Below are 57,671 nucleotides of genomic sequence, written 5' to 3'. Positions count from 1 at the left end.
TTGGTTATATAAATCTTTATGTATACACTCTAGCGCTGATCTCGCATCTCTTACGGTTCTTGCCGATTGTTCTAATTGTTCCGGTGTTACCTTAATTTGTGTGCTCATTCCATCCCTTCTTTGCAGATATATTATGAAAATTATAACATATCTAATATCAATACTAGTTTATCTTTTAAATATTGCGGTGGCTTTATAAAAAAGATTGATAATTTGTAATAAAGTTCGATAATTTTAAAAAAAATTTGATAAAAATAGTTTAAATGCGATGTATGTTCCTATTTCATTTTGTCTAGACTATGAAAAAATTGTACTTTTCCAAATCAAAAGTAAAAACGTAAGCGTCAAATATTCCCCACCAAAAATTTGTAAATAATCTATGAGATAATCTCCTTACATATTACGTGTGGAGTTTTTTATATGAAAAGACACCTATTAATCTTTTGTAACAAAACAGATTTTTGACTGTTTTAATTTTATCAATTTATGTTCGAATATTTAAATAATAAATTTTTATACTTCTTTTGTATAAATTTTTGCATTCTTTATATATATATCAATTGTAAAATTGTTGCATTTTTGTAAATAGCGAATTATTATGCAGAAAATGAATATTTTGTATTTTTTTGTCTATAATTATATGTTGAACTCTTCATATAACGAATATACAATTTAAGTTGATAAGAGGGAACTCTACAATAATATTGAAGGGGATGTTTAATATGAGAAAAATGAAAAGAATTAAAGGGGCAGCTTTAGCTTGTGCAATCGGTTTAAGTTCATTTAGTTTTATTAACGTAACAAGCGCTAGTGCGGCAGAAAACACCTATGCCACATCAAATAAAGCAGCTAAGGGTCTTGCAGTCTGTGACGCACAATATGAAAATACAAAAGTACGAACTGAAGCAAGTACTAGTTCAAAAATAGCGTATAATGTTGCTAATGGAACTAGATTTACTGGTGAATGGGTAAAAGGACGAACTGTCAATGGAACTAATCAATGGTTAAAATTTTACGACTCAAACTGGAAAACCCATTTATACGTTTCAAAATCAGTATGTAACTAAGTACAAAATATAAGAAAAGGCACTTCATCAAGTTCCCCCAATAATTTTTTAGGGGTCTTCGTATATGCTTTAAATGGAAGTATGATCAGCTTGTTTATTGACCAAAATATAAATATATGGTATGTTTACTGTAAATTAGATATATATTGAATGCATACTCAATATATATAAAGTATAGTACTTAACTGAATTGTATAAACTAAAAAAGACGAGATGCTGTAACATCCCGTCTGCTATGTAACTGCTACTGTAAGGTGGTTGGTTGCAAATTTTTAGTTATTTTCTTTTTGAACCACCTTTTGTCTTGCTGGACGCGGTGGTTCTTTTACGTTTATTATTACTTTTAACTAACTTATTTGCATAAGCAGTTGCATAAGTTGTTACGAATACTGTTAAGAATAGCTTCGTAGCATCTTGTAATAATTGAAGTAAAAAATCCATATCGGTTACACCTCCTTTCCCTCTTAAATTAAGAGAAAGAAAGGGTACAACCTCCCACCACACGTCTTCAGTTACTAACTGATATTATACCATAATCCCTATAGTATTAGGATATTATTAAGGTAACACTATTAATTTTGACAGTAGCTTTGTAGAATATCCTTTAATATATCAATTAAATTATATATAACATTAAAATGTTTTGTTTTAGTAAAATGCTAGAAAGGAATATATATCATGACATTCGAAAAAATGAGACTGCTATTGAAAATATACGGTTTATTAATTTTAAAAAGGTACTATATTTTTCAATTTAAAAGAGAAAAACAAGATAAGTATGAACGTATATCCCCTGCGCTTGTAATATCTAAAGAAAGGAAGATCCATATGAAATTTAAGCCTGATGCTTTAGCTGAGTTTCATAAGGGTATAAACCTCGTAAAAGATGGGAAAATAGCGAACGACCTTGTTCGATTATTTCTAAATGAACTAAATTTAGAGAAAATAAAAGTTAATAAAACTAGATACACAGATTATTCCATGCAAGTAAGTCGAATAATGCTATTAAAGGTAATTAGGGTATTAAGCAAGGAACTGAAGATTCAATATATTGATTCGAAGACATATGGTTGTATGTCCCTAGAACAATTAGAGCATCTAAAGGAAAAAGTTAATAACAGCCATTTAGATGTACTTATAATAGGGGTACAGCCAACGTACTAACATAAAACCCACGCTAAGAATAAGAAAGCTTGATATAAAAAGATTTCTAGCATAACAAAAGGATTGTGATAAATAATGTTACGAATTATTTATGATACAGTATTTTAATCAGTTATTAGAATGGTATAATATTGTTATATAAATTAAAGGAATCTTTAGAGGGGTTTATATGAGGTATAGGAGATATAAAGAAAGTCGTTTTGCAAAGTTCAAACGTAAATTTTCAATTGAGCTAGATTATTCCACATTAAGTTTAATTCGTATGATTAAAGAGCTTTTGTATCCATACTACAAAATAATATTTACAAGAAAAAGCTTGATATTATTCACTATATTTATTTGTATGATCCCTTTTTTAACTGAAGGGTATAAAAGCTATAAAGAGTATTCGATTGAATATGATAAAGATAAGGCTCGAGAAATGATTAGTAATTGTAACAATCCATATGCTTTTTGGCAAGGCGTTAATGGGAAATCATGTGATGATGCCCGAAAAGTACTTTATGGTGAAGAAGCTTTTTTAAAGATGAAACGTCTTTTGGTTAGGACTGGTGAAATAACAGAAAAGGATTATTTATACCATCAATATAAAAGAGAAATGGAAGAAGAATACGGGAAATTAAAATAAAAAGGACTTAATCAATTTTGGTTAGGTTCTTTTTATTTGTTTTTTAAGTAGAATAATCTGGTTTTTGCATTACCCAAAATGGATTAGCGTGTGTTTTATGTCATTTGGTTGGCGGGACCCCTAATAGAAAAACAAGTGAAAATAAAGAGACAAATAAAAGCAAGATTACGCTTAATACCACTAGATAAGCTCCAAACTCTACATGAACAATTAAAAAGTGGTAAAGCTGAAGAGAAAAAGAAAGCAGCAAATATTATTAATAGAACCCATAAAAAAGTGGAAGTGGCAACAACAAGTATATACATGTAAAAATGATATTAAAATAAAAAAGAACTAAGGTGTATATATAATTATCATACCTGAGTTCTTTTTTATATTTTGTATCTTAAGATGTATGCTGATGCTATACATCAATTAGTTTACTATAATCATATTATGACAAATTATTTCTTGGATCATGATATGCATTTAATAAATACATATTATGGTCCTCTTTCGAACAGACAAACGTAATTAAGTCATTTTTATGTTCCATGATTTATTTTTGGAATTTTCACGATATGACCTTGTATCTATAAGGGAAATGAAATTTTCATAGACTATCACTGAAAAAATGCTTTTCAGATTTGTATTTAAGATAGATAAACGGACAAGTTAATACATTTGTATGCATTGTGATAAAACGCGTCATATAATCCTTTTAAATGCCTCAAAATAAAAATGCGTGATTTAAAGAAAAAACCACATGAAAATATGCAGTTTTTAAAGTAACTATTATTCTATTTCTGATTTCACTTCTTTATGGATAATGTCTTCTAAATATTTCTTATATCCCTTGTACCCTTTTTTGTCTGCTTTCTTCTTAGCGGCTTCTACCACCTCTGCATTCAAATATAAACTTACATGTTCTTTGTCATCTGTTAGTTTTATTGCGTCATTTTTATGTTGTAGAACACCACAGATTAAACAGCTATTGAGGACCCTAAACATATAGGATTCATAAGGAATAGTGCCTAGCTTACATTTCATAAAGTACCCCTCATTTTTCTTAGAAACAAGGACATTTGACATACCTAAATGCGAGATTACATACAACATCACATCATATGCCGTATACAAAGGGAATAAGAAAGATAGATCACCTGGTCGCGTAATCTTCTTTTTTTGAATAGCGTCCTCAGAGAAATGATTTGACATTACCTCTTCCGGAATAGTAATCTGCTCGTTATGTGAGTTAATACCGAGTCGTTTTTCAGTATCAATCACTCTTGCTTCCTGGTCGTTAAATTCAACCATATCAAATAAAAGAAGATTCTTGGAATGTAACTGTAAATGGTCATATAATCTTTTATTTACCATTCCTACCTCATTCATTTTTCTTTTAAACTCTTCTAAATCTTTAAGGTGATATAGTCTTTCAGTTGTTTTACCTTTTGCTACTTCTTTAAATGGCAAGGAACCTTCTTTTGCAGCATTATGTACGTAAGTTCTGGATTTTTGTAAATATACAGCTGCATTTTTTAGAGATAAGTAGTCCTTATATTCCTCCGCAAGTTGTTGCGCATCTTCCTGTTCAAAGCGATATCCCCCGTCAGCTTTCCAGGTATCTCGATTGATAGGTTCAATTTTCTTGTACTTAATTAGGTATCTCAATTGATTCCTACTTAAGTTTGCTTGTTCGCATACTTCTTCAAATGTCTTATAACCCAAATTAACACCTCATTTTCACGTGCTGTCTACCTTCGTTTGATTCCTTCTTCGCAATTCATATTTCGTTATACCTAGTTCCTCTACGATTAATTCTATAGGATATTCTTTATACTGCAAATACTCATAAGGATTATCAAGGTATAATTCCCTTACTTTATTAAAAGTATGCTGCTGTGATAAGGATTCTAATTTTTTGCCCCATGCCCGAATTGCATCATTTACGGGACAACCTACACATTGTATATTATTTCTTTGCTTTCTGCATCTACCTTTTCTTTTTTTATTAATATTTTCATTGAGTAGCGGACAATTCATACAGTATGTTGATTCAAGATAGGAAATTTCATTAATAATTTCTTTTCGCGTATATTTCATACGTGTCCCTCCTTTACTTTAAATTCAGAAAGTGCAATTGCTATAAAATAGTTAAATGAACTATTTACCAATAAAACAATTATAATAAAAAGTAAATAGATAGTAAAATAATTAAATTAACAATATAACTATACACCACAATAAATAACCTGTTTATTGTGGTATAATAAGAATCATAAAAATTTATATAAAATATTTGTGTGTCTTTTCATTCTATTAAAGGGTGTGTAAATTTGAATATTATAAATTACGAACATAATAACCACATTGTAAAATCAAAATCAGATTTTTTTGATAGCAGTCAGTTTGAAAAAATAATGGGTATGGGTATCCGAAATATTGATTACTCCAAATTAAGTGAAGAATCATTGGTTTACTTATTTTTACATGACGAACCTTCTTTAACAAAAAAAAGAAGTGAACGAACAAAAAAGATTTATCTGCATGATCTGTCTCATTTTCTTCGCTACATAAAAGAAACAATCGGAACCATTCACGATTTATCCCATAATGAGATGGAAATCTACTTCTATCAACTAAGTAAGAAGTATGCTGCCACTACATTACGTCGAAAGAAAACGGTAGTCCAGCAGTTTCTAAAATACGTTTATGACAACAATGGTCTCTCAGATGACTATAGTAGTCGTCTCAAAAAAGTATCTGTAAAAAAAGAAGAACTGGTCAACCGTGACCTCTTTCCTGAAGAAGTAAATGAAATACTAGATACACTGAAGAAAACAAATTTCTTTATGTATTCCTTGTTTTTCCTTCTTACGACTACTGGACTCCGGATTGAAGAAGTTGCTAACGCAAAATGGGCAGATCTTGTATTCCATTCCTCATTAAATGCTTATCTCTTGCGTGTAGTTGGGAAAGGAAATAAAGCCAGGGAAGTTCGTATTTTTGAAGATGTACTCGACGATATCTGTCGCCTTCGTCAATTGCGTAAACAAACAAGTGAATTGGACGCCTCTAGTACATCTGCTTTTCTACCTAAAGCCGATGGCTCTTACTATAGGGCCGACTACTTATCAAAATATGTAGCAGAAAAGATTGAAGAAACAAACTTACCATTTTTACGTTACCGAAAGGATAGAATTACTCCCCATACCTGCAGACACTTCTTTGCGAATCATTTGATGGGAAAAGGTGTCGAACTTAAGAAAATACGTGATTATTTAGGACACGAATCTATTATGACGACGGAACGCTATTTAAGGGAACGTACAAGACGTCAAAACTTGGCCACAATAGATATAGGAAATTCATTATTTTAGTAAGTATATATAATAGGAAGAATCTCGATTTTATAGTTTAAAATACTGATTCAGATATAGTTATTAGTTTGTGAATCTTTCACAAATATTTCTCGAATTTCAAAATCGATATTTAGGAAATATCCCTAAAAACAACAAATGCGATTGCCTCTATTGAGACAATCGCATTCGAATTATTTAAGGGTTAACCCATTCCACTTCCAGGGTCACCCATTCTAGCTAATAATTGTTCTGAATCTTTTTTCACTAAATTGTTTGGTTGCTCTTTACTACCAGCAGCGGTGTAAACAATTCCTGCCGCCAAAACGATACTTGTTAACACAAATAATATTTTCTTCATATAGCACCACCTTCGTACATTATACCATTTCTATTAAATTCTACCACTATTTTTCTAGGGAATCTACAATAGAACCTATTACCAGCACACTCTAGTAACACAATCGACTTTTCAATTAATGAAATATCATTCTTTGCTATTCCTAAATAACAATATTGCATTGGTGTTAGCATACCATTTTTCTTTTCTAAATCACTCAGGATCTCAACTGCATTTTTGAAATTCCCCTTAATAATCTCTAAAAAAGCTTTTTCCGCAGTATGATATATATCTATATTCTCTAATTCTTGTTTATTAACTAACTTAATAAAAGCATACGTGTTAAGAATTGATTGCTTTCTTTGTTTTTCCCTTTCAAAATTACAAGATCCTAACTGTCCTAGTGCCTTCTTCATATACCAAGATGCACTATTATAGCAATCAAAGGTATATGACTCTGCTATATACGCAAATGCTGATGCTCTTAAAAGATGGAAACAATCTTTAGGATCTTCTATTGCTAAAATCTCCTGACATAAACTCCTAGTCATTTCAAGATTATCTTGTACTAAATAGGCATACGCTAATCCTTCTTGAATCCTACCTAAATAAGATGACTTAATAAAACTATCAGTAATTGCATCTACATCTGGAAGTAACATTTCAGCATATTCGAACAGAGAATTATAGTTTTCTAAATCATACATAGTGTAGTAAGTTAATATACCACATAAGACCTTCATCTCGTTTGTCTTAATTATCTTACTCCCTTTATGATCCTCAAGCTTAGATAACAATTCCTGCTTTTTAATTGTTCCATTACTTCTAAGCAATACTAATTCATATACATAAGCCCATTCTCTATTGATTGCGAGTGAGGACTTTCTCTCTTGTTCTACTAATAGCTTAAGAAGTGATAAATCACCTTTTGCATTGGCGTATTCCATGGCAATCCTCAAGTTTATCTTGCTTGTTGTGACAGAACAGAAGATGTGTAACATCATTCTTTGTTTATTAATATCACCCGCATATAATATATTAAGTAATTTAATTAAATTCCAAAATCCAAATTGATTTTTCCCAGTTAAATTCTTAGAAAGAGTTCCAGGAGAAATACCTATTATTTTAGCAATATCTTCTTGGTTTTTTCTTTGGAAATCAATTTCATCAATAATTCTACCCAAGAATTTGTTTAATGTTTGTTCTAAAATTTTATCTTCTCTCTTAATCTTTTCATTCATATTATTTTCCCTTCTAATCTAAAAAAGAATTCCTCAATACCTTTCATTATATTAGTTAAACCTAATGTTAGTATATGGTATTTTATCATAATCATATCAAAATTTTTGTTATTTGTAGTCGGGATAACGGGATACCTGTATATGCAATTGTGCATAAGTGTATTAAACGGCAAACTAAAAGGAGTCGAATATATCGACTCCTTTTTCCCTACTATACTCTTTTTATCTTTTTTTCTATTATTATTCTTTTTCTTTCTCTTTTTGCGTTGTACCTAATTCCTTGCCGTCTCTTACATCTAAAATTTGATAACCAGCTTTTATATACAAGTCTGTTGCCTGTTTGTACTGATTTATTCCATCTTTAAATGTATAACCTGTAGTATCGTCCATACCCAAAATTAGTTTCGTTGTAGCTAACTCAAATTCATCCATCGCTCTTACAAACTTCTTTTGGGGTAACGTATATTCAGAATCAGGATCTAACTCCTTAAAAGCCTTGGCTACTTTTCTTAACCCCATAATTGCTTCATCAAATTCTTCTTGCACTTCATATAATGTAGGATCTTTTTCAAGGACTTCCCCTACCTTCCCCAATGCTTTGTGCATATCACCAGTTAAAACCTTAACTTTCTCCACGTACTTAGTTTCCCCTGACTCTTCACTCGTCTCCTTGTCTATCTTTTCTTCTGATGCCTTTATTTCCGTTGTTTCTTTTGTTGACGTACATCCTCCCAATAGTAATGTTATAGGGATTGCCATACTGATAAGTTTAAGCTTCATTTTTTAATCCTACTTCCACTCTCTATTTTTTGACTTCATTATATTCCAAATTTATTTCTTAACTTCAGCCCATTTATAGTTAAATTCCCCACCAAAATCATTTGTCACAATGCCTTTTACTGAAGAACGCTGTAAGTATGATCTGCCTGGTTGATAGAAAGGTGCGACTGCTCCATCTTCTAATAATATTTTCTCTGCTTGTTTCATTGCTTCCCAGCGAGCTTTTTCATCACCAGCAAGATTAGTTTTCACTTGATGAATTAGTTCATCATATGCCTTATTTGAATACTTATCAAAGTTATAGCTACTATCTGTCGTGAATAAATCTAAAAATGTGATAGGATCAGGAATATCGGGACCCCATACATCAACACCTAAATCGTAATCACTATTCAACAGCAACTGAATTTGCTGTTTGCGTGGCTGCGGCTTAACATTGATTGTTAACCCCTCTAAATTCTTTTCTAGTTCACCCTTTAAATACTCCGCACTCTTCTTGGCTAACACATTATCACTTGTTAGTAATTCTAGTGTTGCCTGCTCTTTCCCAATTTCTTGCTTTGCTTTCTTCCAGTTTTCCTTCGCTGCATTCACATCATCTTTTACTAAAATTCCATTTTCTTTTCGGAAGTCTTTACCGTCCGATCCTTTAGCGAAATCAGCTGGTATAAAACCATCCGCAGGAAGAGAACCATTGTTTAACACTGTATCTACAAAGGCTTTCTTATTCATTGCCTGACTGATCGCCAAACGAGCATTTTTATTTTTTAACACATCATTTTTTTGATTCATACGTAAAAACTGAACAGTGACTTCAGAACGTTCTTTGAAGTCAGGATTATTTCTATATTTATCTACAAAATCACCTGTTAATCCTACACGGTCAAGTTGACCTGCTTCATATAAATTTATTTCCGTTGATTTATCTTTCACGATATCAAAGTTGACTTCGTCTAATTTCACTGTTTTAGCATCCCAATAATTCGGGTTCTTTTTCAACTGAAAGCCTTGTTCATGCTTCCAATTATCCAATGTGAATGCTCCGTTATAAACCAATTGATCTGCTTCTAAACCATACTGCTTCCCCTTTGATTCAAAATACTTCTCATTAATCGGTAAAAACGTTGCGAACGTTGTCAAATCTATGAAATAAGGGACAGGTTGCTCTAATTGCACCTCTAATGTTTTATCATCTATTGCTTTTACCCCTAGCTGATCTACAGGTAGCTCTTTACTATTAATTTTCTTTGCATTCTTTATATCAAAGAATAAAAACGCATATTCTGCCGCTGTATCAGGATTCACAGCGCGTTTCCAAGAGAAGACGAAGTCTTCAGCTGTTACAGGTGTTCCATTTGACCATTTTGAATCCCTTAGATGGAATATGTATGTTTTTTTATCTTCACTCACTTCATAAGATTCCGCTACTGCTGGTATTGGCTTATTTTCTTCCCCCAACGCATACAAACCTTCAAACACGTTTTTCATTACATTCATAGATTCACCGTCAGTTGCCTTAGTCACATCCATAGTTGGAATCTCTGCAATATACGGTAAATGAATGGATTTTTTTGTTTCATTCTTTTCAGTTGCCTTTGCTTTATTTTTTGTCTCTTTTTCTCCACTACTACAAGCTGTTAGTAGCAGACTAGCTCCTATAATAGAAGCTATAACCGATGTAACTTTTTTAAACATCTTACGTTCTTCCTCTCCATATGTACGGTTCACTTAATCAGATTATCTATATATTGAATTTTAAAGACTATAAGAAGAGAGATTTCCTTTCTCTAAAAGTATTCCGACACCTTTTCTCATCATATATGTAGTATCTAAACATTAAACCTCTTATTACTTTACCATTAAAACCGTAGCATTCTAGAGATTATTGTGTCAATCACTAAAATTTATTTTTAATTAGTTATTATTCTTTTATAAAAAAGTTTGATTATAATAACATTCTTCAAATCCTGGAAAAATAAGTTTTCTGTAAACAAAAAGAACCATAAGATTGCCGAAACGTTTTGGCAATCTTATGGTTCATATCACACTCATATTTGTGAGCTCTCTGCCCATTTTGCTGTGGGAGATTGAACAGGAGAAGTAGAACCTTTGATAGCGTTGGGTCCCCACCATACCTTCTTTCATTAGCTGTGTATGCTACACTCTACAATATCAACTAAGTACAATGGATTGTTAAAACCAAATGCGTCAGTAACAACTAATGTCTTATTTATTGAATCTAAAATTATACCAAAAGGTATATGAGGTTTTTGAAGTGTGCCGAAAGTGTATTTTTAACCTTTTGAAGTATGTATTTTAATAGGTTTTATATATTCCCAAAAGGTGTACCTTTTGGGACATTTTTATAAAACAACTATTCAATTATTTATCCAGGGTTAACAGTTAAACCAATAGCAATTTTGAAACAATAAAAAAGCTATCTAATTTTTAGATAGCTTTTGATTTAATAACTATGTAGAATGCCTAGATGGTTATATAATATCCAGGATTAACTTACGTGATTTGAATAATTCCTCCTTAGGACGATGAATTACCGTATACACAATACAACTTTAAACTTTTTTATTCACTAAAGAATTGAGTGCGGATGTTACCTTTTTCAAAGGAATCTAGAAACTTTTGATTTGCCTCATGTTGTAGTCTTGCTAGAATATTGGATTCCGTATTATCTAACTTGTAATTTACACCTGTTTCAAAATCTATACGGGATAATCGATTACCGATTAAGTAACAAGCTGTATAAAATGCACCCTTGGATTGTGCTTGCATTGTAAAATCAACTAAGTTTGTTCCCCATGATAAAATACCACCTCTTATAGCATGTTTGTTATCAACCTCATATAAACTTGTTCCAGTTCCAATAGAGAGAACTTTAATTTGATCCAATGAATAGCCCAACTTAACAGCTTCAGCAATGGCAACCAATACAGGATTATTTGCCCATAATCCCCCGTCAATTTTACATTCATTATCATCTATAACCGCTGCAGGTAGATAAGTCGGTGCGGCAGATGTTGCTAAAGCTATTTTCCATATTTCAATATTACCATCTTTAATAAAATGTGGATGGTGGGGTGTTTTATATACTTTCGGACTAGCTTTTTGATGCTCAATTGAAGGTATACAAACCATAGTATTAACTTCTTTTAGTAGTTTGTCCCCAAAAGTTTCTTGTAACACCTGAATTAATCCATCATTTTCATAGTGGGAATCTTTAGAGAAAGGAAGTATCGTTCTTCTGTTCCCAAATATATCCTTACCTCTCTTAAGATATAATTCCAAAATGTCTTTGGCTGAAATGTCATTTGCTAATCCTAATGCAATTATTCCCCCTGTAGAAGTTCCAGCGATTAAATCAAAATATTGATGAATTGGTTTGCCTACCTGCTCTTCGATGTCAGATAAGTATTTTGCTGGGAATACTCCTTTCATACCCCCTCCATCAATAGCAAGTATTTTAAATTCATTCTCTTTACGTGGTGTCCATTTATTTTTTTTTACGCTTTCCCAGTCAATCAATCTATTACTCTCCTCCTTAATTGTCGTTTCTTATAAGAGTATGAGGTGCTTCTGGCCCCCACCAAATACCATCTTCTAACCATTTTTCATAATAATAAAGCCATTCCGCTGTCCAAGGAATTATCGTATCCGCTATAAATAGGGAATCGTTATAGCTATTATCATCGGGATAATAAAGGCAAAGTGATCCGTCGCCATAAAGGTGAGGGACTTCTCTATGAATACAAGGTTCTATAATAAAAACTTTTGGGCTAAATCTTTTATAAATAATCTTAACAGTATAAAAAGATGATGAAGAGGTAGGTCGTAACCTACCTATCCAATATCCTTCCTTAAAGTATTTAAAGGACGGAAAACACTGCTGGATTTTTAGACACTGTTTGGGAATAGATAAGTATCGCTTTCTAAATTTTTTCATGAGCCGCATTTACACCAAAGAAACGATGCTCTTTGATTACTGCTCCTTGGTTGTTTTGATTCAGTATACCATCACTATTAACAAACACAGAGCCTGCCGCTACTGCAGATGCCATTTTCGCAGCTTCTGGAAGTTCTGAAGGGAATTTTTTAGCACCGAAAATCTCTTGCCATTTTATAATACTAGCTTCCTTATTTGACTCTTCAAGGGCCTCAAGACTTTGTTGGTGTAATTTGTCTAATTCATTCTTAAAAATGCGACATTTATTAACAGTCCAATCCCTAGCCAGATTCTCGTCTTCTAAAGAAGGATTGCATATTTGAATTACTTCATCGTCTTCTTTATCTTCAATTAATGCATTTAACTTAATCACCATATTTTTCGTTGTTTCTACAAGTGTTTCAGCATAAGAGCTTTTTGCGATCATATAATGTCCAATTAATGTTGTAAGTAAAATGGATTTTGGTGCTGTACTACTACTGACATTTTGGTCACGCCAATACTTTAGTATTTTGACTGTAGAGCGGAATTTTTCATCATGTTTGATGTGTTTTTTGTCACACCATTTTTTAAAGCCTGCTGGATTAGTTTTTACCCAGTCATCTTCTTTTTTAGAAGGAATTAGAATGGAATCACCATAAGTTGTTCGAGAGGGAACAATATCAACATGAAAATCTCCAGCATAATTAATTTGAATGCACCGATCTTTTGTTTTGATTTTGTCTTCATATGCTTTTTTAGTTTTTACACGTTCAACAACCCAGTTGAAAAATTCTTTTGAATCATCCTTTTTCACATCTAATAGAAGAATAACATCTACATCAAATTCACCATCATCAGATGGACGAATAGCTGTCTTGGTAGCATAGGAACCCTGTGAATAAAAATCTTTGAATTTTTCACTAAGTTCTTCATCTGTACTTAAAAGTTCTTCCCATGTTACTAAAGCGCTATTTATTCTTTCTTTTCGGCCTTTGTTTAAACTTAAATTACTAATAAATAGTTTGAAATATGATGTTAATTTCAAATGTTAGTCCTCCTTTTTTATAATATATTTCAGCAATATTTTGTTCTTTACGTAATACCAGTCCATCTTGATAAGGATTTAGACTTTTTAGTGTGCAAATTCATAAAATTTCATAATTGCGCTCTAAAAAGTCTAAAACACGTTCTGGTACATTGCCAAAATCTGTTGTATACGTAATATTTGCGTGATTTCATTATTCAGTTCAATGTGTCGCAATCTCCCGCACACTTTCCTTAAAATATTCTACATCGTTATTTGTTCCAGATAACTCAAATTTTGATACAATAGGCACTTCATATTTAGCAGAAATTTTGTCAGCACTTGCACCGAACATGTCTCCCCAGTTACGATTGCCGCTTGCAGATACGCCTTTTAATTTTTCATTATTGCGCTCTAAAAAGTCTAAAACACGTTCTGGTACATTGCCAAAACCTGTTGTATACGTAATAAGAATAAAGTCTTCATCTATTACTAGATCTTCATCAATTTGAACGGCCGGCATATTTAATTTTTGGATGAAACGCTTCACGTTTCCTGTCATAGAATCATATGCAACTAACATTTCCGACCCTCCCTCTCCAATCTATACTCTCTGTATGTCGTTCTTGATTTCTCTATATATTGTATTACGTTTCAAAATAAGACACAATATATATGTATAAATTCTTTCTTTTTTTAACTTTTACTTTTCGACATGATAGCCGTTTTTTTTCAATACAATGACTATGAAACAACATTCTAAAACTCATGTCAATAAAGTGCTTTTCAAAAAAGTTGTCATCGAATTTAACCTTATTTTAAAAAAAGTTAACAATATTTTTTGTCATAAAACGGTAAATACTGGAGGAATATATTTCTCCAGCATCACGCAAAAAAGAACAGACATGAAACGATAATCTGTTCTAACAAACGATTACATTTATCAATTTTACTTTATTAAATATTATACATATACTTTCGTTTCTCGTTACGTACTAAAAGATAACTATTATGGGGTTCAGCCGAGATACGTGTAAAAATGGGTCATAAGCTGTATTTTATTTCCATTATCAGATTTCGGTGTAACAAAAAGGTGCTTTACTAGTAATGTTACGAATTATTTTTGATACAGTATTTTGTTACAGCAAGTTCAATGCTTAGGATATTTCATATTTTTAAATACAAAACGTAACAAAAACGGTCGTTTTTGTTACGATGGATTCGTATATTACAAAAAGGAATCCCAGAACAAAAAACTCATGACCTTTTATATAACATGATATTGAGGAAAGGAGGACTCTAGTAATAAGTAGAATATTACTAAAGAATATGTCAGTTTTTATTTCCATAAATGTTAAATAAATTAACTGCCATTTATACTAAGTAAAAAGAAGGGGTTTTTTATTTATGGATAGTCGTTTATCAAAATTAGCAGATGTATTAGTTAATCATTCTACAAAAGTTCAACCTGGAGATCATGTGTTAATCCAAAGCGTCACAGAGGTTGACCGTTTAGTCGTACAAGCAATTGTAAAGGCTGTTGGAGAAGCTGGTGGTCACGCACATGTATCAATGCGTGATGTGGCTGTTACACGTCAAATGATTCTATCAGGTTCAGAAGAACAGTTTAAAATGTTCGCAGATTGGGAATGCTATCGTCTAAGCAAGATGCAAGTCTATATTAATCTAAGAAGCCCGCGAAATGCGTATGAATTAGCAGATGTACCTTCTGATAAAATGAAATTATATCAAACATTCTTCGGTAAAGCGCAAAGTGAAGCCGTTTATAAAACAAGATGGGTTACGACTAGGATTCCTAATCCTTCTGCTGCACAAGAGGCTAAGATGAGCGCAGAAGCTTATGAAGATTTTTACTATAATGTTTGTACGTTAGATTACAAGAAGATGTCTAAAGCGATGGATCCGTTGAAAGCATTAATGGAAAAAACGGATAAGGTAAAAATCAACGGAAATGGAACGGAACTTAGCTTTTCAATTAAAGGAGTCGGAGTTTTAAAAGGTGATGGCATTGATAATATTCCTGATGGTGAGATCTATACAGCTCCTATAAGAGACTCTGTAAATGGGATTGTCACGTTTAATACTTCTTCTGTGAATCAAGGATTTTCATTCGATAATATCTCACTAAAAATTGAGAATGGTAAAATCATAGAAGCTCATGCAAACGATTCGGAGCGAATCAATCAAATACTTGATACTGATGAAGGCTCAAGATATATTGGTGAATTTGCATTAGCATTTAATCCATATATATTACATCCAATAAATAATACCCTATTTGATGAAAAGATAAATGGCAGCTTTCATTTAGCAATTGGAGATTCTTTAAATGGCGCAGATAATGGAAACAAATCAGCAATTCATTGGGATTTAGTGAGCATCCAAAGGCCAGACTATGGTGGTGGGGAAATTTGGTTTGATAATAAATTAATTAGGAAAGATGGTAAATTTATATTACCAGAATTATATGCTCTGAATGAAGAAAATTTAAAATCCTAGCTTTCAGTAATCTTTGTAGTATATTATCTGGTTAGCAATACTTCAAACAACTAACTGAGCAAAAAGCCAATTTCCTTAGCGTACAGGAAATCGGCTTTTTATCTTCCATAAAATGTCTTAGCGTGGGTTTTATGTCATTTGGTTGGCGGGACCCCATCGCCATCAAGCTAACCAAGTAATTTACTAGGTGCGAAATGATCCTTGTTTCAAAACTAGCAATTGATAAAAAAGTAGGCATGCTAAATAAGCCTATTAAAACGCGATTTTTTCGCTAGGCAGCTTGTCTATGCTTCACCGTCGTTTTATACACAATCCCTAGAATATCAAAGACGGTCATCTTCTTATGTCTATGACATTTACGACCGTTCTTTTTGAGCATTTGATAAAGGCGATGCAGAATTTTTAAAAGTTCTTCTGTGCCAACAGCTATCGCTTGAAACAGTAACGGAAAGTAATCCTTAATCATATAAATCGCTTTGTATTCACTCAGCTCCTGCTTTTTCTTTTCAAGCAGAAACTGACGCATTTGAAACATCGTAGAAGAACAGAGGAGAATGCCAATGAGTTGTCCATATAAATGGCACTCTAGGCGTTCTCTTTTTATATTTTGACACTCATCAATTTCAAAGAATGACTTCCACGTTTTAAACAAAATTTGTCGGGTAAAGAACTGGCGCGGTATCAGTTATGACCCGTCTCCAGCCCCTCCCCATAAGAACTGCTCGTGAAGTTTTCCCTCAAGCAGCTCACCCCATAAACTTCATCAAAAGGGTTATGAGACCTATCAGATGGCAGACACTTTTATCAATATCTCCCTGAGCTTTCGAGAGGACGAACTTTCCAGTCCCAATAGAGTCCTAGTACACCATAGAGATATTCATTACTCCATCTCTGCCATCCAATGCTACGCTTTTGTCGCCGTTTCCTTCTCGTCAATAACGTACGGACTTTCATCTCTGTATAGTCCCGTACTTTACTAAAAGCTCGACTAGAATTCCCAACCCGGAAGTAATTCACCCATCCAATCAGTACAGTATTGATTTGTTTTACTAAATCTTGTGCAGGCTTGGCGCCTGCGTTTCTGATTAATTCTCGGATTTTTGCTTTCACTTTCGTACAGGCTTTCTTCTTCGGGGTAATAAGAACAAAGTATCTACTCTTATTTCGATTAAGTACTCGCCTCAAATCAAATCCTAGGAATCCGAAGGATTCTCCTTTTAAAACATTAACCACTCGGGTTTTCTCCAGATTCAGTTCAACTCCCAAAGGCTTTAATTGTTCCCACAGTCGTCGCAATGCCAATTCAGCCCATCCACGTTTACTAGAGTGTCCGCTTACAGTGATAACTATATCATCAGCAAAACGGTGATAGTTTACAGCCTCGTAATGGTTTTCTGTTGTCTTACTTCGAATGGCATCAAATGTCCAATCTACTTCATTGAGGTAGATGTTTGCGGCTAGGGGAGAAAATGGTCCCCCTTGCGGGACACCAATCTTTCCTGTCACCTTGATTACCTGTTTTACAAGATGCATAACTTGCGAATCTTGGACACGCTTTGCAATTTTCTCCAAAAGTATGTGGTGTCGAATTGTATCAAAGTAGCGTGACAAGTCAACATCGATTACTACAGTCATCCGGCGCAATATGCTACGTCGCACTTCTGCCAGTGCTTGATGTGGGGAGCGTTTTGGTCGGAATCCGTAGGAATTTGGGCAGAAATCAGCTTCAAAGATGGCTTCCAATATGAGTTTTAGCGCTCCTTGGACCACGCGGTCCCGTATACACGGGATTTGTAGTGTCCGCATTTTTCCGTTTGCTTTTGGGATTTCTACTTTACGATTAGCTTGTGGTTGATATGTTCCAGCCTGTAGTTCTGCTTGGATATTCTTTAAAAACGGCATAACTCCCTCTAGCTCTATATCAGCGAAACTTTTCCCGTCGATGCCTGGGGCACCGTTGTTTTTCCTCGCTTGCTGATATGCTTCATGAAGGGTTGTTAGTTTGGTAATGTGGGAAAATAGTCCCCAAAACCGATGCGTAGGTTCAGACTTCGCCTTTTGATAGATTCGTCGCCTTAGTTCCTGCAAAGTAATAGGTGTTTTTATCATGGCACCCTTGCCTCCTTTGGTCGTACGAAATATTTACAGGTTCGGACCCTTCCCTCCCCACGCGTTTTGCTGCACGCAGATCTCTGGTACTACGATCCGTTCCGCCACCCTGACACCTACCGTTCTCACTTCCCGATCGCGGTTATAGAGACGGTCTCCTCGATGAGGTTTCTTCATCGGGTGTCGAGGGCTTCTCCAGTTTCCACATTATCTTTCTCTCCATGTCGCCGCTGATACCCCGCCGGTGAGAACTGCCGTTCCAGACTCGTTTCGGTCAGTTCTTGCTGCTTTCGCACGTTATCGACCGTCTCAGCCACCGGAATTGCGTGTAACGAGGCTACGTCTACGTTCACTGTACGTTACAACCTGGAGATTTGCCCACATGCCTTTTGCATGTGATGTCAGAGGGCTTCGCCGTGTCGTTTTCACTTCATGGCGCCTCTCAGGCTACGGGAGTGGAGTCTATTCTCCCGATTGGACTTTCACCAACTAGATAATGTGTCCTTATCTGGACACGCCAATCTGCCAACGAAGTGAATATAATGAATGCACGTAGTTCGTCGGTACTTCTTCTAGCGACGTATTCGTGATATATACATTCATGCCCATTAAACGTTTACTTTTCTCCTTCATGACAATGCCTTTCTTCTTTTCACGTATCGCTTGGTTTTTCAGACGTGTTTGCGTTTGGTCATCGGTTAAACGATGGATAATGACACGTGCTGGAAGTTTCTGATTTTGGCCAATGTATGCCTCGGGGATTTCCATCGTTTCACCGGGGATTAGACCAGACATCATTTGTGTCATATCAAGCTGGATGTATTCAGTTTGCTTTTTTAACGTACCATTATTGAAGTATTCTGGTTCAGGGTTCTTGATATAAATGCGTGTATTCAACTTCAACCGTGAAATATAGTAAGCCTCTTTATCATGAATAGTTTGTAAATCTCCTAAATCGAAGTAACCAAGATCACGTAAACACAAATCGCTTGCTTCTACGGTTTCAAGACAGATAGTACCATATGTTTTATCATTATTCTTTCCTGGTCCAAGCTGCACGTTAAGGAATTGACCACTAAGTAAATCATATTCCAATTGGATTTTCACGCCTGCCTTATTACTACTCCCACCTGAACCTTGATAGTCAGTGGCGAATTGATCAGGTAGTTGAAACACTGTTGCATCTAGAATACGGATACGATTGAAAGTAGAGATTATATGTGCAGAAAGTGAGTGATTTGAACAGAGTTTTTGTGTGAGAAGAGAAGTAAAGACTTCTCGAAGAAATGTAACAGCTCCTGGATTAAAGCGTTGATTCAGTCCTTCTGGACTCATGAGTGTAGCTGTATTTGCATAAAGCTGACTACATAATCGAGTAAGAGAATCACTTGCTACGTGTTGACTAATCCAAATACATAAAGCAACCAAATCTCGTGCGCCATACTTACTTTTACGTTTTACGAAACCCGTCTCCTGTGCGAGCTGTTGAAGGATACTTGGAGATAGATATCTCTGTAGTTCTTCAGCGAATAAATGAAACTCATCTTGAATCGATAGAGTCATACAAAACGCCATCCTTTCTGTATATTTCTACAAAAAGAATAGCGTTTTTTTGATTATATGGATACAAATTTATCTTAGCTTGATAGCGATGCGGCTGTACCCCTATATGTGCTTCTTATTTGGAAATTGAGTTCAAGTAATTTGTTCGTGCAATATCCCATTGATTCTTAAATTCCGCTACACTTGCATATCGTAAATTTCTGTCTGTATTCACTGCCTTTAATGCAACCTCAAATAAGGCGCCCTCAGCCTCCCATTTAGAAAACGAATGATCCATTTCTCCCCCCAATAAGCCAAAAGCAATAGCTCCCATCGTAAAAACATTGGTACGGGCATCAATAGGGGCATGTAGGATGAATTCTTCTGGGGCTTTCGATCTTGTAGCTCCCCAGAATTCTTTTCCTATATCATTCGACGAAGGAGCTTTTCGGAAGAAGTCAATGTCACAGATTGTTGTCTTATCTTTGGAAAAGTCATATAGGATACTGCCATCATAGAAATCAACTGCCACGTATCCTTTTGCCTCCACATGTTCGTGAAAAGAAAAGATTACATCTAAAGAATTTAAACGTTTTGCGATTGGGAGTTTTCTGAAACGATAGAACGGCGAATCTGGATGGGTGTATTTTGCTCGTCTGCCAAAAGACCAATGCGAATGTAAACACTCACCCTCAATCCATTCAAAGACAGCTGCATAACCATTTGCTGTAGAAAAATAATCCATTAACTTTATTAAGTGAGGATATGCCAACGCTGTATATAAAGGAATGGCCTGTGATAACCGTAGGATTGCATCTTGCGGATTTCCTGAAAAGTCCAAAGGCTTTGCACCCGCATATTTTACAAATTGTTTTTTGTTATCTTTCTCTACACCAAAACAGATGTTTCCAGAGTCCTGTTGGTCAAATACACAAAAAACATTTCCTAAAGCTTTTAGCCAATCAAAATTATGTGGCTCTTGAAGTTGGAATGTAACGGAGTCCAAAGTAACAATTGATTGATTCGTATTTTCCTTTTTTTTACTCATAAATCCTCCAAGTCTAGTGGGGAATCACGCAGGTTATAGGGCTAATTATGCGTTGTCCCCTTTAATAATTGTGCCCTGGCCAATAAGATTTTGGTTTTCATAACACATCGCCTCCTTCAAAAGTAACCACTATTATTTTACCTTTATTTTCCTTCCGAATAAACGATTAGTTCATGTTTAAGATAATGAAAATGAATATCCCATACACTTCTAGTTCACATAATCCCTCGTTATCAACAGTCAACGATGCATAAAATTTTCGTTATGGGGGGAATTAAAAATCTTAGGTTGATGGGTATGTGGCGGGACCCCCTGTAGAAATAAAACAGCGCATCGGTTAAAGCGTCGATTAAGTCCTTCTGGACTCATAAGTGTAGCTGTATTTGCATAAAGCTGACTACATAATCGAGTAAGAGAATCACTTGCTACCTGTTGACTAATCCAGATACATAAAGCAGCTAAATCTTGTGCTCCATACTTACTTTTACGTTTTACAAAACCTGTCTCTTGTGCAAGTTGTTGAAGAATATGTGGAGATAGATATCGCTGTAGTTCTTCAGCGAACAAATGAAACTCATCTTGAATCGATAGATTCATACAAAAACGCCATCCTTTCTTTATATTTCTACAAAAAGAATAACGTTTTCTGTGGATTATGAGTATAAATTCATCTTAGATTGATAGTAGTGTATGATGGCCCCTTATAGATTATTTTTTCTCACAGCATATGTGATTGCATTTGTTTTTAATAAAACAGACTTTTCATTTCGAATAATTTTATATTCGAGCGGTTTTACTATGATACTCAATGCTTCCCAACCATCATATATTTGTCTTAATATATTCATCATTTCTTCTGTTGGAATGTTTATCTCCATTAGTGCATCCAATTTTTTATTGGTATCCATATCAATTTCTTCAACTTCAGAATTTACAATGATACAATTTATTCCGTTGTACTTCGTTCCGTCTGCCATTCGTTGAACAACTTTTCCAAATACCTCTTCTGATTCGGCATGTTCTAAACTTGAAACTGCAACAATGAAGTCGAAGTTATTAGGCTTAATGTCATAGTTTCCTATATCAGCTTTTTCAGTTTGAATTACTTCTTGAACTTCATATTCCTCACTGTATTGATTTAATTTTTGCAAAGCAGAGTCTAATACATCAACACACACAACTGTACCGCCATTTTCTTTTATAGCTTGAGCCAATGGGATACTATTTCTACCCACTCCAGAACCTAAATCAAGCACATTAAGATCGTCTTTTCCTTCAAACAATGGAATTAGATCTATTACCGTTTTTACAGGTTTATGTAGCCACGAACCTTCTTCAAACAGTTTATAATTATCGTAACAATAGTCGTGATATTTTTTCTCTTCTTTTCTTATAAATTCAATTCTGTTCATTGTTTTCCCTCATTTCTCAAATTATGTATTCTATAAATTACTGTAACAGATTTAATATAACTTTTTGAACTATCTTATCTTGTTACTTGAAGAAAGAATGATGAATAATATATACATGTGAGGTTGACATAACCACTCATTATTGAAAGTATCCCAAAAAATCTCAATTCTTATCTTTTTTCAGATAAGAATTGAGATTTTTTGTTTTGGGGGCGACTTAATTTCTTAGGTTGATGGGCATGTGGAGGTACCCCAAGACCTAATATTAAAAAAAACATGAAAATAAGCTGTTTAACATATTAGTCATGTACAATATGTTGAACAGCTTATTTTAAACGCAATTCAATAACTTAGTTATCTATTCTTTTTTTAAATATGCTTTTCACAAAATTCTCCTTGTGTTCGGTATATTCATTTATCCCCGTAGAATGCCTCTTTAAATAATCCAATTTTATGTTTATATATTCTTTACGTGCATTTTCATTTGTATTTAAATAATCTCTAAAAAAAATTAAGTTTTTCCATTGCTCTTTTTCAAATTCTACAAGGTGAATATAATGCGTTTTTTTTTCATAAGTGTTATCTGTAAATTTCGCAAATATAATTTCATTAGGTCTTTCTACTCTTAAACGAAGGAATCCAATGCTCTTTAGCCCCTTTATAATGGACGGATTTAATATACATAAATCATCTACTGCTACTAATATGTCCAAAATGGGTTTTGCTAGCATATCTTTGATTGCTGTACTACCGATATGTTCAATACGATTTTTACTAATATCTGTACATTGGTGTATTTCCTTTTTTACTTTTAAAAATTCTGTACCCCAATCAGCAGTGTATGGAACTACTTTTACTTCATCTTTTTTTAATCCTAATTCCATTCTTTTCTCCTTCCAACATTAGAGATTATTAAATTAATTCTATGATTCACGGTTTAATCCTTCTCGAACTAACTAGCACCCTTTAGTTGAATAAGTCTGGATATGACGTTCCTTTATAGGGGTACAGCCACATGCCCATCAACCTAATATTTTTAATTCCCCCCATAACGAAAATTTTATGCATCGTTGACTGTTGATAATGATGCGTTATGTTAACAGAATATGTATAAGATATACCAAGGAGAATCTAAGTAAAGCATCGAAGAGAATCACGAAAAGAGGGATACCATTGGAAAAATATTTTGAGAAAGCACATCGTTTTTGTTCTCATAATAGAAAACTCTTAGAAAAGGATATTATATGTGGTTGTTTCTACTGTTTAAAAGTATTTAGTCCTAAAGAAATAACAGATTGGTGGGAAAAGGAAGAAGATACAGCAGAATGTCCTCATTGTGGAATTGATTCGGTTATCGGAGAAAGTTCTGGGTTTCCCATCACAAAAAAATTTCTAGTAGAGATGAATAAGAGATATTTTTAAAGATTTATTGACTACCGACTTCAAGATTTATGGTAACTGAGAAGGAAAACGTTTAGTAGGAGGGTATAATGACAATTTATTATTTTACGTTTGAGGCTATACCATGTTCGGATAATCCAGAAAAAGATGACTGTGAAGGTGCATTTATAAATTGTTGGGTTGATTCAATAGATGTGAATTTAGCATTAACTAAAGCGAGTAACTATATTAACGATGAAGGCTGGGAAGTAACAAATATTGAAGATCAATTTATTGCAAATCGAAAGCAGTATGAGGGAGATTATAAATTAAAAGAATCACTTGAATGTTTTGATCATGCTATGAGTGATGGCATAGCTGCAATTTTTTACACTTGGTCTTATGATGATTAGATTTAACTTTGTAAGCTAACGGGAATTATGTAAAAAAAGCTAGCATGGATCTAGCTTTTTCTTTTTTGTTTATGGATGTTCAAACTGTTTTATTTACAGTGTTTTGAATGTATACTTTTGTTGTGTATTTTGAGAATATCAGGGGATTTGGTGTGAAGTCAATGTTTTAAAGGGTTTGAAAGTAAACTAATATGTAAAAGTTTACATTGGAACTTACAATTGAAATCCAACGTATAATGCTATGAGCATTTACAATATAGTCTTGGTTGACAATAAGAAAAACCACAGCGATTGTTGTGGTTTTTTATGTTGATGAAAATGAAAGTAAACTTCTATTCAAAAGTTTACTTTCCCTTACTGATCTTAATGATTGGTAGGGGATTTCTTTATGCCTACATGTTTATTTCTTCAACAATTAAAACTGGAACTGTCTTTAATTTTAACTGTTTTGAAGCTAAAAAAGTGGTGTATCCATCTATCAATGTGTGCGGTTTATTTTTTGAAAGTTTTTCATTTATCACAACAATACCATTTTCAAATTCATTGTTATTTTCATAGTAATCAATCTTTGATTGTATTTTTTCTTCTCTTGGTAAACTTTCTCTAAATTCGTCCTTAATCTTAATTTTCTTCACATTTATTGGATCTTGACCAATAACAACATATTTCTTTTTCTTAATGTAAACAAACTTCTTGTTTTTCTTTTTCTTGCCCTTACTCCAGTAATCCTTATGAAACTTAATAGAAATATAATTCCCTTCATGATCTGTCTCAATAGTATAGATGTACTTACTCTTATCCCAGTTCCAATACCTTCTTGTGTTTTCTGTGTAATCGACCATTGCAACCGCAAGAGGAAGTATCTCTAAAAATTGCTTAGTTTCCCCAACACCCCACTTACTAATCTTACTAACTTTAGCAATCATCTCTTCAGTTATTTTAAACACAGGAGGCTTTACACCATTTTTGCAATCAGGACAAACCATGATTGTATCAGTAATAAAACTCACTACTCTTTTATCACATCTTTGACCACACTTTTGGCATTTCCCCTCTAGTTCTTCATGAATCCTTTTAATATCCTCATCTTTTAGTTTAATTGTCATCTTTCATTTCCCCTTTAAATCCTTATATAGATTCTTACTCTATGTATCGTATAAATCCCTTTTTCTTCTCTATCTTAGTTAGTGGTAGTTACTTTAATTTTCCTCTATCCATCGTTAGTGATAAAAATTCTTTTAAATCTCTTAAAATTACTTGACCTTTGGTCTTAGGTTTTTGCTTACTAGATGGCTTTGTTTTTCAGGATTTTGGACACAGAAATCCCTACCTATACGCAAAAAGAGAACAGACTTCAAGCGTATAAGTAGTAGTTGTTCTGATACTTACCGTCAGGCATGTCCCCGAGTATTTTGTATCACCCCTATTTAACACTAGGCTTTCACCTAAATAAGTCTACTATTTCAAATAGCCCTGGTAGTTTCCTTTTCGGTACTTAGGGGTCACCATATCAAAAACAAATATTTATGTTACAAATACTCTCTGACCTATTTTTACATGCATCTCGGCTGAACCCCATTAATGCAATGATGACTTCTCTCTCTTTTCTCGCATATATATTGCAAATTGCATCATTTCTTCTTGGGTAAATTGCTTTCCTTCAATTGCCCCTTGTGTAGACGTCCCAATAAATACTAAATCATCCCATTTAGAAAATGGTTCTTCCCCTTTAAAGACCATTTCACTATATCTTTTCCATTCCCCGTCAATGTTTACTACATTATATCTTCCCTCATTTGCTAAGAAATTCATTGCAAACATTTTATCAGAGTAATAGAAATCACATTCATTATTCGGATCTCTTAATTCTTTCCAGCTAATATTAGGCATTAATTCTTCTTCCGGAATCTCACGTTTCTCTGTTTCAATTAGCTCATAAGATGAAATTGGTAAATTTTCTAACTCATCATCATAAACTTCTTTCATTATCCAACAGTCTTTACTAGCGTCTGCTGCATAATATTGATACCATTCATTGTCATGCGTTTTAAATACATAAATAAATCCATTTGTAACTGTCTTACGATAAGTTTCAATGATATAACTATGATTAAAATTCCCTGTTTGGTCATATAGTGTGTCATCATTATGATAAGTTTCAGTTTCAACAAAAAGTTTCTTTTTCTGTCCCTCAATTATATATTCATAGCCGTCTACTACTGGAAAGTCTTCTGGATACTCATTCATACACTCTTTTTCTAATAAACAGTCCTTCACTTTGCTTATAGCTGCTTTTGGAATCTCTTTTAACTTTACGAACTCTGCAAATTCATTATTAATATCTATTCCATAAGGCTCTAATATTTGATGCAATTCTCTAGCAACCCTTGTTTCTTCGTAAATCATATATTCATACTCTTCAGGATTGAATTCTGTTACTAAAACATATCTATCCAACGGGTTGATCGTATACGTATTTCCCCATTTATTAGGCTGATTGAAAACTCCGTGTGGGATTAAATATCCCCATAGCACCACATACTTCTGAAATTTCTCTTCTGGTACTACAAAATACGATGAACCTTCGTTTGTTTCCCTTTCTAGTACACGTTTTCCACTGAACAATTTACGCATATACATACCCCCATGATTAGTACAATATAATAAAATATAAGGCTCATACTAAGTGTAATACTATCATATATAAATTGAAATACTGCTCTTCATCTATTGGAAGATGTTGTTGGACGAATTGGTGTAGAGCGTCCTAATATTGCTCCTTTTTCATCTGAATTCCACATGAAATTTAGTGTCAATGATTCCAAAAGCAACTTTACATGGAAACGGATTTTTTCCTGTTGAAGCAGCACGCATACATGAAAGTACCCAATATTCCAATTCTAAAGGTAGGTGACATGCTTGAATGCTACCATCATTGTTTTTTATTGATACGATTGGTGTATTTATCCTAGTTGTAGCGAAACCGTCCGTTGTTATCATTCCTACCGCATCATTATTATGAAAACCAACGTTTAAAACCTCGTAAATCATTCCGTTTTTTTCATTAATAATCATAGGTATATTTAAATGGGGATAGTTATTTATATCGTTATGAATAACTGTTCTTGCTGTATTCCTTCTTAGCTGATTCCCTTGCATTTTATACACTCCTTTATAACAATTCAAATCTGATCACTTAAATCTATTCTATTTTACGTCTATTATATTAGAAAATCGTAGTGTCATCTTATTACGAAAAGCATCGGTACATATGACAGCACTATTTTGCTGGTCAATACCAACAACAGTCATATAGCTAGAGAGTAAATAACCATCTTCATAATATGTAATTAGTATTTCTTCTTCAGATAATAAGGAACATAACAACATGTTCTCGATCAGTTCTTTTTCTTCAGCGGTTAAGATCGGCCGAGTTACTTTGTTTTTCTCCTTGATGATTTCACGAATACCAACAAACTGTTCAGGCATTGCTGCAAACGGAGTGAATTTCACCATTCCTCTTCCTTTTGGCATATTAGCGTTAATCATGATTTATGTCCTCCAATTAGTGTATTTCTGTGTCTAGCTGTAGCGCTATGCGTGTAGGAAATCCCTCGTAAAATACTGTTCTTCCCAAACTTTGTGCGTATTTCATCCATTACTTTTGTTAACTTCACTTCTTGTTCTCGTTTCGTGACATTATCAAAAAGAGAAATTTGTTCTTCCCCTTCTTGAAGTAGGTTTGTTAAGGATATGTTTATACTGCGAATAGGTTCGCCAGTATATTGCTGATGTAAAAAGTATGTACAAATCTTATAAATATCCATTGTTAAGTTAGTCGGACGACTTAAAGTATGTGTTTTTCTAATACCACCGTTATAACTCTTGCTATAACCGACAGAAAAATGAACGGTTTGAGCAAGTTTGTTTTGTCTTCTAAGCCGATAGCAAACCTCTTCAATATGTTCCAGTAGAATAATCGGAAATTCTTCTATTGTGTAGTCACGCATTAGAATTTGGCTTTTTCCAATAGAAGTTGTGGCAGGAACATATTTTTCTGAAATGCGACTAAAGTCAATTCCGTGGCTATGTAAGTGTAATTCTTCTCCAATCTTGCCGAAGCTCTGTTTTAAGTATTTAATAGGGTAATTGGCTAAATCTCCAATAGAGTGTATTCCCTTACGATTTAATTTTTCTTCAGTTTTATATGATATGCCCCAAAATTTGTTAAGTGGTCGTATGCTCCATAGTTTTGCAGGTACATCCTCGTACTTCCAAAATGCAATCCCGTTTTTGTTCTTCTTAGCATCAATGTCTAAAGCAACCTTACTCATGAGTGGGTTAGGAGCAATTCCGATGGTACATTCAACTCGTGTATGATCGTATATTTCACGTTTAAATTTCATAGCGAATTCATATGGATCTTGGGCGAATAAATGGATGCTATCTGTAATGTCCATAAAAAATTCATCTATGCTGTATTGGTGAAAATCCTCAATAGGAACGTATTGCAAAGCTAATTTTGTTATGTAATTGGAGCATTTTATATAAGTGCTCATAATTGGATTTACCACAAGAATGTCTTTTCTACGAGGAATCTCGTATAATCTTGCCATCTTCTTTACACCCAATGCTTTTAATGGAGGGGTTGCAGCTAGCACGATTGAACCATTTCTATTCACATCACCTACTACAGCCAATTTTGTATGCATTGGGTCTAATCCCATTTTGATGCAGCTTACTGAAGCGTAAAAACTTCGTAAATCAACACATAAGATGATCCTATTCGGTAGGATTGAATAGTCATACACTGTGATTCCTCCCTAAAATATAAGAACGTTTGTTCTTATTATATTCCTACTCACCCCTAATATTCAACCTATTTTACGAAAATATGTTCGTTTTTTTATGATAACTTGTGAATTTTTATTGTATTTAAATTTATATATAACAAAAATATGATTTATTATGTTAGAATGATTGTGATATGAAAGATTGCTGATATATTTGTTATTGTGAAAGTAATGTTAGTAAAGTTATGGTGGTTCAAGTTGAAGAAAAAAAGACATCTTATCGTTAAAGATGTCTTTTTTCTTTTTGTGGATGAATATATATAATTAGGTTAAATAAAATCTTTAATATAATTAGCTATGTCACTAGAAAACAATGCCATAAATGTAACGATTATATACATAGCTAATAAAGATTTTGCTTTTTTTCTCTCATCTGCTTGTTCTTTATGAAGAGTGATATAGTAAAGAGATGTAAATATAGTTCCGATAAAGACAAATACCAGGATTATTTTCTGAAGTAAGAACGATTGTTCTTCAGCCATTTGTATGAGAGTTCCAACGTCAGCTTTTAATATTATGTTCAATACAACCATTAAATATAGAACTATTAATGTTAATTGAAGAAAAGTTCTTTTTCGCATTTTCTTGTTTCGCTTCATAGTGTTCCCCTCTTTTAAATAAACCATATTAAATTGTGTCGTGAAACACTTTTAATATGGTTTAATAATGTTTTAATGCTAAGTAAAATGATCTTACTTCACTAAGTGTTGCTGAATCTCCTTAATTAAAAGTTCAGCCCCTTCAGGACTAAGAATAATTTGTCCATTACCTAATGAAATATTTTTTTCTGAAATATCACCAGTTATTGTACAAGCATCATATGACTTGTATTTTTGTAATATTATCATCTCACCGTCAACAAATATTTCTATAGGATCTTTTTCTGCAATTCCTAATGTTCTTCTTAACTCTTTCGGAAGAACAATACGCCCTAATTCATCTATTTTACGTGTAACACCTGTTGATTTCATGTTATACCACCCTTTTATTTGTTTTTCTAAATCATTCAATTCTTTTAATAAATCTTCATGTTAGCTATAAATCACATATGAACAGATGGACTGAATGATGTATGCTTAGTATCATTTGCGTTTAATACTACAATTTTATCTACAAGATTAATAGCTTTATCCAACGAAACATTTTTTTCATAACATTTATAGCCTAGTTCCAAAGTTAAAACCGTAGCCTCACTTAACAGATATTGTTTTTGAATTTCATCAATTTCTTTCCCTGTTTTACGAAGATTTATATACTGTTCTATCGACATATTTTTATTCTCCTCTCACTACAATTATATATCTAAATTGCTATTATCATCTTTTATTTCGTTTTCTCTTTCTTTAGCTTCTAACATGAATTTAGCGTAAATCATTATCTTTTCTAGTTCATCTTTCGTCGCGTTATAATCTGTGATATAACGTTCTTTTCTTCCTGGACTCATATATTTATTTTTTTTCATTTCGTTTATTGTTTCTATATTTAAAATTTTTTCTTTTCCTTTTAGCTCATGTATGAGTTTTAAATTTATAGCTAGACCTATGCTCCAAAGAGTCAAACCGATAATGAAAGAAAGTAATAGATGTATTGAAAGAGAATTATCAATGATCATGAAATAGAGAAAATAAATTATTGCGATTACCCACAAAAATGGATTGTAGTATCTTTGTATATTTTTGTATTTATGTATTTTTATTTCGTGTTTCTTTTTTCTCATTTCAAGAGTCTCTAACATGTATAAGCTCCTTTTAAATAGTTAACACCGGTCCAGTTTGCCAGATGTTGAGTTTATATGCATTAACTTTTCATTCTGTTTCCTTAATATTAATTGTGATTTGCCTGCTCAGAATTACCTTCTTAGTTTATTGTGGATGCAATTTGCTTGAATTCCTTAAAACCTATAACCCTATCATTTGGATCATATGCGTAAGCTAATTTATAAATCCCTGTGTTCGTTGTTACTTTGTAATATTCCGTTTTTGAAACTGGTTCTATTAAAATATCTGTAATAGGTAATTTGAGCTTCTCTGCTAGCAGTTCCTCTTGTTTCTTTTCGTTGTAGGCTATCCTTTCATATTTTTTTTTAACCGATTGATCCTGTTCAATTGTTTGAAAGTAGCCGCCTACCCCTAATCCTATAAAACTTACTACCATTACAACTGTTGCAGTTATTTTTACAACATTTGAAGGAACAGTGCCGATAATAACAAGTGAAAACATAACTAGAATAATTAATATAAACATTATGTATGGTAAAGCTGTCAATTTATCCTAAATCCTTTCGAAAAAAAGTTTTTTTATTACATAATTCTTATCTAAAATTAAAACTCTTTAGATGCCACATTTTATACTGCTATTTTTGATTAGTGATTGTTGCAAATTTAGCAAAAAAGCTATTCGCAAATTCATGTGAAAAATATATTGCGCCATAAGCTAATACTAGGACACCTACAGAAACACAAATTAATACAATTTGTCCTTCCTATAACTATTTTATTTGCACAAAACAACAACATGATCTGATTCAATAACAGATAAACTGTAATTGGACAAAGAAGTAAAACAATAATTTCAAATATAATTAAGTTCTTTAATCTTTTCCAGCATCACTACTGCTTGTAATCGATGAAAACAAAGCAACATTCATCGCATTCTTATTACTGCTAGAAGAACCTCTATAAGTTGATTTACCAAAAACCATTCGTTTCATTAATATCAAAGTAATTAATAATGTAGATACACAACCCACTATCCATAAACAAGACCAAAATAAATTAATCAAATCATTAAAATTATTCATTTAAATCCCCCTAAATTAATTAGTTTATGTTCATATTCTAATTGCTTTAAAAATAGCTATCAGCAAGAAAAAACCTAATAAGTATAAAATTATTATATTCAATGAGGTCCCTGTGTATTGTCCAATTATTGCAGTCAAGTTATTATAAGCAGGCTCAAATTTATCTTTAAACATAAGTAAAATTCCTGAACAAATCAAACAAATAATTGCTCCAGTTAATCTGATTATGTCTGGAGCATAAAACTGCTTAGTTATTAGCCGAAGAACAATAATCGTTGCTAGGGTAACTATAGAAAAGATAAAGATTGATATGATAAGAGTTAAAAATCCCATCGTGGTAACACCCCCCTTTTGTTTAATCATTGTTCACATACGATAAAGAAACTTTATATATTGATTATATAATAAGCATAGGAATTAAACAACAATAAACTTCATGAAGTTTATTGTTGTTTAATTAAATTGATAGAAACTCAATAGTAATGCTATTATATAAATATGAAAAAGTTAAAGGGTGTTCAATATGACTAAAAAGAAACAGTATAAAGTGGTTAATAGAAAACAATTTTCTACAACATTAGCCAATGATTTGAATGAAAAATTAGAAAAACTTAAAGAGGATACAAATATACCTAAAACAAGACTATTAGACCAGGCAGTTTCACTATTATTACTCTTTCAGTCTAATTCTACTAATGCTTTCATTAGTGAAATGAATGAATTAAAAGAGCAAAAAGGATTAAATAGTAGTGATTTGACAGATTATATTTTAAATAATCTTAAGAAAGAATAGGGATTAGCTACAGAGGATAGTCTAAATTGTGTATCTATTTCCTTTTTAATTGCAATTTACTACTATCACACAGGAATTGTTCCCTAGCACATTCTAGGGCTTTTTCTATCCATATTATTAATTGCATCAAGGTACTAAGCAAGTTATAATAGTCACCTAATTACATATAAAGAGGTGCAGGAAATGAATAAGACAGAATTAACAAAAGTAGTAGCAGAAAAAGCAGAACTTACACAAAAAGATGCAGCTGCAGCAACACAAGCTGTATTAGATGCAATAACAACTGCGCTAGCAAATGAAGAGAAAGTACAGATTCTTGGATTTGGTACATTTGAAGTACGTGAAAGATCTGCACGTACAGGACGTAACCCACAAACAGGTGAAGAAATGCAAATCGCTGCTTCAAAAGCACCTGCTTTTAAGGCTGGAAAAGAATTAAAAGAGGCAGTGAAATAATTACATATAGTGAAAAGGGTTTGATATTCATATCAGACCCTTTTTCAATAGCCTTTTTGTTCATAAAACAAAAAAGTATCATCCAAAATATATATCGGATGATACCCCTTCATTTTTAAACATATTATTTCTAAATACACATCATGCAAAATTTATATAAATAATATAGATTCCCCAAAGAATGTAACCAACTTGTGTTATTATAAACATTGTAAGTTCGAAACCAGTGAGCTTTCTTTCTCTTTTTATTTTTCGCAAATACAGATAAAAACTAAAAGTAGATAAAAACATTAATAATATAGAAGCATTATATATATTTTCTATAATAGTAATAACTGATCAACTCCTCAACTGTAAATTTATTGGTATAGAATAAGCATATCATATGAAAGTTTAACTTACTTCAAATCCACTTTTTTTCAACAAAATATACTTAATATTTTCATATTTAACAAATATACTTGATTAAAAAGATAAAAGAATCTCTTTTGCATTAATAGATGCACAAAAGAGATTCTTATTTTAGTAAATTTACTTATAAGATATCAGGCTAATTATTCATGAGGATTAGGTGAAATAGATGCCGGAGCTGGTCCGCAAGTTACTGCAAAACCAAATAGTACCACTGGGTTTACGGACAAGCCAAGCAATGAAAGCACTCCCAAGGCTCCCCAGTAATCTTCCTTTTTGAGATACGATTTTATTTGATTAAAATATGACTTGCCAATACCTAATGCATCCTGCCAACATCTTTCCCAAACATTACTTGAATAAACATTAGATGGCATTTCATCATCATTCATTACATAAACACCAGCAATAATAGCTGCTTTTTCTTCATTATTATATGAAGATTTCGCTAGTTCTTCTTTATTAAGAACGTACTTACCTGTTTCCTCATTTTTTACCATAAGTACTGAAAAAATATATTCTAGTTCTTTAACTTGAGCTTCTAACTCCTCAGGTGTAGCCTTATATTGTTTTCCATCTTCAATAGTTGCAGCTGAAGCGAGCGTTGGGACAAAAACTAGAGTTAGAGCCATTAACATAAACATCATTTTCTTTAACATAGTGAATTAACCTCCAAAATTTAATTTTTTCTGCTTCTCCCAAAACTATAAACTTACTATAGAAAGTTTCAAATTTCATCTAAATCATTTACATGTACCACCCTCTATTTCCAATATTTATAACAATAGTAATACAACCCACTATAAATGTATATATTTTACAATCAATTCATCTATTACAATCATTTGAATTTCGATATATAACTATAAAAAAAACTACTATGTATACATAGTAGTCTATTTGTTTAAAATTATACTAACTTAGTTTTAAATATAGAAAAATATATTTTCCTAATAATATGTGAGACGAATCTACTAATGTAATTAAATCTTAATATATGTAAAATTACATTTATAAATACTTACATTAATGTTATACTAGGATTAACCAAGAGGTATCCAACAAATTATGATTAATCACTACATTTTCTTTCATAGCATGTCAACGTAAAAAAGACACTTTCTATAGTGTCTTTTTTTACGTTTCGAGATGAATACATTGACTACATACTCATATTTGGCGAGTTTTTACGGATGTCTCCTGTGAGCTGGTCCATTTTTTCCCTTTTCATTTCTCCTACTTTTGTTTCTCCAATAGTATTAACTCAGAATATTGTTATAAAAATCTCTTTTTTGAAATGGTACCCTTATGTTAGCTTTTTACAATCTAAAATAAAGTCAATATCCTCACAAGTAGTATCCTCATTGTAAACACGTTCAATCACTTCAGCTGCATACTCTTTATCTTCATATGTTTCTGCTAATCTCTTTATATAGTTTTTTATAATTTGTATTGCTTCTTCCTGGTCTAGATTATTTTTCATCAATTCAGGGTTGAAATATCCCAATTCGTACACTCCTTTTCATTAATGTAATGATGATTTCTCTCTCTCTTTTCTCGCATATATACTGCAAATTGCATTACTTCTTCTTTCGCAAATTACTCCCCTTCTGTTGCTCCTTGTTTAGCCGCTCCAATAAACACTAGTCTAGTTGCATATCTTATAAGAAGTCTTCTCAAAACGGGGTGCTGCCAACACTCCCCCCCCCAAGATAAGCGATGGATTACTAAACTGCTTTTTCAATAGATTGAACAATATAATCGCACACAAACCCATCTACGCTTTGTTCTAAATTAAATTTCATATTTAAAGCTCTGCTAATTTCATCAATAAACATTGCTAAATAACCGATATCCGTAGAGTCATTCCTGTCTTTTGTATTAAAATATGGAGCGATATTAGTGAATAATTTTTCGCATTCTAGATAATTCTTTTTATCAAAATTTGGAGTGTAATCTGAAAAAATTTGCATTATGTCCAAGTCAGGTAACTCATCACCGGGGATATTTGCATCTAGATAGTTCTCCCAATAGTTTGTCATAACGTTAACTATGCGCTTATAAATAAGATTCTGTGCTTTTAAAGAGATATCTGAACTGTTTTTTGTATATTCCATTAATCTTTTTAAGCCAAACCCATTCCAATGCTCAATTCCACCCTCAATAATATACCCACCTCTTAAATCTTTAGATACTAACTCAGCTATCTTATCGAAGTTAATTTTATTATTTTCTTTGTCTATTATTACTTCGATAGGAGGAAATTTACGAGGGGTTTTAACTGATTTTACTTGGCCAGCACTAGTTATAAAATACTCAATTTGTGCCATCACAATATTTCGGATTTGTTCTGCTTTTAAATATATTCTTTGGTCAAGATAGCTTTCGTTTTGTATGTGATGATCAACTGTCGATAAATTGTCCTTTTTAGATTTGTCATGTTTATCACTCGTTATTACCAAACAATAATCCATTTCAGCTAAGCTTTCATTGTTGAAATAACTAAGTTGAGTAAATGAATCATTTTCTTTGTTACCAAAAATTTTCCAAAGTTGACTATCTTTATAACCCTTTAACTCTAGAGATTCAATTTTTGTAAGCTGCTCTCCTGAATGAACAATAAGTGTTCTGATATCTAAAAGAATATTAAATTCATCAAGAATTTTATATTCTTTTAGATCCCATAATCTTTTTAGATATTTCATTGCATTATTTAGTCGATATAGATTGTTAACAAAATGATCCGCTTGCATGTCTGGAATGCCTGATTGATTTCCTATACCTAAAAACCCATTGTCTAATTGGTCAAAATACTCAATACATCCTCGAATAATCCAAACCAGAGGAGCTTCTGAATTATGAAAAGTAGTTTCAGTTTGATGATTTTCTTGATACTCATTAAATTTATCTTTTAGATCTTTTGCCGTGATATTAAATTCCGTTGAAAGTTTAACAATAATTGGCTCCATTAAATTACTCCATTCATCTAAGATAATTAGTAGTTTTATTATATCATTTAGGCTTTTAAGACCTTATTAAGCACCTTTTATAATTTGTACTTTCTATTATAAAAAAATGTTAGCATTAATGCCTTTAAGGTGAACAATATATGTAAATTTTGTTTTGCATATTCTAAACCCTTCTACAATGATTTTATATTAATACAGATAAGTAAAGCAGCAATTGATTATAGCAAATATATTTGCATGGAATATATAATTAGGTGTGAAATAGCTGTTTTATATAAAAATACATAAAAGGAGAAATATTATGGTTCGATTCTACCTATCTGATTTATTGAAGCGATGTAATTATGACTTAAGTAGGACTTTATTAATAAGACACTCCACAAATCATGAACGCTTTGTAAAGGCTTATGGTGAAGGCTCTCTGCGCGAATACACCCAACATCAAGACCCAGGCTTCTTTGATAAATACGATATAGTTATAGTGTTTTCTGCCGACAAAAGTACAACAGCGAGATACTTGAAATCATATGAAGTAAAGCATGGTGAAACATATCATCTATCGAAAGATTGCGCTAAATTCTTATTAAAACCCTATAATAAGAACATTATGCATCCTTTGTTTGAGATAAATAACGATCCATTGTGTGAGTATGAGAACAAGCTATTTATAGATTGGGGAAAAGGTATAAGGTATTGGCAAAAGGCTACCAATGAGAAACCCATTACACAACTAGCTGATACAAACCAATACAACTTTCCTGGATTTGAAAATGTGTCGTTGATGTACAATGGATTAAAGGAAATGGTTACTAATGGTGATACATATAAGGATTGGCACATAGCTTTAAGTTCGATTAATGCTATATATGCAATAACAGACTGTTCTAACGGAAAACTTTATATAGGTTCTTCATACAATAAGAATGGATTACTTGGGAGATGGAAAGAGTATGTCCATACGATACATGGAGGGAACAACAAACTTATACGTAAACATAATCAGGACGCCAAGGCTCATTTACATTTCCATTACTCTATACTAAAAGTGCTACCTAAAGATATTACACCGTTAGAAGCAGTTGAAGTTGAGAAAAGATATAAAGATAAGCTACAAACCATTAAGTATGGTTACAATGAAAACTAGTGCTTAATGTAGGTTTAAAAGTATGTTCAATATAATAGAAAGGGTGAAAACAAATGAAAGAATATAAAAAGTATTAATATAGAAAGTGCAGCAACATCTTATATTGATACTTTTTATATTAAGGGGTTCCGCCACATCGCTATTAAGCTAAAAATTAGTTCACTCCAAAAACGAATTTTTGTACTAACTTCTTTAATTAACTACCTTTAGAGAAAAGAGTTTGTGTTTATAAGGTACTTCAAACCCTTAGCTTGGATGATGCGTCGAGCCCCTTTAATATAATTAGGATTAAACAAAAAAGAAAGCCCCCTATTACTTCTTTTTTGTTATTCAATTAACATTCGGTACGTGAAATTTAAAATATATCATATTATTTTTTTTGGTTTTATTACCTAAAATTTATATAGTATTTTATACGGATTATATGTTAATATATAAGTAGAAAATTTGTTATCCATTGTTTATACTCTATTGTACGTAGCGTGAAGGACAAACCTTACGCCCAGTTAACTCGGGCGAGGTTTGTCCTTTTTTTTATTTTAAGGAGGAATTTACTATGAAAAAAGTTTACAAAATTGGAGCAATTGTCACCACATTATGCGTTGCTTGTATCGCAATCTTTACTTTAACTAAGAATGAATCAGTCAAAACAGAAACTGTAACACCAGAAAAAGCAATTGTATCTGCTGCAGATGCAGAAAGAGCACCAAAAAATATAAAAGATATTTCAAAAGAAGAATTGAAGCAAAAAATAGAATCCCATGAAGAGTTTATTGCCTATTACTATCAACCAACCTGTCATTATTGCAAAAAGGCTACACCGGATATCAATAGTATGTCAAAAAAACATGATAGAACGATCTATCGTATTGATATTTCTACACCAGAAAATCAAAGTGCATTTCAAGAGTTTGATATCCCTGGCACTCCAGTTGTTGCAGCTTATAACAGAGGAGAAGAGGTTGAACGGCTAGAAGGCGCAGTGTCAGCTGCTACATATGATGGATTCTTTGCAAGACGTAATTCGAGCGCTAGCTAGTATAGTGCTCGTTTTTCTTTTATTAAGAAAGGAGAATTAACATGCAACAAAACGCTCGTATTCATTCTTTAGACGTAATAAGAGGTATAGCCATACTATGTATCCTATTTGCTAATCTACCTACTATGACGGGACTAGATCCCTTTAATCAAGCAGGTTACTCCGGTACAGATAAAGTGATTCGTTTTTTAGTAGATTTGTTTATTCAATCAAAGTTCTATACTATTTTTGCATTCTTATTTGGGATAGGATTTTATATCTTTATGAAAAATACAGAAGCAAGAGGCTATCCTATATATAGGTTATTTTGCCGTAGATTGTGTATCTTACTACTCTTCGGCTTACTCCACTTCATCTTTCTATGGTATGGAGATATTCTACATGCATATGCTTTAGCTGGATTTATCCTATTGTTCTTCTATAAGAGATCTACTAAGCTTATTTTTATAGCCGGTTGTAGTTTTTTACTTGCTAGTTATCTACTACGTGTTATTTTATTTTTACAAGCAAGCCCTTCTATTCCTGAAGAGGTACCAAATTACTATCAATACATGTTTACAGGCAACACCACTAATCAAACAGTGAATCTATTTACGTATTATTTAAATCAAGTAAAAGCTCGTTTGTTCTTTTTAATGACACAAGAATTTCAGCAACTACTAATTGGAATCCCAGAATATATTGGCTTATTTTTAATAGGCTTATGGGCTGGCAAGAAAAATATTTTCAAACGTGTATCGGAACTTGAAAAGAAAATTAAAGTCTTACAGTGGAGCTCACTATTTATTTCATGCTTACTCTCTCTGCCTATTATCTATTATTTTATAGAAACTGATGTTTATTACGCTAGCCATATCCAATTATGGATTCTTTTTGGGGGGAAAACGCTAGCTATATTCTATATTTGTTCCCTACTTTTAATTTGCGAGAAGAAAGGAAATATAAAGTGGCTGCACCCCTTTATGAACGTAGGCAAATATGCTTTAACTAATTACATCACCCAAAGCATACTAACGCTTGTCATTCTTTCGTGGTACTTTATAGATATCTCACACGTATATTACTGGCAACTATGTATCTTCGGAATTTTTATTAGCTTCGTACAAATTATATTCAGTAAGATTTGGAGTAAACACTTCCGCTATGGTCCTATTGAATGGGTATGGAGAAAAGGAATTTACAAGGGATAACCTATTTTTACTAATTAGATGCCATTAACTGAAAAATGTGATAAAATATTATATGAAAGATTAAGGATATATTTGTGGTTTTAAAATGATGTTATTAAAATTTATGTGGTTCAAGTCAGAGGAAGACACCTTAGGGTGTCTTTTCTTTATAGAATTTATGATTTACCCCTATAACGAATTGTAAGTATGAATCTGCTGCCTTATTATCCTGTAAAAGAAAAAATAAGTTAAATTCGCATAGATATATATCTTATAGTTAATTACATACACCACTCCATGATATAATTATATCTATATATTCTACTTGAAGGGTGATAATGATGAATTCATACACAAATAAGCAAAAAACAGTATCCCTTATAATAGCTTCGTTTATCTTTTTCAGTTTTGTATTAACTGGTATATACAATTTTAAACAACCAAATTTCTTTTACGTAAATTTAGGAGGTTTAGCCCTCAACAGTTTCATGTTATTTGTAGCAGCTAAAGCATTAATGAAACAAATTAAAAACTAAGTATATACAACGATAAAATAAATTTAAACTTATTTGAGGTATCGCCACATCACGATCAAGCTAATAAAATTGACTTGGAGGATTCAACATGAATAATCTAAAAAACTTCTTAAATGAGAATCTTTTCATTAAATATTCTCTATATATAATATTGGGAGCTGGATTAATAAGAACAGGTTATGAATTTGGCTATTTCATTACAAACTTTATGTTGTAAAACAATAAGAGGTTCAGCCCAGATACGTATAAAAACGGGACATATACTAGGATTTACTTCCATGATATGACCCATTTATTTTTATACAGGCATAGCCTCTTCTAAGGATTAGAAATTTAATCCTATTTAAATGTCATATGTGCAAGCACCACATTTGTATCTACTGGAATTTCAACTATTTCTTCATCTATGACAAAGGATACCATACCGCCATCTAAATTAATTACTTCTTGAGTATGTCGATGGTCTTCATTTAAAACCGTTGATAGATAAATAGTATTCTGATAAGCAAATAAATCCGTCGTTAAATCTTTTGTGCTTATGTATAAAGCCCCTACTTTTTCGCAGTCATCGTATTGAAAAAATTTTGAAATATATTTTAAAACTTCTTTTAATCTGGTTGAGTTATTTTGCAGTTTTAAAAATGATTTTTCTTCAATCACTATTGAAATGTCTATTATTATCTTTCTTTCTGCTATAATGAACGCTAGTTTTTCCTCTGAAGATTTCACCCTCATGAATTTAGATAGTTTATTAAAAAACTTATCTACAATTTTATAAAATTTTTGTTCTGTTACTTTGTCTTGATCCAATTTTACCTCTAAATTTAATCTATAAAAATCCATAATACCCTCCGAATTTTGAATAATAATTATACTTGAAAAAATTATATAATATTTTCAAGTGCTATATTGAGTAAAGAACTAAATTTCATATCTGCATGCGTTTCTTCTAAATCATCAGCAATTCGAATTGTTCTTGTTCCAGCCTTTTTCCCTGCACAAATATCCGTTTCCTGATCACCAATCATATAACTACTTACTAAATCTATATCGTATTTTTGAGCTAACTGCAGTAACATACCAGCCTCCGGTTTTCTACACGTACATCCATCTTTCGGACGATGTACACAGGCAGCAAATTCATGTATATGAGCATCGGGGTTTTCATTAATTAATTTTTCTTTCATATGTCTATGTATTTCTAGAAGCTCATTCTGAGTCATATAGCCCAAACTGACGCCAGCTTGATTCGTCGTGACTAGTACCATATATCCTTTTCTATTAAATGTAGCAATCGCTTCTGCTACACCAGGTAGCAGATAAATATCTTCTGGCTTATTTACGAAATCAACACGATTTGAAAGTATTTCATTAATGACTCCATCACGATCTAAAAATATCGCCTTCTTTTTCACAATGTTTCTCTCTCCTTACATATATATTTTCACTAAAAGAGCTGAAGTGTAACAACAATTAAATTCATACTTGCGTGAACACAGAACGATACCATTAATCTATTAGTACGTACATATACCGTTGCAAGTACAAGTCCAATTAGAAAATACCCAAATATAAAGGGAAAATCAAAATGCATGATAGAAAAAAATAATGAACTAATTATTATACTCCATATTTTATTAAATTTATGGATTAATATATTTATGGCCGCATAACGGAATACAAGTTCCTCAACTAGCGGAGCAAGAATTACAATTGATACAAGAGCAAGAGGAGATATGGCTGCAGATTCAATATTACTTGATGTATTTACTGAGTGTGTAGTTAATTGAAATATATTTTTATCCAAAATACTACCAATTGTCTGTGCTAAAAATACTGCAACTATCCCTACTAAAATCCAACCGAATGTTACTCTTGAAAATTTAATCGATAACTTTGAATCATTCATCGCTTCTTTCTTATATATAAGAAAAATGAATATTGATATGAGTGAAAACCCTATTAGTTCCCAATGAACAAGTAGTTGCTGAATTGCTTGCTGTTGATTTCCCTTAATATCATACCAACCTGTCTTTGCTAGCAATTGTACTCCTATAATCCCAACAAATTGAGTCATTATAAAATATATGAGTATAACATAACCTGATTTATGTAAATTACTATGATTCATTTTATTATATTCACCTTTCATTTATCACCATATATTATCTTATCTAAATTTTAAATCCAAATAGTATTATCTACTCTTCTTTACGAATTTTATATATACCTGTAGGTTTATACATTACAAGATCCTCTTCACTATTGATAACTTTTTTTGTTTCAAAGTAGATACGGTATTCTTCCCCATCTTTTTTAATTTCTGATACTAAATCTTTAGTTATCCAGTAATTTCGATTCAGCAGATCTCCTGGTACAACAGTCATTCGAAAATGTTTATTATCTATATTAAATTCTTTAGCAACCATTTCCTCTGCAGTTTTCACATTACTTCTGCTTTGTTCTATTCTTATATTATGATTATTTTTTTGTATCTCTCTAAATTCCCCAGCAAATTTAGCACCTATAGCGACTAATACAACTATACCAATAAATAAAAAGAATGCTTTTGCATTGAACTCTTCAATAAAATCCATAACATCAAATCCTTTCACTTCTTACTTAAACAATATCATTTTATTATTGTTTTACGGTAAGTAATCCCCCTTCTGGATTTAATAAAGGTTTTAATACAACTCCACCATCTATTATTTGATTTCGAACTACTTTTAAATATTGAACCTTTGTTTCTTCATCAGTGATAATAAAAGTACGTTCATCTAATTTTTGTGTAGAAAAACGATTATCTTTTACTTCGTCACCTAAAAATGGTTTTCCATTCGCTTGATACAAAGGTACAATGTCTAATCCGCCATCTATTTGTTGATTCCGAATTACTTTTAAATATTGAACTTTTGTTTGTTTATCAATTAAAACAAGTGTATGGCTATCAAGCTCTATTGCCTTAAATCTTGAATTTGAATAATCGCTTTCTTTTGGTAATTGTGATTTAGTCCCAACAGAATTTTGTACTGTAGATTCTTTATTAGATATGTTAAAACTAGTACATCCTCCTACCATAGAAAGTGCTATAACACATGACAATTTCATGATAAATTTTCTATTTTTCATTAAACAACCCCCTTTTGAACAGTTTTCATGGTAACATTTATAATTTTTATATAAGGATTATATGATTATATAATCAAAATAAATTCCCTACTACCTAATTTATGCTGCTTGCAAATGCTTTAACCCAATCTCTAACGCACCTGTTCCTCCAAAACCCTGATTAAATAAAAGTGGGACATCATACTTCTTTGCGTATTCTTTTGCTACATCAATAGAGACATGTCCACATGCACCTTTCTGCACTACAATAACATCACATTTTTTAATGACACTACGAAAAGTCTTCTTTACGCCACCATGATTCTTTCCGTCATGAAAAATCACCTGACAATCTCTTTTTTTCGCTAGTTTTTCTAACGTCCTACCATTTGATCCACCTAATACTAGAATTGTATTCATTCCCACTCACTCTCCTTATTTTTCTTTTTTGTGTATGTACTTGGTGTTGTTAACAATACAAGCGTACAAACTACAATATTCATGATTATTAAACTTACTATTAATACAATTGCGAAAATAGGTAACAACAGCATAAAAATAAAAGCACTTACGACCAAGCATACAAAGATGAACCCATTACTCATGTCTTCATAACCTTCTAACCCTTGCACTATATTTAAACTATGCATCCAAACCGTGATACTGTCCCAATGTTCTACTAATAGATATCCTCCACCCAAAAACAAAGCCCATCCGAATAATGTCCCTAAAAATCCTGATCCCCTTCCAGAAGAATATCCCGCAAAAAAGTTTGCTGCTGTTCCAAATAACATTCTCATTTTTTCTTTCCTCCCTATCTATTTCAAATCAGTTATATATATAGATTTCATTTAGCTATGGTTTTATTATATCAGAAAATTATGAATATTCAATAAATATTTTTAGGGTACTCTTTATTTTTTTAGAAAGGGTTGTGTTTTTTCTTCCACAACCCTCATTTTCCACTTAATCCACTGGTACTTCTTCTTGCCCGTGCGGAATTTGTTCAATTGGTGTTACAATTTGTGCATATTGATTGACTTGCACTTTAAATTGACGTGGTTCAAGGAAATTCACTTGTTGAATTTGAACTTCAATATGGTACGTATCTACTTTTTTTCCGCGTTCAATTTTTGTAATACGAGCATTATAGAATTTATCTCCATGCAGGAAATATCGTTGTACAGCTTCTGTAGCAAGCATGCGCTCATTACTTGTCATTTTCATTGGCTCAATACCAAATCCAGCCTTTGTAAACAAATATGGCACATCATAACTGCTGGAAGATATTTTTCGTAGTAAGTCTTCTACTGTTTTTGTTTTCGCGATATATTCCTCTTCTTTTGTATCAAATCCCTTTGGCTTATCTCCAAGCATCTCTATTTCATCTTGATTTACTTGTTCTTCCTCTTGTACTTGTGATTTCATCATGTAACGATGAATGGTATTATAGGTAGCTACACCTAGCACTAAAACTATGACCCCCAATACCACCAAGTACTTACGAGGCATATTGGACAAAGTATTAATTACTTTCTTCATCTTCTCTCATCCCTTATCAGTCTATAACATTACGAATTTGAGTCATATGTTGTCCTCTTGCCGTATAGTTTAGACCTGTAATTTGTACACCCTTATCATCACCAATATGAATCATTTTCTGATTCCCCATATAAATTGCAACGTGTCCTGGGTTTTCATAGAAGATGAGGTCTCCTGGTTGTGCATGATTGATGTCTGGTACTTGTTTACCTTGTCCAACTTGAGCACCTGTCCAATCTCCAAGTTGCACACCTACACTTGTTCGAAAGACATACTGCGTAAATCCAGAGCAATCTGAAGTGCCACCCGGTGGATTGCGATTCCCTAATACATATCTCACTTTTCCTTGCCCAAGCCACTTTTTGGCTTCCGCTAATACTTTTTGTCGTTTGTCATTCATCATAACAGGAGAACCACCAGATGATAATCCTGGATCATCATTTTTCTTAAAGAATTTCATCGGATCTGTTGGCTGGTCATTAATACGAATTTGGAAATCTAAATGGACAGCGTATCCATTCATATTAAGTAAACCAGTATCTTTATTATAGTTAGAACCGCCCATCTCTCCAATGATTTGTCCTTTTGTTACCATGGTTCCTGGTGCAACTGATATTTTACTCAAGTGTAAGTAGCGAGATACAATGCCATTTCCATGGTCTACATAAACACCTAAACCACCACCATTTACATTTCCTGTTTGGTTCGTTACAATACCAACTTCCATCGACCACACAGGGTCTCCAGCTTTTCCGGCGGTCATGGCCCCAATATCTACAGCGTTATGTTGTTTTCCACCACGAACCGCATCAAACGTATCTGTAATACGCCCTGATTTCGTTGGCCATTTCCAACCTTTATCAGACACCCATTCTCCATCTCCAGACGCTACACAACCTAAATCTTTGTAAAATTTCAAAACTTTGGTAACGTACGTAAAATCCCCGTAACACGCTCCCACTTTGGTTCGGAAGTTATTAGGATCAGAGCAACCACCCGGATTTAAATGTGCCTTACTTCTTGAGAATTCAATGGCTGTTTCCTCTGAATAACCACCTTTTGCTAATGCATAGCTAATAAAACCACTCCCGAAATTATATGACTGTAAGGCGAGAGCGACGTCACCATTCGCTTGCCCTAGCACATCTTTAAATTCCAGTACTCCTGCTTCAATAGAAATATTCGGATCTGTAATACACCCCATTCGAGCATTTCCTTTTACACCTATACAAGATGGACTCAAGTCTCCATAATGTCCCTCTGATGATTGCATCGGGTCATTACCTGCTCCAGCTGATTCCTGCATCATTTGAGCTGCCAGAATACCAACATATTCAGCGACACCATGTTTTTCTGCCATCTCTTTAATTTTGGGAAGGTAACCTGTTACTTTTTCATTGATATTAACAGGCTCTCCACCAGGACTAACAGAACCTACGCACATACCCCCGATAAATCCACCAGTTGGGGCTAGATGTCCATACATTCCCTCTAACATTCCTGCAGCTAATATCTCACGCGCACGATCTTTTTGACTCTCACTAAATTTTGCAAGTTCCATCGCTTTCTCTAGCCCATGAGAAGAGGTTGTCACCTTTTTACTACCACTAGCATTAATCTCATCTATTTTTTTCTTAAAATCTGTATCTCCTAAAATCTTTTTTACATCTGGTCCGGAGTAACTCTCAGATTTTGTTTTTTGCATCTCCTTTTTCTTTTTTTCACAAGGACCGTTTGGTCCTGCCTCACATACCTCTTTTTCCGTATATTCTTCATATTGGATATCCAAAAAATATGAAATCGCATCATGTGGGTCTTTACCGGTGAGGTCATTATCATACCGTGCCATGTCAAAAGCAACAATCTCTTTCCAATCCACATTTAGAGCCATTGAAACTTCCATATACTTTTTTACTTGTTCTTCTGTTTTACTTTCATCTTTTGTAAACGGTACAAAAGATGCTAAAATGACACACACCACAATAATCAGCGACATAATGATAGCTGCAGGTAATCCAACCGCGGCTAATATTGACCCTACAATTTTAAGTGTTGCCTTTTTTAGCAGTTTGGCAGCAGCTTTCGCTGCCGCCCTTCCTGCTTTTCCTGCCAATTTTGCCATTTTCCCCCGAGCTTGCATCCCTTTTTTCTTGATAAAGTGAGACGCTACATCTTTTAAGGGATTGCTTTTTTTCTGTTCATTTGGATCGTTTGGATTCTGACTCATAGACTTGTCACACCATACTTTCCATGCTCATCATTTCGTCTTTTTCGCTGTGCTAAACGCGGGTTTGGTGCAAATGGAATCAGATTTTGCGGGTCATGTTCTGATAAATTCAGTTGTGTCTCTGCACGTACTACTTCGTCCTGTGTATGTGTAACCAAAATTTCTTCTTTTGGTTTAATACTGCTATCTTTTACTTCACAGATTCTTTCAATTCTTTGGTTTGTTTGTAAACGTGTATCTCCTTTTCCAAATGGTGAGATACGTGAAACTGTACCTTCTGTTGTGGTAGCCACCATATAACTACGGTCTCTTTCTACGACCATTTGTACATTCTTATATCCACCTTGATCTAAGTCAGACATATAGAAGTGGCCATTGTCTACCTTATGACTCACAGTAAGTGGTGGTTCACTTATCACTGGTTTCTGTTGTATTGGTCTTGGATTTTGATTTCCTACCAATTGATTTGGATTAGTATTAATCGAGCGATTTATACTAATTTTCCCACCACTTGAATCTTGTATATATGCTGGAGAAGCTTTCATACCATTTCGGTACTGTGTCAACTGCCCGTCTGCAATATTTAAATCTTGATATACCATTTGTCCGGAACGAATGCTACTATCTCCACTACCATAACGAGATACAACTTGTGTCATCCCACTGGAATCTTTTGCTTCAATCCATGACTTGTTATTCGTCGTAACTAAACGTACAGCCCCTTTGGCAACAGATTGCGTTCCTGTATGGTCTGTTGTTGTTGGAACCATACTCTGAATCTCTTGAATTTCTTTTGCTTCTGTTTGAACAGCTTTGTTATAAGGATTGTGTTTACTTACCATCCTTGAAGTAGCTTGATAAGCGCCTGCACCACCGATTACACCTGCTGCATAGCTTAATCCTTTTGTAACATTGTAATGGCGTTCTGCTGCATTACTTCCCAATGAGGTATGAACAGCTGCAGCAGTACCACTTATCGCTTTTTGTACAGCATTCCCTCCTGCCTGCTGAACAGCACTTGACGCATTAAAGTATGCTTTTGAAACATTCTCTAAACCATTTGTAGGCATCAAATGATTGGCACCTTCCATCACACTCATGCCAATCATTTTGCTTTGCTGTGTCATACGTCCCACAGCTGAAGTTGGGATAGACATTTTGCCAGCACTTTGTGCAATACTTGCCACACCTGCAGACGCATCTGCATACGAACGTTGAATTTCAGCAACGGAAAGATTTCCTGCACTCGCCATACTCGCTTGCGTTTGTGTAGCTGCATACACAGCTTTATTGATTGCACCACCTGCAGCAACACCGTGTGATCTAACTCCTTGAATAGAACTTGTAATCCCAGAGCTTACTTGTTGGCTCACTGTCCCAAGGGTTGCATGACTCTGTAAACCTTTCGTTAATTGCGATGCAAAAGCATCCTTATTGATATACGACTGGGCATGTAGACCCTTACCACTCGTATCTTTTGCTTGCACTGGCATCGCTCCAGTTTGTACTGCTGCTTGCTGGGCTACTGCTTTAAATTCATTTCCTTTTTGGTTTAGATGTGTCTGCCAAGCTTGCTCTTTTTGCGGTTGAGCCATGGTTGGAGACAAGTTTTTCATAAAGTTTTCCCTGTTCTCTCCTGCATACCCTTGTTTAAAGGATTCCGTAGAAGCTTGTACCAAGTTCCCAACATTACTTACTTGTTTTGCATTCTGGCTTCCATATCCACTTGTCAAACCATGTGTTTTCACGCCATTAACTGCCTTTTGAATGCCCGCAGTACTGGATACACCTATTGCATTTAAGTTTGGATTATTTTGTAACTGTTGTGATAACTGAGAAGCAAAAGCTTCCTTATTCGCAAATTTTGTTCCATCTTTTTGCTGAACAATACCTGCATGCTCCGCAGCTTTTTGTGCATGATTTTCGAACCCTTGTACTGTGTGGCCTAAATGCTTGTTCCATGCCGCTTCTTTTTCTTGTTGTGGTAAATTCGCAGGCAATTGCTTGATAAAACCAGCCTTATGATCTGCACTATATGCTTTCTTAAACGCAGCGGTTGAAGCACCTACAAGAGCACCAACCTGTCCCATGTTTTTATGGCCACTCTCTAACGTTTCTCCTTTTACATCCTCAACTGCTTTTCCGACTTTTCCTAATGCAAGTTGAGAAGCAAAAGCATCTTTATTCACATAGGACTTATCAAACAAGTTATTTCCTTGCTTATTTGGATTGCTTTGTAATTGTTGTGATAACTGAGAAGCAAAAGCTTCCTTATTGGCATAGCTAGTCCCATCTTTTTGTTGTACAATCCCTGCTTGTTCGGCAGCTTTCTCTGCATGATTTTTAAATCCTTGGACTTCCTGACTCAAATGCTTGTTCCATGCCGCCTCTTTTTCTTGTTGTGGTACACCTGCAGAAAATTGCTTCATAAATCCAGCCTTATGATCTGCAGCATACGCCTTTTTAAATGCAGCAGTGGACGCCCCAACAAGAGAGTCTACTTGTCCCATGTTTTGATGACCACCCTCTAGTGTTTCTCCCTTTACCCCTTCAACTGCTTTTCCAAGTGCAAGTTGAGAAGCAAATGTATCAACAGGCATAGCCCCCGCTTTTATTGCCGCTTGTTCTGCATGATTTCTAAACCCTTGTACTTTTGAATTAAGATGGCCGTTCCATTTTTTCTCTTTTTCTTCCGCCGACATATTTTCTGGCAATTGACTCATAAACGCGTCTTTATGATCTGCCTCATATCCCTTTTGGAATGCGTTAGTCGCAGCATTGACTAAATCTCTAGCATTTCCATATGGTGTAGCGTTTTTCTTCATATTTTGCAAATCTTGTTTACGCTGATTTTTGAAATGAGACATTTGATCGCTATTTGTTTTCGCTACTTTTTTAGCAATCTCTGCATCAGAAGCACCAGGGAATGTTTGTTTTAATCGACTAGCAACTGCAGAATCCGAATTATCCGCTTTCCAAGATTCAAAATCTTTTGTAGCTAAATCCTGTGCAATATCTTCATCCGTTAGTTCTGGATAAGATTCACTATTTAACCCATTATAAGTATCTGTACCCTTCTTCACACTTGAACCAATATGTTTTCCTAAGGCTACAGCTCCTTCGCCTACTGTAGCAGCAGATCTTCCAGCAACCGCACCAGTAAATCCGCCCGCTTTACTGCCAGCCAATGTCCCTATTGCCATTCCTTCTGGTCCAAGCCCAGCTCCTGTTACCATACCTGCAAGTCCACCAGCCGCTTTACCAATTGAACTTCCGATTTGCCCTGCTTTTAACATGCGAGCTGCACGAGATGTTGTACCTAGATCTGTCCCTAAATTTGCTCCTAATGCATTTTTCGGGTTATCAGCATCTTCTTTTTTATCTTGCTCTCCATCTTTCTTTTCTTTCCCCTTATCATTTGCACTGCGGTGGTCATCACGAATTCCTTTCACCAAACCAGCTACACTCGCTAAAGCACCCATTCCCAGCATTGTACCCGCTCTATGAATACCACCGGATGCATTGGTGCTAAGGCCTATAAAGCTCTTCACAATCTCTCCAACTGGGATAAACATAGCAAGCAATATTAATTTTATAATAGGATTTTTTGCATCTCCAATAAGTGTAATAACGAGCCATAGGGTAATTGCGTGAATCGCTTGAATTAATACTGCCCCCATAAATTCTCGAATCCAGTATAACGTCTGTTGTTTCTTTTGTGGAAATAACCACATTCCTACCATTACAGGACCCATTAACATTAATACGTACAGTGTCACAGCGCGCATTAAATAATAAAAATTTGCCCAAACCATTAATCCAGCTTCAATAAACAAACCGAATATAATAAACATATAATCGTTTTTATGGCCCTCCATTGAAAGCTCTGTAATAGTCTTATTGTCAGATATTCCCGACTTTAATAAAGGTACTTGTTCATCCGGCTTAAAATTACCATTATTCACTCCATTTATCGCCTCTTTAAACTCCAATGTAATCCAAGCATTTAGATCGAATATAACATTATAAAAGAAGTCTAAATGCCAGAGGCAAATCGAGATAATCATTAAATCTTTCGCATACTCAATTAATGCTGTCCGATTATTCGGATTGATAGCTGTCGCTGAATATTTTGCTGCCGTAATCACTACACTGACGAGGACACAAAAAGCAACAAATTTAAACATGACGGGCATACCGGTATCTAGCACGTTAGTAACCGCATTCTTTGAAAATAAAAAACTTAAATTTGAATCAGCATCACTAAAAACTAGGACAGGGATAGTATCCATAAATCCGTAAATCGGACCAAGAAAAGTTTTGACTAAATTAATAATGAGTCCCCCGACCCAATCTATTATTTTCTCAAGCATAATTTCACCTTCCTTTTCAAAGGTACGCTATTACCCTGCGTATCCTTGTACTTTCTTCATATTATTTAAAAGCTCTTGTAGTACTGCTTCATTCGATTCAATGAACATCATTTCTTTGTCTGATGGATCTGTTTGAATCCAAACCGAACTATCTCCTACACGGAAGATTCCTTCTCCTTTTCCTGGGTTGTTGAGAATAATATCAAGCTCCCCAGCAGTTAAGTTAAAGTTCTCTTGAATCTTTTTCTTATCGATCTTATTTTGTTCTAAGAAGAAATAAGAAAAAGTGGATTGCAAGATACCGCGCGCTTTTACATTTTCTAAAATACGAACAAAATCCTGACTTGCCCAACACATACCTGCATTTCTCTTACGAGAGCGGCGTGCTACTTTTTCTAAGAAGTTAACTGTTTGTTCATAGTCGATAAACTGCCACATCTCATCCACATATAATACTTTTCGTTTGATAGCGTGTTCTGGGCTCTTAATCCAATGCTCCCAGATATAGTTCAGGATAACGTGGAAGGCGATTGGTTTTAAGAATCCTTCTTCTAAATGACTAATATTAAAGTTAACAACACGTGACTCATTTAACTGCGTTTCCACACCACGGCCAAAATGACTTTGTCCATCAAATAATGGTTTTGAACCATCACGTAAGAACGGACGAATCGCGGCAATTAACTCTTCTGCTTTCACATCGTCCCCATGATGTTCTACTATTACATCGTAGATTTCTTTTAACTCTGGCTCAGGCTTTCTCACTTGAGACTGAATTAATTGTCCATCCACCTTTTTCACTTCATCTGTATATAAAGATGAAGGATGAGAAGTAATGCCATGTTTATCAAACACTTCACGAATCGCATCTTCCAGCATCGTACGTTGGAATACATTTAATCCTGGTTGATCAAAATCTTGTCCGCGAATAATAATGTCAAAGAATCCTAGTATTTCATTAATTTTCTCTAAAATTGGTACGAATCTTACATACTTCACTCCATCACGTTCTATGAGTTCTTTCTTATCATATTGTTCAAGTGCTTCTAATTCTTCATCTTTATCTGTAATCTGAAGTTCTGTTACCGCGATTGCACAAGGGTTAATAATGATATTACTTTCTGGTGAAATATTTAAGTTAATACCGCCTAGACGTTTTGTAATTTTTACGAATTCCCCCTCTGGATCGATAATCATTGCATGTGTATCTGCAAGTGACGTTTCACGAGCTAACTTCATCTTTAAAAGTAAACTTTTCCCGGAACCTGAGATCCCCGTCACACCAATGTTATAATTTGGTGGGCGATAATCTGCATTCCCGAACGAATTTAAAAATTCTATTTGCCCAGTAATTTTGTTCTTTCCTATTGGTATACCACCATTAAATCTTCCGGATCCTGACACAAACGGTGCAAATGTACATAAGGCTCGTCTATCGATATTTCGATATGTATCTTGCAAAGTGTTTGGTGCACCTAGTGGCATAACCGCTTTCAAACCACTTTTCACACGATTCCAAGTACTTGCTATCTTAAAGTGTGATGCTTGCATTTCATCCTCAAGATACTCACATAAAACGTCTAATTCTTTCTTTGATTCTGCATACGCAACAGCCATCGTACTCACCATATAGGAGTCATTCTCATTAAATTGAATTTCATCCATTAAATTGTTTGTATCTTGAATTTTTGCATCTAAGTCTTTTTCTTGGTCAATGTTTCCTCGTGTGCGTTGGAAAGAAAGGTTTGAACGTAACATCGTTAGCTGCATATCTAACGATCGCATCGCTTTCGCTTTTGGCTCTTTATGAATATCAATCATGACATCGACTTCCCCAGCTGAAGTTAACATGTTCAACCAATTGGTTTGCATCATACGAGGGTATCCATCACGTGGAATATAAAACGGACGGAAGAAGGTATTACTTCCTAAAGACTGCTTAATCACCCCATAGTCTTCTGCATCAATTTTCATGCCTTCTGGGGCAATGACATCAAACACGGTTGTTTGATTATCTAATTGAGTGGGTACCTCTTCTTGCTCCTGCTCTTCCTCCTCTAGTTCCAATTCATCCTTCTCTTCTGCTTCTAATTTCTTTTTTTCTTTTTTCTTCTTTCCAAACAACTTCATATTTACGCCACCCCATTATTTGATTTTTCAGCTTTTTCTTCTGCTAGAACTTTCTTTATTAACTCTAGTTTTCTCTCATTTGTTTCACCTGTTGAGTACAGAGAGAAGTTTTCATTTTCAATTAAATCTTGGAAACGTGCTTTCACAGCTTTACGACGATTAAACGCTACGTATAAGAGTTCTATCAATTTGTCTTTCGTTAACATTTCTACATTAATTTTTGCTTTTGATAATAAATTTCGCGAAGCATTATAACGACGATATAATTCGTTAAACGCTTTATCTACAATCTTTTCTTCCAATTCTTCCTCTGTATCAGCTGTAATCGTACTAATATCCACCTTGTATGGGTAAATTAAGTAACGTTTTTGCTCATATCGAGGCTGCGAACGTTGCCAGTACTCTAAGTTATCGATAACTTCTTGACCATATAGTATTGTCTCTGGTGTAAGGTCCTTCGCACCTTTCATCGTTTCTGTCATTTTTCGTACAGGATCTGTTAAATCTACAAACTTACTTTGAATATATACTTTTGTATTAAACTCTAATGTGGTTAACCATGATTCAATTTTGATATCAATCGCTTCTTGTTCCATATTGGAGAGTAAGTAATAATTAACTGGATGCGCTTCCGCAATCAAGACAAATGTGTCATCATGATAACGAATCATATGATTGTCAATTTCCTTAATGTCTTCTACAAAAGCGCTAAAGAAATCAACATTATCCTCATCAACTTCTGATTCAGCAGGCATATTCTTTTTATTTTTCTTTCCACCTTTTTCAGCAGTGTGTTTCTCTACTCCGCCTTGCTTTTTCCCCTTTTTCTTAGACCCAAACAGCGGTTTTCCGTTCATTTTCCGATAAAAGAAAAATCCTACAATGGCTATCACCGCAAAATATATCATTTCCAACATCTATACATTCTCCTTTACCCATATAGTTGGCTCGTACCCTTTTCTCCACTTCCCTTTTTCGGAACGGCTACGCATTTTGATAAGTAAAAATCTATCTAGATACATGTGTTGTTTTTCTTTATAAATAAAAGCAAACGCTATTACACCTACTACCATTGGTATTGCTAAAATTAAGCAAATAAAAAACGCTACTACCGCATCAATAGGTGCAAATAGCCGCCATAAAAATGGTACATATAAATAAAGAGCCGCCCCGCCACCTAATAGATAAATCAATTGGCGTTTACTTAATACACCTAACAACGTTTTTTGTTCCGAAGTCATGTCAACAGGAACAGTTACTTTTCTCATATTGTTTCCTCCCTTGTATAAGAGAAGCTCTCCCCAAATGGAGGAGAGCTTGTACAAACTCTTATGTTAGATTGTTGCAACCCAAGCAGCGATGTCATACGCTTTGATCATGACAAAGCCTCCAATTGCCGCACAAGCTAAACCAACCATAGCTTGTGTACGGTTTTCAGGGTTCTTCCCTTGCGCACCAGAAAGTTTAATAGCTGCGAATACAACACAAGCAACTACCCAAATACTACCAAAACCAATTAATGTTTTTACAAGGGTATTCATACTAGTTTGGACAGTTTTAGCATCGCCTTGACCGCCATTACCACCAAGCCCCCCCGTAAAACTACTTTTTGCCAGTAAAAAATCTCCTACTGATGTTGTCATAAGTTTTGCAGACAACCAATTCAACATAATTCCTGCACCTCCGGGTGTTTTTGTTCGCAAAACGCAAAAAGACCCCAATACACGCACACGTCCCCTAAGGACATGGCGCATATTGAGGTCTTCTCTTATATGCGAACTGATTAATTTTTTATTTTATTGTAAAATCTTATTACGTCTATATTATAGCAATGCGATTTTTAAAACACAAGACTTTCTTTACATATTTAACAAAAATAAAAGCAAGATAGACATTTCTTCTGCCATCTTGCTTTTATTTTTGCTTATTGTCTTTGTTTGGATCGTATAAGACCATTTGAATTTGGAAAATGTCACTGTCCGTAATACCTAAAACATTCTTTTCTTCTTTAAATGAACGCCATGTTTCTATTTTTATGGATTTTGTATTTTTGTCCTTTAGCGTATACACATGTACAAAGTACGCTTCTTTTTTCTTTTGCATAATAACCTCCATTTTACTGAAGCATAACAAATCACATATCTATATAAAAATTACACAATTATTAATAACATTACGGGAGAATATACATTGATTAGTCTGCTGTTGCCTTTATATATATCCTTACCTTTACTTATTTTTTGAATTCACAACTCAGTCTAACACATATACAAAATTACACGAAATATAATCCTACACTATCCTCCCAAATTGTATAATATAATTATCAACATTAATTAATTCTAACCGTCTCAAAATTCTAATTATGATTGAATTTGCTACTCTTTTTCCGAAAAAATACATTATATAGGGGAATTAAGATGAAAAATAAAAGAAGAGATTATCACTTTGAAGATAATACGCTTAAACTAGTACCTTTAGATGAAAATGAAGAATTTTCAAGAGAAAAGTGGATTCAGAAAAATCGCGATATTAGTAATTGGTTAGAAGTAACTATTCCTGATATTACTCTTATAGAATTTGTTGGATGTGGTGCAAACGGTATAGTTTTAAAGGCACAAGAGAGTATTACTGGGAGAATATGCGCTCTAAAAATCTGGCTACCAAATACAAAATCTAAACATTACAGCGTATATTTTGAAAAATATCAAGAAGAGATTACTAAAATAGCTAATTTAGATATGCCTTCTATTGTAACAATTTATAAAGCTGGCTTAACCGATACGCGTTATTGTTATTCTACAATGGAATGGGTAGAAGGTATAACATTAAAAAAATTCTTAGCAACTAAGACAAATTTACAAGATAATTTAAGATACAAAATTTTGAATGACATTTTACTAACAATTAATGAATGTCATAAAATTAATGTTTTTCATGGTGATTTACATGATGAGAATATCTTATTAGAGCCACTTGATACATACAATAGAGATTACAAAGTTAAAATCTTAGATTTTGGGACAAGTCTATTAAACAGAAATAAATCTAAATCATATAGTAAACAACGTGAATCTGCTCTATTACTACAAACTATTGAGAAATTGCTTCCTGTTGAAAAAAAATACAACTTATTAAACTTCAAATATTACAGTTCTCGCAACCCGAATAGAGATGCAATTAAATTTAAAGATGATGTAAGAAACATTGAACCAATTATAGTAAGTTCAACATTAAAACATTTATGTGAGATTTATGCTTTGGTAGAAAATAATCATTTTAATGATGCAGTACTTGGTGACATGTTAAATTATTTATTATCTTCTACTCACTTAGACCCTTATAAAGTATGGAATTATATCTACATGAAAGGTACTAAGTCAGAGGCCGATTTAGAATATCTAATGAAAATTATATCAATTAGAATGGGTAGTTATATATTTGAACCACATTTTCGCTACGTTGATTTACAACAACTCGAATTAACTTTTAGTATATATGAGCTGTTAAAAAACACTAGTGATTTACAGAAATATGAGGATTTTAATTTAGAGGATTTTGATATAAATAATTTTGATTATAAAAAAGTTCTTAATTTAAAATCCATAGAAGACGTAATAGAATTTCTAACTTTTGCTAAGTATAAATCATATGAAGATGAATACATAAGTTTTTTAACCGAATTATATGAAGTATTAAGTGAAAAATATGCGGAGGAATATGAACCTACTAATGGGTACAAGAGAGATCTTGATTTAATATTTAAACTAAATGAATTAAGATTAATAAGAAACTATTCTATAGAAGAAATATTAGATTGGGAAGAAGTATGATAGTAAGTAAAAGTAAAATTTGTTAAGTAACAATAAAGTTGTTTAATTTACAATAATGTCGTTTAAAAAATAATAAAGTTGTTTAAAAAACGCCAGTCATGCTATTCAACAATCGGGCCAGATTATGGAGGAACGTGTTCAATACTATGGGAGATATTTTGTTAAAATATAAAATCAAAATTGTGAAGATTTTCACTTAAACAAACGGGGCAGGTTAGTTTAAATTCAATTAAAAAGACAATAACAAAAAGGAAGGGCAACAGACTGCCCCTTCCTTTTATAATTCAGGTAATGAAACCCTTGCAATAACACTTTCGTCTTCAGTTAAAATCAAAA

At 33.4% G+C, this 57,671-nt stretch carries 60 protein-coding genes and 4 pseudogenes (1 of these 64 running past the window's edge); 15 read left to right on the top strand and 49 right to left on the bottom strand.

The features are described 5' to 3' along the window. Window positions 1–108, bottom strand: the 5' portion of a protein-coding gene (locus AC1DKZ_RS16395; RefSeq protein WP_476996610.1) for a WXG100 family type VII secretion target. Its footprint begins 1,125 nt before the window's first position; only the first 108 of its 1,233 coding nucleotides appear in the window; its start codon is at window positions 106–108; the stop codon falls past the left edge of the window. Window positions 109–722: 614 nt separating this feature from the next. Between AC1DKZ_RS16395 and AC1DKZ_RS16390 the strand changes: the two genes are divergently transcribed. Beyond that, window positions 723–1,067: an SH3 domain-containing protein gene (locus tag AC1DKZ_RS16390; protein WP_002166946.1), complete on the top strand. Its 345-nt coding sequence runs from the start codon at window positions 723–725 to the stop codon at window positions 1,065–1,067. A 276-nt stretch (window positions 1,068–1,343) separates the two neighbouring features. Here the strand turns inward: AC1DKZ_RS16390 and AC1DKZ_RS16385 are convergent, their stop codons facing one another. Continuing rightward, on the bottom strand, window positions 1,344–1,508 hold the full coding sequence (locus AC1DKZ_RS16385; RefSeq protein ID WP_000346799.1) for a hypothetical protein: 165 nt from the start codon (window positions 1,506–1,508) through the stop codon (window positions 1,344–1,346). 387 nt (window positions 1,509–1,895) lie between these two features. Here AC1DKZ_RS16385 and AC1DKZ_RS16380 point away from each other — a divergent pair, with 387 nt between their 5' ends. From AC1DKZ_RS16380 to AC1DKZ_RS16370, 3 genes are all read left to right on the top strand, one after another. Continuing rightward, window positions 1,896–2,231 (top strand): hypothetical protein, encoded by a 336-nt coding sequence (locus tag AC1DKZ_RS16380; protein WP_476996609.1) that lies wholly within the window; start codon window positions 1,896–1,898, stop codon window positions 2,229–2,231. Between the two features lie 169 nt (window positions 2,232–2,400). Further along, window positions 2,401–2,859 (top strand): hypothetical protein, encoded by a 459-nt coding sequence (locus tag AC1DKZ_RS16375; RefSeq protein WP_219375194.1) that lies wholly within the window; start codon window positions 2,401–2,403, stop codon window positions 2,857–2,859. Between the two features lie 90 nt (window positions 2,860–2,949). After that, window positions 2,950–3,168, top strand: a complete 219-nt coding sequence (locus AC1DKZ_RS16370; protein WP_476996608.1) for a hypothetical protein — start codon at window positions 2,950–2,952, stop codon at window positions 3,166–3,168. A gap of 1,070 nt (window positions 3,169–4,238) precedes the next feature. On the opposite strand, the pseudogene AC1DKZ_RS16365 reads toward AC1DKZ_RS16370, so the two are convergent. Next, window positions 4,239–4,569 (bottom strand): annotated as a pseudogene (locus AC1DKZ_RS16365) (DNA-binding protein); the annotation flags it as partial. A 15-nt stretch (window positions 4,570–4,584) separates the two neighbouring features. Next, complete coding sequence (locus AC1DKZ_RS16360; protein ID WP_002166948.1) at window positions 4,585–4,944, bottom strand: zinc-finger domain-containing protein; 360 nt, start codon at window positions 4,942–4,944, stop codon at window positions 4,585–4,587. A 233-nt stretch (window positions 4,945–5,177) separates the two neighbouring features. Here AC1DKZ_RS16360 and AC1DKZ_RS16355 point away from each other — a divergent pair, with 233 nt between their 5' ends. Next, window positions 5,178–6,221, top strand: a complete 1,044-nt coding sequence (locus AC1DKZ_RS16355; RefSeq protein ID WP_354656528.1) for a tyrosine-type recombinase/integrase — start codon at window positions 5,178–5,180, stop codon at window positions 6,219–6,221. A 184-nt stretch (window positions 6,222–6,405) separates the two neighbouring features. On the opposite strand, the gene AC1DKZ_RS16350 is transcribed toward AC1DKZ_RS16355, so the two are convergent. From AC1DKZ_RS16350 to nrdI, 8 genes are all read right to left on the bottom strand, one after another. Then, the gene (locus AC1DKZ_RS16350; protein WP_000721838.1) at window positions 6,406–6,561 is read right to left on the bottom strand and encodes a hypothetical protein; all 156 of its coding nucleotides are present in this window, start codon (window positions 6,559–6,561) and stop codon (window positions 6,406–6,408) included. Next, window positions 6,558–7,781 carry an AimR family lysis-lysogeny pheromone receptor gene (locus AC1DKZ_RS16345; RefSeq protein WP_476996607.1) on the bottom strand — a complete coding sequence of 408 codons (1,224 nt, stop codon included), beginning with the start codon at window positions 7,779–7,781 and terminating at the stop codon, window positions 6,558–6,560. Before AC1DKZ_RS16345 ends, AC1DKZ_RS16350 begins: the two co-directional genes overlap by 4 nt. A gap of 240 nt (window positions 7,782–8,021) precedes the next feature. Further along, complete coding sequence (locus AC1DKZ_RS16340; RefSeq protein ID WP_476996606.1) at window positions 8,022–8,561, bottom strand: DUF7018 domain-containing (lipo)protein; 540 nt, start codon at window positions 8,559–8,561, stop codon at window positions 8,022–8,024. A gap of 51 nt (window positions 8,562–8,612) precedes the next feature. Further along, the gene (locus AC1DKZ_RS16335; protein WP_476996605.1) at window positions 8,613–10,256 is read right to left on the bottom strand and encodes a peptide ABC transporter substrate-binding protein; all 1,644 of its coding nucleotides are present in this window, start codon (window positions 10,254–10,256) and stop codon (window positions 8,613–8,615) included. Window positions 10,257–11,144: 888 nt separating this feature from the next. Then, window positions 11,145–12,101, bottom strand: coding sequence for a CBASS cGAMP-activated phospholipase (locus AC1DKZ_RS16330; RefSeq protein WP_476996604.1), 957 nt, complete (start codon window positions 12,099–12,101; stop codon window positions 11,145–11,147). 16 nt (window positions 12,102–12,117) lie between these two features. After that, the gene (locus tag AC1DKZ_RS16325; protein WP_078177241.1) at window positions 12,118–12,519 is read right to left on the bottom strand and encodes a type II CBASS E2 protein; all 402 of its coding nucleotides are present in this window, start codon (window positions 12,517–12,519) and stop codon (window positions 12,118–12,120) included. Further along, window positions 12,506–13,546, bottom strand: a complete 1,041-nt coding sequence (locus AC1DKZ_RS16320; RefSeq protein WP_476996603.1) for an SMODS domain-containing nucleotidyltransferase — start codon at window positions 13,544–13,546, stop codon at window positions 12,506–12,508. The genes AC1DKZ_RS16325 and AC1DKZ_RS16320 overlap by 14 nt, the downstream gene beginning before the upstream one ends. A gap of 202 nt (window positions 13,547–13,748) precedes the next feature. After that, window positions 13,749–14,108: a class Ib ribonucleoside-diphosphate reductase assembly flavoprotein NrdI gene (gene nrdI, locus AC1DKZ_RS16315; protein ID WP_193658476.1), complete on the bottom strand. Its 360-nt coding sequence runs from the start codon at window positions 14,106–14,108 to the stop codon at window positions 13,749–13,751. 824 nt (window positions 14,109–14,932) lie between these two features. On the opposite strand from nrdI, the gene AC1DKZ_RS16310 reads away from it, so the two are divergent. Then, the gene (locus tag AC1DKZ_RS16310; protein ID WP_446892341.1) at window positions 14,933–16,045 is read left to right on the top strand and encodes an aminopeptidase; all 1,113 of its coding nucleotides are present in this window, start codon (window positions 14,933–14,935) and stop codon (window positions 16,043–16,045) included. A gap of 271 nt (window positions 16,046–16,316) precedes the next feature. Here AC1DKZ_RS16310 and AC1DKZ_RS16305 read toward each other — a convergent pair. From AC1DKZ_RS16305 to AC1DKZ_RS16275, 7 genes and pseudogenes are all read right to left on the bottom strand, one after another. Further along, window positions 16,317–16,703 (bottom strand): annotated as a pseudogene (locus AC1DKZ_RS16305) (IS4 family transposase); the annotation flags it as partial. 146 nt (window positions 16,704–16,849) lie between these two features. Then, window positions 16,850–18,154: a group II intron reverse transcriptase/maturase gene (gene ltrA, locus AC1DKZ_RS16300; RefSeq protein WP_476996602.1), complete on the bottom strand. Its 1,305-nt coding sequence runs from the start codon at window positions 18,152–18,154 to the stop codon at window positions 16,850–16,852. A gap of 513 nt (window positions 18,155–18,667) precedes the next feature. Beyond that, a pseudogene (locus AC1DKZ_RS16295) lies at window positions 18,668–19,717 on the bottom strand (IS4 family transposase); the annotation flags it as partial. A gap of 115 nt (window positions 19,718–19,832) precedes the next feature. Continuing rightward, on the bottom strand, window positions 19,833–20,744 hold the full coding sequence (locus AC1DKZ_RS16290) for a serine/threonine protein kinase (protein WP_476996601.1): 912 nt from the start codon (window positions 20,742–20,744) through the stop codon (window positions 19,833–19,835). Window positions 20,745–21,050: 306 nt separating this feature from the next. Beyond that, a pseudogene (locus tag AC1DKZ_RS16285) lies at window positions 21,051–21,341 on the bottom strand (IS4 family transposase); the annotation flags it as partial. Window positions 21,342–21,445: 104 nt separating this feature from the next. After that, window positions 21,446–22,156 carry a class I SAM-dependent methyltransferase gene (locus AC1DKZ_RS16280; RefSeq protein ID WP_476996600.1) on the bottom strand — a complete coding sequence of 237 codons (711 nt, stop codon included), beginning with the start codon at window positions 22,154–22,156 and terminating at the stop codon, window positions 21,446–21,448. A 350-nt stretch (window positions 22,157–22,506) separates the two neighbouring features. Continuing rightward, window positions 22,507–23,040, bottom strand: coding sequence for a GrpB family protein (locus tag AC1DKZ_RS16275; protein ID WP_476996599.1), 534 nt, complete (start codon window positions 23,038–23,040; stop codon window positions 22,507–22,509). Between the two features lie 289 nt (window positions 23,041–23,329). On the opposite strand from AC1DKZ_RS16275, the gene AC1DKZ_RS16270 reads away from it, so the two are divergent. Continuing rightward, window positions 23,330–23,578: a cytoplasmic protein gene (locus AC1DKZ_RS16270; RefSeq protein ID WP_305456879.1), complete on the top strand. Its 249-nt coding sequence runs from the start codon at window positions 23,330–23,332 to the stop codon at window positions 23,576–23,578. Between the two features lie 68 nt (window positions 23,579–23,646). Then, on the top strand, window positions 23,647–23,949 hold the full coding sequence (locus AC1DKZ_RS16265; RefSeq protein ID WP_305456881.1) for a hypothetical protein: 303 nt from the start codon (window positions 23,647–23,649) through the stop codon (window positions 23,947–23,949). 392 nt (window positions 23,950–24,341) lie between these two features. Here the strand turns inward: AC1DKZ_RS16265 and AC1DKZ_RS16260 are convergent, their stop codons facing one another. From AC1DKZ_RS16260 to AC1DKZ_RS16205, 12 genes are all read right to left on the bottom strand, one after another. Next, entirely contained in the window at window positions 24,342–25,055 is a 714-nt protein-coding gene (locus tag AC1DKZ_RS16260; RefSeq protein ID WP_476996598.1) for a hypothetical protein, read from the bottom strand. 472 nt (window positions 25,056–25,527) lie between these two features. Then, window positions 25,528–26,583, bottom strand: coding sequence for a hypothetical protein (locus AC1DKZ_RS16255; protein ID WP_476996597.1), 1,056 nt, complete (start codon window positions 26,581–26,583; stop codon window positions 25,528–25,530). A 150-nt stretch (window positions 26,584–26,733) separates the two neighbouring features. Then, window positions 26,734–27,108, bottom strand: a complete 375-nt coding sequence (locus tag AC1DKZ_RS16250) for a hypothetical protein (RefSeq protein WP_476996596.1) — start codon at window positions 27,106–27,108, stop codon at window positions 26,734–26,736. 48 nt (window positions 27,109–27,156) lie between these two features. Beyond that, window positions 27,157–27,498 (bottom strand): YolD-like family protein, encoded by a 342-nt coding sequence (locus AC1DKZ_RS16245; RefSeq protein ID WP_002166977.1) that lies wholly within the window; start codon window positions 27,496–27,498, stop codon window positions 27,157–27,159. Then, window positions 27,495–28,760: a Y-family DNA polymerase gene (locus AC1DKZ_RS16240; protein WP_476996595.1), complete on the bottom strand. Its 1,266-nt coding sequence runs from the start codon at window positions 28,758–28,760 to the stop codon at window positions 27,495–27,497. Before AC1DKZ_RS16240 ends, AC1DKZ_RS16245 begins: the two co-directional genes overlap by 4 nt. 311 nt (window positions 28,761–29,071) lie before the next feature. Continuing rightward, window positions 29,072–29,401 (bottom strand): hypothetical protein, encoded by a 330-nt coding sequence (locus tag AC1DKZ_RS16235; RefSeq protein WP_476996594.1) that lies wholly within the window; start codon window positions 29,399–29,401, stop codon window positions 29,072–29,074. 93 nt (window positions 29,402–29,494) lie between these two features. Beyond that, the gene (locus tag AC1DKZ_RS16230; RefSeq protein ID WP_476996593.1) at window positions 29,495–29,773 is read right to left on the bottom strand and encodes an AbrB/MazE/SpoVT family DNA-binding domain-containing protein; all 279 of its coding nucleotides are present in this window, start codon (window positions 29,771–29,773) and stop codon (window positions 29,495–29,497) included. Window positions 29,774–29,844: 71 nt separating this feature from the next. Continuing rightward, window positions 29,845–30,072, bottom strand: coding sequence for a hypothetical protein (locus AC1DKZ_RS16225; RefSeq protein ID WP_476996592.1), 228 nt, complete (start codon window positions 30,070–30,072; stop codon window positions 29,845–29,847). Window positions 30,073–30,096: 24 nt separating this feature from the next. Then, window positions 30,097–30,537: a hypothetical protein gene (locus AC1DKZ_RS16220; protein ID WP_476996591.1), complete on the bottom strand. Its 441-nt coding sequence runs from the start codon at window positions 30,535–30,537 to the stop codon at window positions 30,097–30,099. Window positions 30,538–30,659: 122 nt separating this feature from the next. Further along, window positions 30,660–31,067 carry a hypothetical protein gene (locus AC1DKZ_RS16215; protein ID WP_476996590.1) on the bottom strand — a complete coding sequence of 136 codons (408 nt, stop codon included), beginning with the start codon at window positions 31,065–31,067 and terminating at the stop codon, window positions 30,660–30,662. 325 nt (window positions 31,068–31,392) lie between these two features. Next, window positions 31,393–31,602 (bottom strand): hypothetical protein, encoded by a 210-nt coding sequence (locus AC1DKZ_RS16210; RefSeq protein WP_476996589.1) that lies wholly within the window; start codon window positions 31,600–31,602, stop codon window positions 31,393–31,395. 30 nt (window positions 31,603–31,632) lie between these two features. Continuing rightward, complete coding sequence (locus AC1DKZ_RS16205) at window positions 31,633–31,935, bottom strand: hypothetical protein (RefSeq protein ID WP_476996588.1); 303 nt, start codon at window positions 31,933–31,935, stop codon at window positions 31,633–31,635. 190 nt (window positions 31,936–32,125) lie between these two features. Here AC1DKZ_RS16205 and AC1DKZ_RS16200 point away from each other — a divergent pair, with 190 nt between their 5' ends. Both AC1DKZ_RS16200 and AC1DKZ_RS16195 read left to right on the top strand, forming a co-directional pair. Beyond that, a complete protein-coding gene (locus tag AC1DKZ_RS16200) occupies window positions 32,126–32,395 on the top strand; it encodes a ribbon-helix-helix domain-containing protein (RefSeq protein ID WP_476996587.1) in 270 nt (89 codons plus the stop codon). A 183-nt stretch (window positions 32,396–32,578) separates the two neighbouring features. Next, entirely contained in the window at window positions 32,579–32,851 is a 273-nt protein-coding gene (locus AC1DKZ_RS16195) for an HU family DNA-binding protein (RefSeq protein ID WP_476996586.1), read from the top strand. A gap of 554 nt (window positions 32,852–33,405) precedes the next feature. On the opposite strand, the gene AC1DKZ_RS16190 is transcribed toward AC1DKZ_RS16195, so the two are convergent. The 3 genes from AC1DKZ_RS16190 to AC1DKZ_RS16180 all read right to left on the bottom strand — a co-directional run bounded on the left by AC1DKZ_RS16190 (window position 33,406) and on the right by AC1DKZ_RS16180 (window position 36,231). Further along, a complete protein-coding gene (locus tag AC1DKZ_RS16190; protein WP_016097172.1) occupies window positions 33,406–33,921 on the bottom strand; it encodes a hypothetical protein in 516 nt (171 codons plus the stop codon). Window positions 33,922–34,568: 647 nt separating this feature from the next. Then, window positions 34,569–34,769 (bottom strand): hypothetical protein, encoded by a 201-nt coding sequence (locus AC1DKZ_RS16185; RefSeq protein WP_215592039.1) that lies wholly within the window; start codon window positions 34,767–34,769, stop codon window positions 34,569–34,571. A 220-nt stretch (window positions 34,770–34,989) separates the two neighbouring features. After that, complete coding sequence (locus AC1DKZ_RS16180) at window positions 34,990–36,231, bottom strand: hypothetical protein (protein WP_215591722.1); 1,242 nt, start codon at window positions 36,229–36,231, stop codon at window positions 34,990–34,992. A gap of 301 nt (window positions 36,232–36,532) precedes the next feature. Here AC1DKZ_RS16180 and AC1DKZ_RS16175 point away from each other — a divergent pair, with 301 nt between their 5' ends. The 4 genes from AC1DKZ_RS16175 (at window position 36,533) to AC1DKZ_RS16160 (ending at window position 40,119) form a co-directional block, all read left to right on the top strand. Next, window positions 36,533–37,375 carry a GIY-YIG nuclease family protein gene (locus tag AC1DKZ_RS16175; RefSeq protein ID WP_215591720.1) on the top strand — a complete coding sequence of 281 codons (843 nt, stop codon included), beginning with the start codon at window positions 36,533–36,535 and terminating at the stop codon, window positions 37,373–37,375. 556 nt (window positions 37,376–37,931) lie between these two features. After that, window positions 37,932–38,414, top strand: a complete 483-nt coding sequence (locus tag AC1DKZ_RS16170) for a thioredoxin family protein (protein ID WP_427225588.1) — start codon at window positions 37,932–37,934, stop codon at window positions 38,412–38,414. A 41-nt stretch (window positions 38,415–38,455) separates the two neighbouring features. Next, a complete protein-coding gene (locus AC1DKZ_RS16165) occupies window positions 38,456–39,604 on the top strand; it encodes a DUF418 domain-containing protein (RefSeq protein WP_476996585.1) in 1,149 nt (382 codons plus the stop codon). A 320-nt stretch (window positions 39,605–39,924) separates the two neighbouring features. Beyond that, the gene (locus AC1DKZ_RS16160; protein WP_229178825.1) at window positions 39,925–40,119 is read left to right on the top strand and encodes a hypothetical protein; all 195 of its coding nucleotides are present in this window, start codon (window positions 39,925–39,927) and stop codon (window positions 40,117–40,119) included. 339 nt (window positions 40,120–40,458) lie between these two features. On the opposite strand, the gene AC1DKZ_RS16155 is transcribed toward AC1DKZ_RS16160, so the two are convergent. The 15 genes from AC1DKZ_RS16155 to AC1DKZ_RS16085 all read right to left on the bottom strand — a co-directional run bounded on the left by AC1DKZ_RS16155 (window position 40,459) and on the right by AC1DKZ_RS16085 (window position 55,605). Next, window positions 40,459–40,962 (bottom strand): hypothetical protein, encoded by a 504-nt coding sequence (locus AC1DKZ_RS16155; protein ID WP_476996584.1) that lies wholly within the window; start codon window positions 40,960–40,962, stop codon window positions 40,459–40,461. 41 nt (window positions 40,963–41,003) lie between these two features. Further along, window positions 41,004–41,537: a D-glycero-alpha-D-manno-heptose-1,7-bisphosphate 7-phosphatase gene (locus tag AC1DKZ_RS16150; protein WP_198285770.1), complete on the bottom strand. Its 534-nt coding sequence runs from the start codon at window positions 41,535–41,537 to the stop codon at window positions 41,004–41,006. Window positions 41,538–41,566: 29 nt separating this feature from the next. Beyond that, window positions 41,567–42,271, bottom strand: a complete 705-nt coding sequence (locus tag AC1DKZ_RS16145; RefSeq protein ID WP_476996583.1) for a lysostaphin resistance A-like protein — start codon at window positions 42,269–42,271, stop codon at window positions 41,567–41,569. Window positions 42,272–42,320: 49 nt separating this feature from the next. Then, entirely contained in the window at window positions 42,321–42,716 is a 396-nt protein-coding gene (locus tag AC1DKZ_RS16140) for a hypothetical protein (protein ID WP_476996582.1), read from the bottom strand. Between the two features lie 43 nt (window positions 42,717–42,759). Next, window positions 42,760–43,251 carry a hypothetical protein gene (locus AC1DKZ_RS16135; RefSeq protein ID WP_476996581.1) on the bottom strand — a complete coding sequence of 164 codons (492 nt, stop codon included), beginning with the start codon at window positions 43,249–43,251 and terminating at the stop codon, window positions 42,760–42,762. A 99-nt stretch (window positions 43,252–43,350) separates the two neighbouring features. Continuing rightward, on the bottom strand, window positions 43,351–43,650 hold the full coding sequence (locus AC1DKZ_RS16130) for a DUF2325 domain-containing protein (RefSeq protein WP_002169762.1): 300 nt from the start codon (window positions 43,648–43,650) through the stop codon (window positions 43,351–43,353). Continuing rightward, window positions 43,647–44,030, bottom strand: coding sequence for a hypothetical protein (locus AC1DKZ_RS16125; RefSeq protein ID WP_476996580.1), 384 nt, complete (start codon window positions 44,028–44,030; stop codon window positions 43,647–43,649). Before AC1DKZ_RS16125 ends, AC1DKZ_RS16130 begins: the two co-directional genes overlap by 4 nt. A gap of 166 nt (window positions 44,031–44,196) precedes the next feature. Next, window positions 44,197–44,772, bottom strand: coding sequence for a hypothetical protein (locus AC1DKZ_RS16120; RefSeq protein WP_002139679.1), 576 nt, complete (start codon window positions 44,770–44,772; stop codon window positions 44,197–44,199). A gap of 16 nt (window positions 44,773–44,788) precedes the next feature. Beyond that, entirely contained in the window at window positions 44,789–46,999 is a 2,211-nt protein-coding gene (locus AC1DKZ_RS16115) for a lysozyme family protein (RefSeq protein ID WP_002139680.1), read from the bottom strand. Further along, window positions 46,996–51,372, bottom strand: coding sequence for a TrbL/VirB6 family protein (locus tag AC1DKZ_RS16110; RefSeq protein ID WP_476996579.1), 4,377 nt, complete (start codon window positions 51,370–51,372; stop codon window positions 46,996–46,998). Before AC1DKZ_RS16110 ends, AC1DKZ_RS16115 begins: the two co-directional genes overlap by 4 nt. A 30-nt stretch (window positions 51,373–51,402) precedes the next feature. Then, window positions 51,403–53,502, bottom strand: a complete 2,100-nt coding sequence (locus tag AC1DKZ_RS16105) for a VirB4 family type IV secretion system protein (protein ID WP_367630615.1) — start codon at window positions 53,500–53,502, stop codon at window positions 51,403–51,405. 2 nt (window positions 53,503–53,504) lie between these two features. Beyond that, complete coding sequence (locus AC1DKZ_RS16100) at window positions 53,505–54,419, bottom strand: hypothetical protein (protein ID WP_476996578.1); 915 nt, start codon at window positions 54,417–54,419, stop codon at window positions 53,505–53,507. After that, entirely contained in the window at window positions 54,420–54,770 is a 351-nt protein-coding gene (locus tag AC1DKZ_RS16095) for a PrgI family protein (RefSeq protein WP_113937421.1), read from the bottom strand. A 66-nt stretch (window positions 54,771–54,836) separates the two neighbouring features. Continuing rightward, window positions 54,837–55,256, bottom strand: coding sequence for a hypothetical protein (locus tag AC1DKZ_RS16090; protein ID WP_476996577.1), 420 nt, complete (start codon window positions 55,254–55,256; stop codon window positions 54,837–54,839). 160 nt (window positions 55,257–55,416) lie between these two features. Beyond that, window positions 55,417–55,605, bottom strand: coding sequence for a hypothetical protein (locus tag AC1DKZ_RS16085; RefSeq protein ID WP_476996576.1), 189 nt, complete (start codon window positions 55,603–55,605; stop codon window positions 55,417–55,419). 317 nt (window positions 55,606–55,922) lie between these two features. On the opposite strand from AC1DKZ_RS16085, the gene AC1DKZ_RS16080 reads away from it, so the two are divergent. Then, a complete protein-coding gene (locus AC1DKZ_RS16080; protein WP_476996575.1) occupies window positions 55,923–57,335 on the top strand; it encodes a protein kinase domain-containing protein in 1,413 nt (470 codons plus the stop codon). Window positions 57,336–57,671: the final 336 nt, after the last annotated feature.

It is taken from the genome of Bacillus sp. 05T21 (assembly GCF_056396785.1).
The sequence above is the reverse complement of the archived record's forward strand: the minus strand, read 5'-3'. Positions and strand labels throughout refer to the sequence as shown.

What these genes read in the sequence shown, in the direction of transcription:
- AC1DKZ_RS16235 (WP_476996594.1), bottom strand. Translation starts at nt 29,401, where the DNA reads ATGAAGCGAAACAAGAAAATGCGAAAAAGAACTTTTCTTCAATTAACA.
- AC1DKZ_RS16095 (WP_113937421.1), bottom strand. Translation starts at nt 54,770, where the DNA reads ATGAGAAAAGTAACTGTTCCTGTTGACATGACTTCGGAACAAAAAACG.
- AC1DKZ_RS16110 (WP_476996579.1), bottom strand. Translation starts at nt 51,372, where the DNA reads ATGCTTGAGAAAATAATAGATTGGGTCGGGGGACTCATTATTAATTTA.
- AC1DKZ_RS16225 (WP_476996592.1), bottom strand. Translation starts at nt 30,072, where the DNA reads ATGTCGATAGAACAGTATATAAATCTTCGTAAAACAGGGAAAGAAATT.
- AC1DKZ_RS16125 (WP_476996580.1), bottom strand. Translation starts at nt 44,030, where the DNA reads ATGAGAATGTTATTTGGAACAGCAGCAAACTTTTTTGCGGGATATTCT.
- AC1DKZ_RS16120 (WP_002139679.1), bottom strand. Translation starts at nt 44,772, where the DNA reads ATGAAGAAAGTAATTAATACTTTGTCCAATATGCCTCGTAAGTACTTG.
- AC1DKZ_RS16380 (WP_476996609.1), top strand. Translation starts at nt 1,896, where the DNA reads ATGAAATTTAAGCCTGATGCTTTAGCTGAGTTTCATAAGGGTATAAAC.
- AC1DKZ_RS16190 (WP_016097172.1), bottom strand. Translation starts at nt 33,921, where the DNA reads ATGTTAAAGAAAATGATGTTTATGTTAATGGCTCTAACTCTAGTTTTT.
- AC1DKZ_RS16100 (WP_476996578.1), bottom strand. Translation starts at nt 54,419, where the DNA reads ATGTTGGAAATGATATATTTTGCGGTGATAGCCATTGTAGGATTTTTC.
- AC1DKZ_RS16200 (WP_476996587.1), top strand. Translation starts at nt 32,126, where the DNA reads ATGACTAAAAAGAAACAGTATAAAGTGGTTAATAGAAAACAATTTTCT.
- AC1DKZ_RS16350 (WP_000721838.1), bottom strand. Translation starts at nt 6,561, where the DNA reads ATGAAGAAAATATTATTTGTGTTAACAAGTATCGTTTTGGCGGCAGGA.
- AC1DKZ_RS16220 (WP_476996591.1), bottom strand. Translation starts at nt 30,537, where the DNA reads ATGTTAGAGACTCTTGAAATGAGAAAAAAGAAACACGAAATAAAAATA.
- AC1DKZ_RS16130 (WP_002169762.1), bottom strand. Translation starts at nt 43,650, where the DNA reads ATGAATACAATTCTAGTATTAGGTGGATCAAATGGTAGGACGTTAGAA.
- AC1DKZ_RS16325 (WP_078177241.1), bottom strand. Translation starts at nt 12,519, where the DNA reads ATGAAAAAATTTAGAAAGCGATACTTATCTATTCCCAAACAGTGTCTA.
- AC1DKZ_RS16170 (WP_427225588.1), top strand. Translation starts at nt 37,932, where the DNA reads ATGAAAAAAGTTTACAAAATTGGAGCAATTGTCACCACATTATGCGTT.
- AC1DKZ_RS16195 (WP_476996586.1), top strand. Translation starts at nt 32,579, where the DNA reads ATGAATAAGACAGAATTAACAAAAGTAGTAGCAGAAAAAGCAGAACTT.
- AC1DKZ_RS16085 (WP_476996576.1), bottom strand. Translation starts at nt 55,605, where the DNA reads ATGCAAAAGAAAAAAGAAGCGTACTTTGTACATGTGTATACGCTAAAG.
- nrdI (WP_193658476.1), bottom strand. Translation starts at nt 14,108, where the DNA reads ATGTTAGTTGCATATGATTCTATGACAGGAAACGTGAAGCGTTTCATC.
- AC1DKZ_RS16160 (WP_229178825.1), top strand. Translation starts at nt 39,925, where the DNA reads ATGAATTCATACACAAATAAGCAAAAAACAGTATCCCTTATAATAGCT.
- AC1DKZ_RS16105 (WP_367630615.1), bottom strand. Translation starts at nt 53,502, where the DNA reads ATGAAGTTGTTTGGAAAGAAGAAAAAAGAAAAAAAGAAATTAGAAGCA.
- AC1DKZ_RS16250 (WP_476996596.1), bottom strand. Translation starts at nt 27,108, where the DNA reads ATGCAAGGGAATCAGCTAAGAAGGAATACAGCAAGAACAGTTATTCAT.
- AC1DKZ_RS16155 (WP_476996584.1), bottom strand. Translation starts at nt 40,962, where the DNA reads ATGGATTTTTATAGATTAAATTTAGAGGTAAAATTGGATCAAGACAAA.
- AC1DKZ_RS16275 (WP_476996599.1), bottom strand. Translation starts at nt 23,040, where the DNA reads ATGGAATTAGGATTAAAAAAAGATGAAGTAAAAGTAGTTCCATACACT.
- AC1DKZ_RS16210 (WP_476996589.1), bottom strand. Translation starts at nt 31,602, where the DNA reads ATGAATAATTTTAATGATTTGATTAATTTATTTTGGTCTTGTTTATGG.
- AC1DKZ_RS16260 (WP_476996598.1), bottom strand. Translation starts at nt 25,055, where the DNA reads ATGACAATTAAACTAAAAGATGAGGATATTAAAAGGATTCATGAAGAA.
- AC1DKZ_RS16140 (WP_476996582.1), bottom strand. Translation starts at nt 42,716, where the DNA reads ATGGATTTTATTGAAGAGTTCAATGCAAAAGCATTCTTTTTATTTATT.
- AC1DKZ_RS16360 (WP_002166948.1), bottom strand. Translation starts at nt 4,944, where the DNA reads ATGAAATATACGCGAAAAGAAATTATTAATGAAATTTCCTATCTTGAA.
- AC1DKZ_RS16230 (WP_476996593.1), bottom strand. Translation starts at nt 29,773, where the DNA reads ATGAAATCAACAGGTGTTACACGTAAAATAGATGAATTAGGGCGTATT.
- AC1DKZ_RS16205 (WP_476996588.1), bottom strand. Translation starts at nt 31,935, where the DNA reads ATGGGATTTTTAACTCTTATCATATCAATCTTTATCTTTTCTATAGTT.
- AC1DKZ_RS16280 (WP_476996600.1), bottom strand. Translation starts at nt 22,156, where the DNA reads ATGAACAGAATTGAATTTATAAGAAAAGAAGAGAAAAAATATCACGAC.
- AC1DKZ_RS16115 (WP_002139680.1), bottom strand. Translation starts at nt 46,999, where the DNA reads ATGAGTCAGAATCCAAACGATCCAAATGAACAGAAAAAAAGCAATCCC.
- AC1DKZ_RS16090 (WP_476996577.1), bottom strand. Translation starts at nt 55,256, where the DNA reads ATGCGCCATGTCCTTAGGGGACGTGTGCGTGTATTGGGGTCTTTTTGC.
- AC1DKZ_RS16245 (WP_002166977.1), bottom strand. Translation starts at nt 27,498, where the DNA reads ATGATTAACGCTAATATGCCAAAAGGAAGAGGAATGGTGAAATTCACT.
- AC1DKZ_RS16290 (WP_476996601.1), bottom strand. Translation starts at nt 20,744, where the DNA reads ATGAGTAAAAAAAAGGAAAATACGAATCAATCAATTGTTACTTTGGAC.
- AC1DKZ_RS16145 (WP_476996583.1), bottom strand. Translation starts at nt 42,271, where the DNA reads ATGAAAGGTGAATATAATAAAATGAATCATAGTAATTTACATAAATCA.
- AC1DKZ_RS16375 (WP_219375194.1), top strand. Translation starts at nt 2,401, where the DNA reads ATGAGGTATAGGAGATATAAAGAAAGTCGTTTTGCAAAGTTCAAACGT.
- AC1DKZ_RS16310 (WP_446892341.1), top strand. Translation starts at nt 14,933, where the DNA reads ATGGATAGTCGTTTATCAAAATTAGCAGATGTATTAGTTAATCATTCT.
- AC1DKZ_RS16165 (WP_476996585.1), top strand. Translation starts at nt 38,456, where the DNA reads ATGCAACAAAACGCTCGTATTCATTCTTTAGACGTAATAAGAGGTATA.
- AC1DKZ_RS16265 (WP_305456881.1), top strand. Translation starts at nt 23,647, where the DNA reads ATGACAATTTATTATTTTACGTTTGAGGCTATACCATGTTCGGATAAT.
- ltrA (WP_476996602.1), bottom strand. Translation starts at nt 18,154, where the DNA reads ATGATAAAAACACCTATTACTTTGCAGGAACTAAGGCGACGAATCTAT.
- AC1DKZ_RS16335 (WP_476996605.1), bottom strand. Translation starts at nt 10,256, where the DNA reads ATGTTTAAAAAAGTTACATCGGTTATAGCTTCTATTATAGGAGCTAGT.
- AC1DKZ_RS16135 (WP_476996581.1), bottom strand. Translation starts at nt 43,251, where the DNA reads ATGAAAAATAGAAAATTTATCATGAAATTGTCATGTGTTATAGCACTT.
- AC1DKZ_RS16180 (WP_215591722.1), bottom strand. Translation starts at nt 36,231, where the DNA reads ATGGAGCCAATTATTGTTAAACTTTCAACGGAATTTAATATCACGGCA.
- AC1DKZ_RS16340 (WP_476996606.1), bottom strand. Translation starts at nt 8,561, where the DNA reads ATGAAGCTTAAACTTATCAGTATGGCAATCCCTATAACATTACTATTG.
- AC1DKZ_RS16175 (WP_215591720.1), top strand. Translation starts at nt 36,533, where the DNA reads ATGGTTCGATTCTACCTATCTGATTTATTGAAGCGATGTAATTATGAC.
- AC1DKZ_RS16345 (WP_476996607.1), bottom strand. Translation starts at nt 7,781, where the DNA reads ATGAATGAAAAGATTAAGAGAGAAGATAAAATTTTAGAACAAACATTA.
- AC1DKZ_RS16390 (WP_002166946.1), top strand. Translation starts at nt 723, where the DNA reads ATGAGAAAAATGAAAAGAATTAAAGGGGCAGCTTTAGCTTGTGCAATC.
- AC1DKZ_RS16080 (WP_476996575.1), top strand. Translation starts at nt 55,923, where the DNA reads ATGAAAAATAAAAGAAGAGATTATCACTTTGAAGATAATACGCTTAAA.
- AC1DKZ_RS16385 (WP_000346799.1), bottom strand. Translation starts at nt 1,508, where the DNA reads ATGGATTTTTTACTTCAATTATTACAAGATGCTACGAAGCTATTCTTA.
- AC1DKZ_RS16255 (WP_476996597.1), bottom strand. Translation starts at nt 26,583, where the DNA reads ATGCGTAAATTGTTCAGTGGAAAACGTGTACTAGAAAGGGAAACAAAC.